The sequence below is a fragment of the Agrobacterium sp. 22-209-1 genome (genome assembly GCF_053522485.1).
Map to the genome: position 1 here is coordinate 614,703 of NZ_JBNWCH010000002.1, position 56,424 is coordinate 671,126.

The window sequence follows — 56,424 nt, forward strand, 5'->3', positions numbered from 1 at the left end:
TTTCCGCGACAGCCGCACGAAAGCCCTCGGCCGCCCGCTTGAGGATGTGGTGGCGAACCGCGAGGCGGAAATCGCAGCCTTCCCGGCATTGCTTGCGCCGATCCGGCGTATGCTGAGCTTCCAGCCTTTCATTGGCGGCGCATCGCCGCTCTTTGCGGATTATATCGTCTTCGGCGCCCTGCAATGGGCGCGCATTACCACCGGGGCGGATTTGTTCGCCGAAAACGACCCCGTGAGGGACTGGTTCGAAGGTTGTCTCGATCTCTACGATGCGAGAGGCCGCAGTGTGACAGCGGCGTGAAATGTCTGGCATGATCGTCGCAATCTCGTCGATCCCCCTTGTTTTCGGGCCTTTGGGCGGGTAAAGACCGCCCACTTTCTCTGAAGGAAAAGGAAACGGACATATGGCGATTGAACGCACATTTTCGATGATCAAGCCGGACGCAACCAAGCGTAACCTGACGGGCGCGATCACCAAGGTATTTGAAGACAACGGCCTGCGCGTCGTCGCCTCCAAGCGCGTCTGGATGAGCAAGCGCGAAGCCGAAGGCTTCTACGCGGTTCACAAAGAGCGTCCCTTCTTCGGCGAACTCGTTGAAGGCATGACCTCCGGCCCGACCATCGTTCAGGTTCTGGAAGGCGAAAACGCTATCTTGAAGAACCGCGAGATCATGGGCGCCACCAACCCGGCCCAGGCCGCTGAAGGCACCATCCGCAAGACCTTTGCGCTCTCCATCGGCGAAAACTCCGTTCACGGCTCCGACGCTCCGGAAACCGCCGCTCAGGAAATCGCCTACTGGTTCGCCGAAACCGAAATCGTCGGCTGATTCAAAATCTCAACGGCTTGAATCGTCGTTGCAGGCGATTGCACGAAGCTGCTGAAAAGACTCGAAGAAGCGGGGCCGAGAGGCTCCGTTTTTTTTGTTTGGATAGGCGGTAAAGGACTAGGCTGCAGCCGCAGTCATTCCACCTTTCTCATTCCTGTGACGAGCACAGGAATGAGAGAGGAAAAGTCTTCACGTCATTCATTCCGTCTGGCCTACGATGCCGGGCATCCCTGAACTGGCCGCATATCCGTCGTGCCATCCGGTTTGAATACCTCCGGATTGGGCGTATAGAGCGGGCCGACCACTAGCGGCTTGGCGGGAAGAAGCGACTGGTCAGTGTCGGAGCGGATCGTGGTCTCGATGGTCTGCAGAATATTGCCTTCCGGCCCCTTGATGCGGATGGTGACCTTATAGGGCCGGTCCTGCTTCACACATTCCACCGGTGGGCTCTGAACCGTGATCTTTTCGTCTTTCGGAAAAATCTTCTCGCGGCTGGCGAGGTTTGGACCACCGCGCGGGTTTTCGAACGTCGCCTCAATGGTGCTGCCGTCACGAACGGGGGCGATGCGCTGAAGCGTCACCAGATAGGTGGCGATGGCGACGCGGTAGTTAAACACAAACATCCGGCCGGAGATCTTCGCCACCTCACGCGGTTCGTCCCGCTGGCAGCCGGAAAGGGCGAGCATCCCTGCAATCGTTAGCATTGGAAGGGCGATTCCTTTCATGTTTGCGCCTCCTTTTTCCGATGATAGTGCCGGCTGGCCTTCCGTCGGTTGCCGCACACCGCCATATCGCACCAGATACGGCTTCTGTTCTTGCTGCGGTCGATGAAAAGCCAGCCGCAATTGCCACAGATGCGCAGCCGTTCCCGTGTCTCGCCGGCAAGCAGCGAGAGGGCGGAATGGGCGGTGGCGTTGCCGAGGTTTTCGGCAAGCGGAAACGTCCGCAGCGCCGTGCCGCAGGCGAAGAGAAGCCCGGCCAGCCTGTCGTCACCATCGTCGTCGCCGGCAATGGCGGCGCGGAAATAATCGTCGACAGCCTCGCGAAGATCGAGAAAAACCGCGTGCTTTTCCGCCTCGGGCGCGATGAGTGTGGGAAACCTGTCACGTTCCGCGCCGAGCTTTGTGGCCGCTTCGGCAAAGGCCGCGATCTGCGCCGGCACGGCAAAACGGTCGACTGTTTTTGCCGCATCCGAGCGCAGGATCACGCTGTTGGCGACATCTAGCGCCAATGCGCCGCCTGCGAAACGATGTTCTGTCCAGCGAAAGGTCATGCCACGTATTATAACTGTCAAAATGAGTTTTAACAGTTATAATAATTGAGGGAGGAAGCGCTTGGCCTATTTCCTGCAACAATTGCTGAATGCCGTGCCGGTCGCCTCGCTTTATGCGGTTCTGGCCTTCGGTTATGCCGTCGCCTTTTCGGTGACCAAACGCGCCGATTTAACCTATGGCGCCATATTCGCCTTTGCCGGGCAGACCTGCCTGTTATTTGCGGATTTCGGCTGGAACCGGCTGTGGCTGATTCTGCCGGCAACATTGGCGCTCGGGGCGGGGGCAGGCCTGTTCGGCGGGCTGTGGGTGGCGGGTTTTGTCGGCAGGGCGGTGATGCGGCCGCTGGCGCAAGCCTCTCCCAATGCCGTGACCGTCGCCTCCGTCGGCGTGCTGATCGCGCTGACCGAAAGCGCAAGGCTCGCCGCCGATACAAGGCAATTATGGCTGCCGCCGCTGTTATCTCAGCCGGTGCGCTTCTGGGCCGATGGCGGCTTTGCCGTGACCCTGACACCGATGCAGATACTGAACACGGCGGCCTTCTGCCTGCTCATTCTCGCAGGGTCGTTTTATCTTGACCGTTCCGCTTTCGGCAGGCGTTGGAAGGCGGTCTCGGACGATGCTTTTGCCGCCGCTTTATGCGGGGTGAATGCGGGCAGGATATTTCTGCTGTCCTATTGCGCGGCGGGTCTGGTCGCCGCCATCGCCGGTGTGCTGGCCACATTTTATTACGGCACCATGGATTTCGGGGCCGGTCTGGTTTTTGGGCTGAAGGTGGTGCTGATTTCAGCGGCGGGCGGTTATGCCAGTCCGCTCATCTGCGGCCTTGGGGCCGCCGCCGTCGGCTTTGCGGAAACGTTCTGGGTCGGTTACGGACCGGCCGCCTGGCGCGATGCGGTGGTTCTGGCGATGCTGGTCGGCTGGCTGATTGTCATGCGCAGCAGGGTGGAAGCACCCTGAGTCTGGCCCCTAGAGCGCTTTCGCGTTTCTTCGAATCGCGAAAGCGCTCTAACTCTTTGTTTCGTCGCATTTCCGGACGGAAAACCCGGCTCCACTTTTCCTGGAAATGCTCTATCGCCACTTGTCCTTCGCCGTGTCATCGGTCGTCTTTGCCGCCACCCAGTCGCCCGCCGAGCCATCCTTGCCATGTTCCTTTTTCCAGAACGGGGCGGATGTCTTCAAATAGTCCATCACGAAATTCGCGCCATCGAAGGCCGCCTGTCGATGCGATGAAGCTGCGATGACGAGGACGATATTTTCGCCGGTAGCGATCTTGCCGTGGCGGTGGATGGCGGTGAGGCCGAGAAGGCCGAAGCGCTCCATGGCAATCTTGGCGATGCGGGTTATTTCCGCCTCTGCCATGCCGGGATAGTGTTCCAGTTCCAGCGCCGCAAGCGTGCCGCCATCATCCCGGCAGAGCCCGGTGAAGGCCACGACCGCGCCGATGCTCCTGTCCCCTTCCGTCAGCCGGCGGGTTTCTTCCGCAGCGTCGAAATCCTTTGCCTGCACGCGGACTGTCGGCTGCACCCGCTCATCCCCCCGTCATCGGCGGGAAGATGCCGATCTCGCGCGCGCCGACGATGCTCTCATCGTGCTCGACATGTTCCTGATTGACGGCGACGCGAATTACATTGGGGAATTCGAAGGCCGCTTCGTAATTTTCACCGCGCGTCGCAAGCCACGCGATCAGCTCGCCGGCGGTGGTGATGGAGGGGGAGATGTCCAGCTCCTCTTCATCCGTGCCGATCTTCTCGCGAACCCAGGCGAAATAAACGATCCGCGTCATCAGTCTTCGTCCACGATGTGTTTCAGGCCAGCCTTGAAGTAATCATAGCCGGTATACATGGTCAACGCCGCCGCGAGCCACAGCAGGGTAATGCCCATTTCGGTCGTGTAGGGCAGAACCTTGTCGCCGGCCGGACCGGCAAGAAGAAAGGCGATGGCGACCATCTGGATGGTCGTCTTCCATTTGGCGATGCGGGTGACGGGAACGCTGACCTTCAACGCCGCCAGATATTCGCGCAGGCCCGAGACCAGAATTTCGCGGCAGAGAATGGTGATAGCTGCCCAAAGCGACCAGCCCGCAATGGTGCCATCCGCCGCCATCAAAAGGAGCACGGAGGCGACCAGAAGCTTGTCGGCGATCGGGTCCAGCATGCGGCCGATATTGGAGGTCTGGTTCCAGATACGCGCCAGATAACCATCGAGGAAATCGGTCAGCGAAGCGATGATGAACAGCCACAGAGCCGTCCAGCGCGCGAAATCCGAGCTTTCCAGTTTCCCTTCGACGTAAAAACACAGGACAATGACAGGAACCGCGAAGATGCGGCCATAGGTGAGAAGGTTGGGAATGCTGTATGCGCGCGAAGCCATGGGAAACCTGTCAGTCTGAGATCAACTGTCTTGATGCCGCCGCCAAGGCATAGCGTCAACACGTGATTATGTTTTTTTAGCAGTTCGGTCCCACCGTTCTGCGTCAATCACTGCCGCTCTCGTGGAAGTGATTGTAAATTTGTCGCGCCACCGTCTCCGAAATGCCGGTAACAGCCATCAGATCGTTGAGGCCGGCGCGGGAAACCGCCTTTGCCGTGCCGAAATGCTGCAGCAGGGAGCGCTTCCGTCCCGGACCGATTCCCGAAATTTCATCCAGCGGATTGCGCACCATTTCCTTCTTGCGTCGTGCCCGGTGCGAGCCGATGGCGAAGCGGTGCGCCTCGTCGCGCATGCGCTGGATGAAATAAAGCACGGGGTCGCGCGGCGGCAGAGAGAAATCGGCGCGCCCATCCGCAAAGAAGCGTTCACGGCCCGCCTCGCGGTCAACGCCCTTTGCGACGCCGATGGCGGTCACGCAGTCGCGAATGCCGAGTTCATCGAGGATGGCCCGCACCGCAGTCATCTGGCCCTGGCCACCGTCGATCAGGATCACATCCGGCCAGGCGGGGAAGGGCAGGTCGGCGGCTTCTTCCGATGTCGGGACGCGTTCGCGATCCGGCTTGCCTTCTTCTTTCAGCAGGCGCGAGAAGCGACGGGTCATCACTTCGCGCATCATGCCGAAGTCGTCACCGGGGGTGATGTCGGTCGATTTGATGTTGAATTTGCGGTACTGGTTCTTCACGAAACCTTCCGGCCCCGCCACCACCATGCCGCCCACGGCATTGGTGCCCATGATGTGGGAGTTATCGTAAATCTCGATGCGGCGCGGCACATAGGGAAGGTTGAACGTCTCGGCCATGCCTTTCAGCAACCGCGCCTGAGACGAGGTTTCCGCCAGCTTGCGGCCATGCGCCTCACGGGCATTGGCCAGAACATGGTCGGTAATGTCCTTCTTCTCGCCGCGCTGGGGCACGTTGATCGTCACCTTGTGCCCGGCTTTTTCACCGAGGGCAGCCGCCAGGAGTTCCTGTTCTTCGACAGCCTCCGACAGCAGGATCTGCTTCGGCACAGGCTTGTCGTCGTAGAACTGCGCCAGAAAGGCGTTGAGGATCTCCGAGCCGGGCAGGGAAGGGTCGGCCTTGGGGAAATAGGCGCGGTTGCCCCAGTTCTGGCCGGTGCGGAAAAAGAAAACCTGAATGCAGGAGATGCCGCCTTCGTGATGGATGGCGAAGACATCCGCCTCCTCGATGCCGGCGGGATTGATGCCCTGATGGCTCTGGACATGGGAAAGTGCGGCCAGCCGGTCGCGATAGACGGCGGCGCGCTCGAAATCGAGATCCTCGGCCGCCTCGTTCATCTGCCGCGCAATCGCGGTCTTGACGCTCTGGCTCTTGCCGGACAGGAAATCCTTGGCTTCCTTGACGAGTTCTTCATACCCCTGATCGCTGATCTCATGCGTGCAGGGGCCGGAACAGCGCTTGATCTGGTAAAGAAGACACGGGCGCGTGCGGGTTTCGAACACGCTGTCCGTACAGGTTCGAATCAGGAAGGCGCGCTGCAGCGAATTGATCGTACGGCCGACAGCGCCGGCCGATGCGAACGGTCCGAAATAATCGCCCTTGCGCGCCCGCGCACCGCGATGCTTGAAGATCGCCGGGGCACGATTGTCGGCGGTGATGAGAATGTAAGGAAACGACTTGTCGTCGCGCAAAAGCACATTAAAGCGCGGCCGCAAGCGCTTGATCAGATTCGCTTCCAGAAGAAGCGCCTCTGTTTCCGTGCGGGTGGTGACGAATTCCATATGCGCGGTCAGCCGCACCATCTGGGCAATGCGGTTGGAATGCACGCGGCCCTGCGCGTAATTGCCGACACGCTTCTTCAGCGAGCGCGCCTTGCCGACATAAAGAACATCGTTCGCCTCGTTGAACATGCGATAGACGCCCGGCGCATTCGGCAGGTGTTTGACGAATTCGCCGATCAGATCCATGCCCTTCAGGCCGGATTCATTCTTCCAGCCCGCATTCCAGTCCATGCCGGCAACGTCGCTCGATGCCTCGGCCGCATCGGTCACGGCAAGGTTTGCATCGTCGTCTTCGTCGTCGGTTTCATCGAAGAGAATACCGCCGTCAGGCAGCTTCTTTCCGTTCATTCATTTATCTCCGCCACGTCAGGGGTTTCCCAGCCGAGGTGCTGGCCGCCATCGAGCGCGATCATTTGTCCGGTGACCGACGGCGTGTCGTAAAGAAAGCGAATCGTCCGCCCGAACTCGTCCGGCGCAGGACCACGCTTTAATATAAGGCCGTCGATCTGCGCCTGAAAGTCCTCGGGCGCCTGTCTTTCGCTTTTGAAGGTGGGACCCGGCCCGATGGCATTGACCCGCACCCGTGGCGCGAAGCTTTGTGCCATGGTTTGTGTTGCGGTCCAAAGGGCCGATTTCGAAAGCGTATAGGAATAAAAACGCGGGGTCAGCGCAAGCACGCGCTGGTCGATTATATTGACGATCAGCCCGGATGTATCCGCAGGCAATTGCTCGACGAAGGCGGCGGCGATGAGGGAAGGGGCCCGCACATGAACCGCAAAATGCGCATCAAAGACATCAGGATCGGGCGTTTCCGCCGAATCCTTCAGAAAAACCGAGGCATTGTTGACGACGACACCAATCGGCCCTAGGGCTGAGGCGGCCTTTTCGACAAGCATCATTGTTGACGCAGATTGTGTCAGGTCCGCCTGAACGGCTACGGCCTTGCCACCTTTCTGCCTTATTTCGTTAGCGAATTCCTCCGCCTGTGCCATCGATTCATTGGCGTGGACGGCAATCGCAAAGCCGTGGGCTGCGAGATCGGTGGCGATTGCCCGCCCCAGCCGGCGGGCGGCCCCCGTTATCAAGACTGTCTTCGGTATATGTTCTTTCACGACGGACCTGCATTTGCTCATATATTCCCTATGTGCTGGATATAGATGCAAATCGCAAGCTGTCACGCATCCCCAAAAGAATTGGGCGATTTTTTATTCGCAATGCAATTTCGGTTTAATTTGAATATAACTAAGTTTAAAGGCGATCTATTGCTGGTTAGGTTTCTGTTAGGGTTAATAAACTCCTTGTGGCAATTGGGCAACGTCTAATTCTAGTCACGCCGCTGCCCCAAACAATTCACATTTTGGCTCTTTGATCTCCGCATTCTCCTATCAAATTCAGTTTCCAGAGGGGCGATTAACCCGACGAGTTTACACCGCGTCTGAGAACAATGTTTTGAGTACAGACCGGTCCTGAAAGGAGAATAGCATGCGTATTTTCGTAGCAACCCTTATGGCTTCGACCATGGCAGTCGCCGGCTTTTCGGCTGCTCACGCCGCTGACGCCGTAAATGAAGTGCCACAGGCACCGGTGTCCTACGACCAGCCCGCACCGGTCAAGGATTGGTCCGGCGCCTACCTCGGTGGTACGGTCAACTATGACTGGGGCCGTTTCAGCTCCAGCAATGACGGCCGTGACGCCAAGGGCTTCGGCGGCGGCCTGTACGGCGGTTACAACATGCAGAACGGCCAGATCGTTTACGGTGGTGAAGCCGACATCAATCTCGGTGACGAGAAGGGCTCTGCCGGTACGGTTGCCGGTAACGCCATCGAAGGCAAGCAGGGCGTCAACGGCTCGCTGCGTGCCCGCGTCGGTTACGACATGAACCCGTTCCTGCTCTACGGCACGGCCGGTCTGGCAGTTTCCGATAACAAGGTGCGTGACGCGACCTCCAAGGACAGCGCCACCGCTCTCGGTTACACTGTTGGTGCCGGTGTGGAAGCCATGGTGACCGATAACATCACCGCCCGTCTGGAATATCGCTATAGCGACTACCAGAAAAAGGACTACGGTCTCGACTCCGGCGCCTTCTCGCGTGGTTTCGACGATCACTCCGTCAAGGCCGGTATCGGCGTCAAATTCTGATCCTTTTCGGATCGGTCAAAGAAAAGCCGGGGTTTACGCCTCGGCTTTTTTGTTTTTTGGCATAGGGCCAGAATAACGTCCGGCGATCAGGCCGGGCGTTGTTCGAGTCAAAGCCTCAAGCGGCGGCCTTCATTTCCGCATAGGCCTCGAAACGCTTGCCAAAGGTTTCAGGCCAAGCCGCCAGCGCATCGCGTCCTTCGGCCCATTCCCCGGCGAAACGCAGGTCGAGATAACCGATCATCGCGGCAAGGGCGAAATGGCCGCCATGCAGCTTCTTGCCGGTTTTCGGCAGGTTTGCATTGAGATAATCAAGTCCGCGAGCCACCTTGCTCCACTGCTTGTCGATCCATGGCTGGTGGATCTTATCTTCCGGGCGAAAACGACGCTCGTAAACGATGGCCAGCAGGCAATCCATGATGCCGTCGCACAGCGCTTCGAGAATTTCCACATCCGTACGCTTGCCGTTCTTTTTCGGGTAGAGCTTGCCGCCCGAAAGACGGTCGAGATAATGCATGATCGCCACACTGTCATAGACCGAGCCGCCTTCATCCAGAAGCAGGACCGGAATCTTGCCGAGCGGATTGTTGTCCATCAGCGTTGCCGGCTCGGCACTGGTATCGACACGCACGGAGGTAATGTCGATGCCAAGGTGGCGCGCGGCCATACGTACCTTGGCGGAGTAGGGGGAGGCGGGCGAGTAGAGCAGTTCCATGGTCGGGTCCTGTGGGTTGTCGTCTGTGGACTGGATTAGTCTATAAGACTGCATAGCGGTTTTATGTCTGGAAAGTATGTAGAAGAACGCAACAGGGAATATCCGATGCGCGCTAGCGAATGGGGATGATTTCCGTGGTGTTGGCGCGGCAGCCCTTGCGGTCAAGCTCGGGGCAGTCGCGGAATGTCATGTCTCTGTTAAGGCAGATGCGCACTTCCTCAAGGCGCCTGCCGTCGCAACTGATGGAGATGCCGCGTTTCGACAGGCCGGGATTGGCGTCGGTGAAGGCGGTTTCTATGGCGTCGGCGGAGAGAGTGGTGGCCTCGGCGCCCGAGGCGATCTTTTCCGGCAGCCGGATGGCTTCGAAGGCGGCTCGTGTCGCCGAAAAATAGTCTCGCTGCGACAGGCCGGAGCAGGAACCGTGCTTGCGCCACTGGTGGCCGATCAGGCCCATGGACGGCATGATGTCGAACAGCGGGCGGCCGATCGCGTCCGGAACACGGTCGGGTTCGCCGCTTCGACAGAATTCAGGGTAGCCGTTTTCGTTCTGTGGCCACAGCCCATGCACCACGAAACCGTAACGCCTGTCGCTGCCGCATTGCTGGCGGTTGCCCGAGCCTTCGGAGCTGGCGCAGAATGCCGGTGACCAGGAGAGCGACAGCACGTAAAAATCGAACCCGTCTCCGCGGGGCGCAGGGTTTTTACCTGTCGCCTGTTGGAAAACTTCGCGCCCTGGAGCGTCCGGCCGGGAATTGCCGGCGGTTTGCGATTGGGATTGTGTCTGCCGGTTGCTGGCGGGGCTGGTCGGCACCGGATTTCCCCGCGCGAACCATAACGCGGCGAGCGATAGAAGGCCCAGGGCGATGAAACCGGCATAACGCTTCATTCCGTGTACGTTCTCCGGAAAGTGGACGACCTCACATCGCCGGCGGGCGACGATCCGGTCTTACATCAACTTGTGAACGGGGCAAACCGCCAATCTTTGATGAAAAGGTTGAAAGCTTTGCCGCATAACGAATAAAGTCAAACGAATCTTCCGCAAAAGACGGAACGGGGCGGGGTGAAGCTGGGGGAAATTGGCGGGCATGACCGCATGAAATTCAAGAAATATATCTGGCCTGTCGTTGGCTTTGCGACGATCGGTTTTTCCGCATGGTTGCTTTTTCACGAACTGCGCGGGCTGTCGCTCGATGATCTCTGGGACAGCCTGAAAGCCATTCGCGTGCGGGACTGGCTGTGTTCGGGCCTTGCAACCTTGCTGGCCTATGCCGCGCTCGCCGGTTACGACCGTATCGCGTTGCAGCATCTTGGCCGCAAGGTGAACTGGTTCTTCATCACGCTTACCTCTTTCACCACCTATGCGCTTTCCCACAATGTCGGGGCCTCGGTATTCTCGGGTGCCGTGGTGCGATATCGGGCCTATACGTCCAAGGGGCTGAGTGTGGCGGAAGTGGGCGTGCTCGTCGGCCTCTGCTCGTTCACCTTTCTCATCGGCACGATCATGCTGATCGGGCTGGTGCTGCTTTACGAGCCTGACATCACCGAACGGTTCACCGGCATTTTGCCGGTCGAAGCCTCCACCACGACAGGCGTCGTGCTGCTGCTATTCGTCAGCCTTTATGTTCTCGGCAGCCTGCTCAGGCTGAAGCCTCTTAAAATCGGCTCCTTCGTGCTGCCTTACCCCGCACCGAAGCTTGTTGCGCAGCAGCTCGTCATTGGCCCGATCGAACTGATCGGCGCGGCCGGCATCATCTATTTCGCGCTGCCGGAAGCCGGAAATCCCGGTTATATGGTTATTCTCGGCATATTTCTGGTTTCCTTCTCGGCGGCGCTCATCTCGCACGCCCCGGGCGGACTGGGGGTGCTGGAACTGGTCTTCGTCACCGGCCTACCGGACATGAACCCCGCGGACGTCATCGCGGCGCTTCTGGTCTTCCGCCTGTTCTACCTCATTATTCCCTTCATCATGGCCCTGTTCGTGATCCTGTTCTTCGAACGGTCGCAGCTTGCGCAGGCGCAGAGGCGGGAAGGGCTGAGATAGCCCCTCAATTATCTTCCGATTTTTCCTCGCCGCGCAGCCAGAAGGCGCGCTGCGAAGCGAACCTGTCCTGCGCCAGCGTCGTCTTCAGGTAGGGCAGCAACGTGTGCAGCTCTTCCTTCAGCGTATAGGGCGGGTTGACGATGATGAGGCCGGAGCCGCTGAGGCCATCCAGCCGGTCGCTTTTGACGGAAAGTTCCGCGCACAGCATCTTGGGAATATCGAAGGATTGCAGCCGCTCGTGGAAATCCTTGATCGGCGCGCCTTTCTTTAAGGGATACCACAGGCAATAGGTGCCGGTGGAAAAACGCCGATAGGCCTTGTTCAGACCATCTGCCAGACGCTGATATTCATTCTCAAGCTCGAAGGGCGGATCGACGAGGATCAGGCCTCGCTTTTCCTTCGGCGGCAGATGCGCGCCGAGCGACAGCCAGCCATCCAGCTCGGTGACACGCACCTGATAGTCCCCCTCGAACAGGCGTGCGAGCGCCCGGCTGTCATCCGGGTGCAGTTCCATGGCCGAAAGCCGGTCCTGCGGGCGAAACAGAATACGTGCGAGTTTCGGCGAACCGGGATAAAATTTCACGCCGCCTTCCGGGTTCAATTCCTTCACGGCGGCAAGATAGGGTTCCAGCAATGCGGCGATGGGTGCGGGCAGGTCGGCTTCCATCAGCTTGCCGATGCCGGTCTGCCATTCGCCGGTTTTTTGTGCCTCTTCCGAGGTGAGGTCGTAAAGCCCGATGCCGGCATGGGTGTCCAGCACCCGAAACGCCTTGTCCTTGTTCTGGAGGTAACGCACGAGGCGGGCAAGAACGGCATGTTTGAGGACATCCGCGAAATTGCCGGCGTGATAGATGTGGCGGTAGTTCATGGATGTGTCTCGCTTGCCGTTTACCCGGACGGATGGCCAGGATGAATATTCTTGATGGACGTCACTTCGGCCTTTTTGCCGCATCGTTGATGCAATATACAAAAGACATGAACGTTGCGACCCCGATTTCCGCTGAAAAAGCCGCCCCGAAGGCCGAAGTCCGTATCGGACACACGGTCTGCCCGCATGACTGTCCGAGCGCCTGCGCGTTGGAGGTCGATATCAATGCCGATGGCCGCATCGGCCGTGTGCGCGGCGCCAATGCCAATACATATACCGCCGGCGTCATCTGCGCCAAGGTGGCGCGTTATTCCGAGCGCATCTACCATCCCGGCCGTCTGCTGACGCCGAAGCGCCGCAAGGGTGCAAAAGGGGCCGGCGACTGGCAGGAGATTTCCTGGGAAGCGGCGCTGGACGAGGTGGCCGACGCTTTCGTCAAAGCCGAAGCCCGGCACGGTGCCGAGGCCATCTGGCCCTATTTTTACGCCGGCACGATGGGGCAGGTGCAGCGCGATTCCATCGAGCGCCTGCGCCACGCCAAGAAATATTCCGGCTTTTTCGGTTCGATCTGCACCAACATGGCCTGGACCGGCTATGTGATGGGCACCGGCGCCTTGCGCGGCCCCGATCCGCGCGAGATCGCCAAGGCCGATGTCGTCGTCATCTGGGGTACCAATGCGGTGGCCACGCAGGTCAACGTCATGACCCATGCGGTGAAAGCCCGAAAAGAACGCGGCGCGAAGATCGTCGTTGTCGATATCTATGACAATCCGACCATGAAACAGGCGGATATGCGCATCGTCGTGCGCCCCGGCACGGATGCCGCACTTGCCTGCGCCGTCATGCACATCGCCTTCCGCGACGGTTATGCCGACCGCGATTACATGACGCGTTTCGCCGACGATCCAGACGGGCTTGAAGCACATCTGAAGTCGAAGACGCCGCAATGGGCATCCGAGATCACGGGTCTTTCCGTTGATGAGATCGAGGCTTTCGCGCGGCTTGTCGGCACGACGAAGAAGACATTTTTCCGGCTGGGATATGGTTTTGCCCGCCAGCGCAACGGTGCGATCGCCATGCATGCGGCGCTTTCCATCGCCACGGTTCTCGGCTCCTGGCAATATGAGGGCGGCGGTGCGTTCCACAATAATGGTGATATCTTCCGTCTCAACAAGGCGGAGCTGATGGGAACGGCCTATGCTGACCCCGACGTGCGCCAGCTCGACCAGTCGCAGATCGGCCGCGTACTGACAGGGGACGCAGAAGCGCTGCGCCATGGCGGCCCGGTAACGGCGCTGCTCATCCAGAACACCAATCCCGTCAATGTCGCGCCCGAACAGCGGCTGGTGAAGCAGGGCTTTCTGCGTGACGATCTCTTCGTCGCGGTGCACGAGCAGTTCATGACGGAGACGGCCGATTTGGCCGATATCGTGCTTCCCGCCACCATGTTTCTCGAGCATGACGACATCTACCGCGCTGGCGGCCAGAACCATATCCTACTCGGCCCGAAGCTGGTGGAGCCGCCGGAAACGGTGCGCACCAATCTCTTCGTCATCGAAGAACTGGCAAAACGCCTCGGTGTCGACCATATGCCGGGCTTCGGCCTTTCGGCTCGCGACCATGTGGACCGTATGCTGAAAATCAGCGGCTGGGGCGATTTTGAAACTTTGGCCGAAGAGAAGTGGATCGATGCGCAGCCGCCTTTCGAGGTCGCGCATTATCTGGAGGGCTTTGGTTATGGCGACGGCAAATTCCGTTTCAGTCCCGACTGGGCAACGGGGCCTTCTCCCAACAAGCCCCCGAAAAACATCGGTGTCATGGGACCGGTGTCCGAGTTTCCGAAATTTCCGGATCAGGTCGATGTCATCGAGGTTGCGGATGCGGACTATCCCTTCCGGCTGGCGACGTCACCGGCGCGCAACTTCCTGAATTCCACTTTCGCGGAAACCAAAACTTCCGTGCAGAAGGAAGGTCGTCCGGAATTGATGGTCTGTCCCGAGGATGCGGCCCGCAACGATATTGCGGATGGCGATATCGTCCGCATCGGCAATACACGCGGCGAGGTCCGCCTCCATGCGAAGATCGTGGAGGGCGCAAGGCCGGGTGTGCTGATTGCCGAAGGGCTGTGGCCGAACAAGGCGCATCTGGACGGCGAGGGCATCAATGTTCTGACCGGCGCCGATGCCGTTGCACCTTATGGCGGCGCGGCATTCCACGACAACAAGGTTTGGCTCCACCGCGACGATGAGAGCCGCGAGGCTTGATATTGCGCCGCAACACGGGCAGGCTGAACTCCCACGACAGGCAAGGACATATCCGGTGACACAGACGCAGGCGAAAAACATTCCGGCAGACGCGGATGCCGGCAGAATCCGGCTGGTGGAAAAGGAAACCGTCTGGAAGGGCTTTGTGCACATGCAGAAGCTCGTTTTCGACCAGCGCATGCCGGATGGCAAAACCATCCGCATCGTCCGGGAAGTCCACGACCACGGCAGCGCGGCTGCCATTCTCCTTTATGACCCGAAGCGCGACAGCGTGGTGATGGTGCGCCAGTTCCGCCCTGCCGCTTTCGTGAACGGCGATCCGAGCTTCATGATCGAGGTGCCGGCAGGGCTTCTCGATGACGACGATGCCTCCGATGCCATTCGCCGCGAGGCGATGGAGGAATCCGGCTACGCTGTCGAAAAGGTCGATTATCTGTTTGATATGTATGCCAGCCCCGGCACGCTGACGGAGAAGGTCAGCCTCTTCGTCGCGCGCATCGACCTCGACGTGCAGGCCGGCAACGGCGGCGGGCTGGAGGACGAAGGCGAGGATCTGGAGGTTCTGACCTATGGGCTGGATGAAGCCTTCGGAATGATCGCATCGGGTGAAATCACCGACTCCAAGACGATCATTCTGCTGCAGTGGGCGATGTTAAATCGCGGCCTCCTAAACAAGAGCTGATCGGCGCCGACCCTTAAAGATGCGGACAAGTTAGCCTATTTAACGCTGTAAGTGTTGTTGAGGCTACCGGTCTTCGCGTCCAGAAATTTCAGTTCCGTTCCACTGCCCACGACGACTTTGTTGCATTCCTTGAATTTCATCGACTTGAATTCGGAACACAAGGTATCGTTCTTGAACGTCCAACTGAGGTCGCCCGAGGTTTTGCCTTCGATGGAAAACTTGCCCTTGCCATTGGCGTCATAAGTAGCCGTAAAAGTATCACCTTTCTTGGTCTTCGTTGTGAGCGTCTTTCCGGCGGTGGCTGTGATGAATTCAGCCTTGGTCGCAAATTTCTCGGTTGCAAATACCGGAGCCAGCATCGCGGAGGAGATGGAGAATGCTGTCACGTAAAAAGCGGAAACAATACAAATTGATTTCATCATAAATCGCCAAATTTTTTTAGTGAGAATAACTTGAATAATAATTTCTGAAAAAGATTACTTAGCAACTATAAAGTAACGCCGATGAAAATAAGAAGTCAATCATCGCCCGAACGCGGCTTTTCATGGGAGCGACGATACGGCGCGCGTCTCACCAATATGCGGTGATGTCGGCTGACCATCAGCGAGCGCTCTATGCTGCTCTTCCGTCTCAAAGTTACCGCATGCTAGAACCGTCCCTTGACGCCCATTCCCACGAAAAGCGACTGCATGTCGCCGCCGCCGGCATTGCTGTAAACCGTACCGCTGCCGCTTCCGAAGGATGTCGCGGTTTTGTCACCCCTGCCGAAGCTCGTATATTCGTAAGCGCCATCCAGATAGATTGAGGCATTCTCGGTCAGGTCATAAGCGATGCCAGCTTTTGCCCCGAACATGCCGCCAATATCGAATTTATCGGTGAAGCGGATGGAGCGCATCCAATGGTCGTCGGTTGCCTTGGCATAGACCATTGCGCCCCCTTCCACTCCGGCGTTCAGCGACCAGTTGCCGAATTTGCGTCCGCCGGTCAGGTTGCCGTAAAATACGGGGATTTGCTGCCGGTAGGTAATCGCCTTTTCACCGTTGCCAAAATCCCCGACGTAATTTCGAAAGCCGCGCGAGCTATAGATGTAACTCCCGCCATATGACGACCATTGTACGTCTGTGTAACGAAAGCCTATACCCGCGCTGAGATGTTGCAGCGGGTCCTCCAGGAGAGTTCTGTTCAGTTCGATGCTTCCGGCCAGGTAATGATCAAGTCGGGTGTCACCATGCTGCGAGCGGTGGCTCCATCCTTCCTTGGACGTATCTTTATAATAAGGATACAGCCAGTCATAATCGGTCATGTAGCCGTCACCGGCAAAGCCGATTCGCCCTTCCGTCTTGATCCGCCAGTCGGGCGAGAGCTCCAGGCCGAGCGATCCGCGCAGGGCCATAGCATTCGTCGTTTTCCAGTCGAGTTGACTGTTTTTATGGCTTCCGCTGTAGAGAGTCTCGGTGGCCTTGATGTTAAGAACGCCTGCATCCAGCGAGGCGGTAATGCCGCCCGGTTCCGCCATTGCTGGCACGGTCGTGCTGATGGCCAAGGCGGCCGAGAGCGGCAGTGAAAATCTCGAAAATGGCATAATCGCTCCTGAATGACCGGAGAGCCTGAAATGAAAGGCCGTTGATGCCATTAAAGATGATTATGGTAAATAATCGGTTTATTCGGCATAAATTACAATATTAAGAATTTTGTAATTTAGTAATAAATAAGTTACAAGACGGATATCAGGCTTTGAGGTTCGGATTTAATCTCGTCGTCAGCGAATATAGTCTTGCTGTCTTCCATTCGAACCTTGCCTTCGGCAAGCCGCTTCAACGCCAGTGGGTAGAGCTGGTGCTCGACGGTTAGAATGCGTGCCGCAAGCGTATCGGCCGTATCGTCGGAAAGCACCGGCACCGCGCCTTGCGCGATGGTCGGGCCTTCATCCATGCCTTCGGTGACGAAATGCACGGTGCAGCCGGAAATTTTCATACCACTGTCGATGGCACGCTGATGGGTGTGCAGGCCGGGGAAAAGCGGCAGCAGGGAAGGGTGGATATTGATGATGCGGCCTTCATAGGGGGCAATGAAATCCCCAGATATCAGCCGCATGTAACCGGCAAGGCAGATGATATCAGGCGCAATCTCGCCAAGTGCCGCCAGAATGGCGCCTTCGTGCTCGGCCTTGCTGGGATAAGTCTTGCGCTCGAAGACCAGCGTCGGAATACCGAGATCGCGTGCCTTTTGCAGCCCGCCCGCAGACGCCTTGTCCGAGATCACGCAGACTATTTCCGCCGGAAAATCCGCCGCCTGACAGGCCTTGGCCAGCGACACCATATTGGAGCCGCTGCCGGAAATGAAAACGACGACGCGTTTGCGGCCGGACGGGAAGGCGGCGCTCATCATAGGCCGAGAGCGCCCTTGTAGATGGTGCCATGCGCGCCTTCTTCGCGGGCGACCATGCGGCCGAGCGGGAAAACGATTTCGCCTTCGGCGGTCAGAACCTCCGTGACCTTTTCGGCATTTTCAGCCGAAACGACGACGATCATGCCGACGCCGCAATTGAAGGTACGCAGCATTTCATTGGCTTCAACACCGCCGGTTTTCGCGAGCCAGGAGAAGACAGCGGGAAGCTTGATCGCGCCGAGATCGATTTCGGCGGCGAGATGCTTTGGCAGAACGCGCGGAATATTCTCCGGAAAACCGCCGCCGGTAATATGTGCCAGCGCCTTCAGTGCGCCGGTTTCGCGGATCGCCTTCAAAAGCGGCTTCACATAGATGCGGGTCGGTGTCAGCAGCGCTTCGCCGAGCTTCTTGCCGTCGGCGAAGGGGGCAGGCGCGCTCCAGTCGAGACCGGAAATCGACACGATCTTGCGCACCAGCGAAAAGCCGTTGGAGTGAACGCCGGAAGAGGAGAGGCCGAGAATGACGTCGCCTTCGGAAATGTCGCCGGCCGGCAGAAGCTGGCCGCGTTCGGCTGCACCCACGGCAAAGCCGGCGAGATCGTAATCGCCATCGGAATACATGCCGGGCATTTCAGCGGTTTCACCGCCGATCAGCGCACAGCCGGATTCGCGGCAACCGGCGGCGATGCCGGAAACGATGGCGGCACCCTGGTCGGGATCGAGCTTGCCGGTGGCGAAATAATCGAGGAAGAACAGCGGCTCTGCGCCCTGGACGACAAGGTCGTTGACGCACATGGCGACGAGGTCGATACCGACGGTGTCGTGGTAGTCAGCATCGATGGCGATCTTCAGCTTGGTTCCGACGCCGTCATTGGCGGCCACCAGAACCGGATCGGTGAAGCCAGCCGCCTTCAGATCGAACAGGCCGCCGAAGCCGCCGATTTCGCCATCCGCACCGGGACGCCGCGTGGAGCGCACCGCCGGTTTGATCTTCTCGACCATCAGGTTGCCGGCGTCGATATCCACACCCGCATCGCTATAGGTAAGACCGTTCTTGCCCGACTGGCTCATGGCTCTCGTCTCCGCTGGTTCCTTTGGCGTCGCCATTCGCACGGGACGGGGCCTGATGCAAGGGTTTGAGTGGCAAAAGCTCCGGTTTTTAACGGCTTTGGCGGTGCTAGCCGGATTGGGTGCTCACGATGGCTGCTGCGCGACGCGACAGACGAGATTGAGCAGGCCGTCATTGGACGTATCGGAATTTTTCTCGATCTGTCGTCCGTTCTCGCCATAACGGGCGACCACCTCGAAGCCCGCATCCTGCAACTGGCGGGTCTGGGCGGCAAGGTCGATGAAATAAAACAAGCCGCTCCAGCGGTGCGCCTGATCCGCGAGAATGGCGTATTCCGGTGTTCGCCGTGTCGAAGGTTGCAGGCGCAGATAGTTGATCCAGCTTTGCGGATGCAGCGAATTCACCACCTCGCGCGGGTGCCAGGAACGTCGGTGCAGCGGCATGCCGCCGGCCCGCTTCCATTCGCGATTGTGAAACGAAAAGATGAAATATCCGCCGGGTGCGAGAATGCTTCGCACGGCATGGATGATGGCAAGCCGGTCCTCATGATCGAAGGCGCTTAAAATTGCGAGCGCGCCGAGCACGCAATCGAAACGCTCCGCGCCGAACTGGCCGATCGCCCGCACATCCATGTCGAGAAACGTGGCGGCGGGAAAATTGCGCCGCGCCAGCGCAAGCATCGGCTGCGAACGGTCAATGCCGATATAATCTTCCACCAGCGGCAGAAGCGGCTTCGTCGTTCGTCCGGTGCCGACGCCGAGGTCAAGCAGCCGCTTGCCCGCATAGGCATGGCGGAACTGATCGAGAATGATGCGTTCGGCCGGGTAAAGCTGCTGGTTGTCATACCATTCGGCAACTTCGGGATTATCGAAGAGACCGGCATTATATTCCGCGATGCCATTTTCGCTGCTGTTCTGCATCGTGCCCCCGGTCGCCGGATACGAAAGAGCGCCGCTGGCTCTCCCGGCAATATTTGATAGTTGTCTAATATTTACCGCCGGTCAACCTGCCGTTGCGAGGGATGGCCGGAAATGAGGGATTTTGCTGCTGTACGGGCAGTCTCCTTCAGTCGGCGCGTGAAAGCGCCGTCTTGACCATGTGCATATGCGCATCCTATCTCCATCATGGGCGGTGACGGTGCGGCGATAAAGGATGAACGGATGCAACCACATGTAAGCGGGACGAGCCTGCGCCGGCAGGTGTTTTTCTGGATCGGCGTACTTGCCGTATTTATCCTTTTCCTGATGGTCTTCAGTTCCATTCTCCTGCCTTTCGTGGCGGGCATGGCGCTCGCCTATTTCCTCGACCCGGTTGCCGACTGGCTGGAGCGGCGCGGCTTGAGCCGGCTGATGGCCACCGTCGTCATTCTCGTCTCCTTCGTGCTGATCTTCGCGCTGTCGCTCATCATCATCATTCCCCTGATCGCCGCCCAGGCCTCGGAATTCATCACGCGCATCCCGCAATATATCTCCTCGCTGCAGCAACTGATCGCCGGCGCCGACACCAATCTCCTGCCGGATTGGGTGAGCAGCCAGATTGACGCCGTGAAGGAGAATTTTTCAAAGCTTTTGACCGAAGGCGCGGGTTTCATCGGCACGCTTTTGACGCAGATATGGAATTCCGGCAAATCGCTGGTCGATGTCGTGTCGCTGCTGGTCGTCACGCCCGTGGTCGCCTTCTATCTGCTGCTCGACTGGGACCGGATGATCGATAAGGTCGATAGCTGGATACCGCGCGATTATGTCCATACCGTCCGCCAGATCGCCCGCGACATGGATAAGACCATTGCCGGTTTCGTGCGCGGGCAGGGGTCGCTCTGCATCATTCTCGGCGTTTATTATGCCGTCGGCCTGTCGCTGGTGGGCTTGAATTTCGGCCTGCTGATCGGCCTTTTCTCCGGCCTCATCAGCTTCATTCCCTATATCGGCTCCATGGTCGGCCTCATCCTTGCCGTCGGCGTCGCCATCGTGCAGTTCTGGCCGGATTACATCTATGTGTTTCTGACGCTCGTCGTGTTCTTTTCCGGGCAGTTTATCGAAGGAAATATCCTGCAACCGAAGCTTGTCGGCAAAAGCGTTGGCCTGCATCCGGTCTGGCTCATGTTCGCCCTTTTCGCCTTCGGTGCGCTTTTCGGTTTCGTCGGGCTTCTCGTGGCGGTGCCGGCGGCGGCGGCGGTCGGTGTGCTTGTCCGCTTCGCCTTGTCGCGGTATCTTGAAAGCGATCTTTACCACGGGCATGCCGCCAACCTTCCCTGGGACACAAACCCCGCCCTTGAAGAAGGGGAAACGTCCTCCGGCAAGGTTGACTCTCAGAGCTGACGATGACTGACCAAATCAAAACCGACAACGCCCGGTCGAAGGCCGAGCAGCTGCCGCTCGCATTCTCGCACCAGTCCGCCTCCGGCAGGGATGATCTCCTCGTCTCCGCCTCGCTCGCGGCTGCCGTCAGCCTTATTGATGAATGGCCGAACTGGCGCTCGCCCGTCGTGGTGCTGGCCGGGCCGCCGGGTTCGGGCAAATCCCATCTTGCCAATATCTGGAAAAATATCAGCGACGCGCGCGACATTCACCCTGAAGCTGGCTCTGATGCCGCGCGTGCTGCCGAAACGGGACCGGTTCTTTTCGAGGACGCCGACCGGCGCGGTTTTAACGAGACCGAACTTTTCCATGTCATCAACAGCGTTCGCCAGCACGGCACGACGCTTTTGATGACCAGCCGGCAATGGCCCGCCGCATGGCCGGTGACGCTGCCGGATCTGCGCTCGCGCCTCAAAGCGGTAACGGTGGTGGAAACCGGCGAGCCGGACGAAGGGCTGCTGGCGCAGGTGCTGGTGAAACTCTTTGCCGACCGGCAGCTTTACATGGATGACAAACTCATAGGTTACATCGTCAATAGGATGGAGCGTTCGCTCGACACGGCGCAGACGATCGTGGATCGGATCGACCGTCTGGCGCTCGCGCGTGGAACGAGAATTACCCGTCCGCTGGTGGCGGAAGTCCTCAATGCGATGGACAACGCAACGGCGGGCAGCGGACTGGACGTCGATTGACTGTCACAGTTCCGTCGTCAAACTGTTATACGGGCAAGAAGGACGATCACGCGATGCAGCAGGATCACGGGACGGAAATCGGTCAGGGGACGGAACAGGGCATGGACGCTATCGCGCAGGAAGACTTCAACAAGGTTCAGCCTGTGGCTGAGGGCGAGAACCTCTGGGACAGCCCGGCGCGTTTCATCAACCGCGAATTCTCCTGGCTCCAGTTCAATCGCCGCGTTCTCGAGGAAACGCTGAACACGGATCATCCGCTGCTTGAGCGGCTGCGTTTCCTGTCCATCTCGGCCGCCAACCTCGATGAATTTTTCATGGTCCGCGTCGCCGGCCTTGAAGGGCAGGTACGCCAGAAGATCACCGTCAGGACGCCTGACGGCAAGACGCCGGCCGAGCAGCTCGAAGATATTCTGAAGGAAATCGATAATCTGCAGATGGAGCAGCAGGCATCGCTCGCTGTTTTGCAGCAATATCTCGCCAAAGAAGAAATTTTCATCGTGCGCCCCGCCGCACTTTCGGACGCCGACCGCATCTGGCTGGAAACGGAGTTCGAGGAACGCATGTTCCCCGTTCTGACGCCGCTCTCCATCGACCCGGCGCACCCGTTCCCCTTCATTCCCAATCTCGGCTTTTCCATGGGCCTGCAGCTTGACAGCGTCAACGGCCGCGAGCCGATGACGGCGCTCCTGCGTCTGCCGCCCGCGCTCGACCGTTTCGTGCGCCTGCCGGACGACAAGAACGCCATCCGCTACATCACGCTTGAAGATGTGGTCGGCCTGTTCATCCACCGGCTTTATCCCGGCTATAGCGTCCGGGGCTTTGGCACGTTCCGTATCATCCGTGACAGCGATATCGAGGTGGAGGAAGAGGCGGAAGATCTGGTCCGCTTTTTCGAAAGCGCGCTGAAGCGCCGCCGCCGCGGTTCCGTCATCCGCATCGAGACCGATAGCGAAATGCCGCAGTCGCTGCGCCAGTTCGTGGTGCATGAGCTTGGCGTACCGGATAACCGCGTCGCCGTTCTGCCCGGTCTTCTCGCGCTCAACACCATTTCGGAAATCGTGCGCGCGCCGCGCGACGACCTGAAATTCGAACCTTACAACGCGCGTTTCCCGGAGCGCGTGCGCGAACATGCCGGCGATTGCCTTGCCGCCATCCGCGAAAAGGACATGGTGGTTCACCATCCCTATGAGAGCTTCGACGTCGTCGTCCAGTTTCTGCTGCAAGCGGCGCGCGACCCCGAAGTGCTTGCCATCAAGCAGACGCTCTACCGCACCTCCAACGACAGCCCGATCGTTCGCGCGCTGATCGACGCGGCCGAAGCCGGCAAATCTGTCACTGCGCTGGTCGAGCTGAAGGCGCGTTTCGACGAAGAGGCGAATATCCGCTGGGCGCGCGATCTGGAGCGCGCCGGCGTGCAGGTCGTCTTCGGCTTCATCGAACTCAAGACCCACGCCAAGATGTCGATGGTTGTGCGCCGCGAGGACGGCAAGCTCAGAACCTATTGCCATCTCGGCACCGGCAATTATCACCCGATCACCGCCAAGATCTACACCGACCTGTCCTTCTTCACATGCAACCCGAAGATCGCCCATGACATGGCGAACATCTTCAACTTCATCACGGGTTACGGCGAACCGGAAGAGGGCATGAAGCTGGCCGTTTCGCCCTATACGCTGCGCGCCCGCATCGTGAAGCACATCAACGAAGAGATCGAGCATGCCAAGCGCGGCGCGCCGGCGGCGATCTGGATGAAGATGAATTCGCTGGTCGATCCTGAAATCATCGATGCGCTTTACCGCGCCAGCGCGGCTGGCGTGGAGATCGACCTCGTCGTGCGCGGCATCTGCTGCCTGCGCCCGCAGGTGTCGGGCCTGTCGGACAATATCCGCGTCAAATCCATCGTCGGCCGCTTCCTCGAGCACAGCCGCATTTTCTGCTTCGGCAATGGTTTTGGCCTGCCGTCCGACAAGGCGCTGGTCTATATCGGCTCGGCCGACATGATGCCGCGCAACCTTGACCGCCGTGTGGAAACGCTGGTTCCGCTCACCAACCCCACCGTGCATGAGCAGGTTCTTTCACAGATTATGCTGGGCAATCTCATTGACAACCAACAGAGCTACGAGATACTTGCGGACGGAACGTCGAGGCGCATCGAGGTGCGTAAAGGCGAAGAACCGTTCAACGCGCAGCACTATTTCATGACCAATCCCAGCCTTTCCGGACGTGGTGAAGCCTTGAAATCCAGTGCGCCCAAATTGATTGCCGGGTTGATTTCGTCCCGCAAGAAACAGGCTGAATGACTCGATCAGAAGCACAGGGGCGGCTGACCGGCCTCGCCCCCGTTTCCGTCATAGATATTGGTTCGAACTCCGTTCGTCTCGTCGTATATGAAGGTCTTTCCCGCGCGCCCGCCGTGCTGTTCAACGAAAAGGTCCTGTGCGGCCTTGGCAAAGGACTGGCGCTGACGGGGCGCATGCATGAGGAGGGCGTCACCCGCGCTTTGATGGCGCTGAGGCGCTTCCATGCGCTTTCCGAGCAGGCCCAGGCGCAACAGCTTTATGTGCTGGCGACGGCGGCCGCGCGTGAGGCGGAAAATGGTCCAGATTTTATCCGTGAGGCTGAAGCCATCCTCGGCTGCGAGATTGAGGTCCTGTCGGGTGAAAAGGAAGCGCTTTATTCCGCCTATGGCGTGATCAGCGGTTTCCATGATCCAGACGGTATCGCCGGCGACCTCGGCGGCGGTTCGCTCGAACTCATCGACATCAAGGGTAAGAACTGCGGCGAGGGCATCACCCTGCCGCTCGGCGGTCTGCGGCTGTCGGAGCAGTCGGACGGTTCGTTGGAAAAAGCGGCGACGATTGCCAGAAAACACGTCAAATCCTTCGCCAAACTTCTGGCGGCGGGTGAGGGGCGCACCTTTTACGCGGTGGGCGGCACATGGCGAAACATCGCCAAGCTGCACATGGAGATATCGGGCTATCCGCTGCACATGATGCAGGGATATGAATTGCCGCTGGCGGAAATGCTGAATTTTCTGGAAGAAGTCATCGTCTCCCGGGATAGCAAGGATCCGGCCTGGCAGGCGGTTTCCAAGAACCGCCGCTCGCTTCTTCCCTTCGGTGCCATCGCCATGCGGGAAGTTCTGAGAGCGATGAAGCCGGCCAAGATCGCCTTCTCAGCGCAGGGCGTGCGTGAAGGGTATCTTTATTCGCTGCTGACGGAAGAAGAGCGGAATTCTGATCCGCTGCTGGTTGCGGCGGATGAGCTTGCCATTCTGCGCGCCCGCTCGCCCGAACATGCACGCGAACTGGCGGATTGGAGCGGCCGGACCTTTCCTGTCTTCGGTATCGAAGAGACGGAAGAGGAAAGTCGCTACCGGCAGGCGGCCTGCCTGCTGGCCGATATCAGCTGGCGCGCCCATCCCGATTATCGCGGATTGCAGGCACTCAACATCATCGCCCATTCCTCCTTCGTGGCGATCACCCATCCCGGCCGCGCCTATATTGCGCTCGCCAATTATTATCGCTTCGAAGGTCTGAACGACAACGGCACCACGCAGCCGCTCGCAGCCATGGCGGGAGACCGGTTGCAGGAACTCGGCAAGCTGCTGGGCGGCCTGCTCCGCGTCGTTTACCTCTTCTCGGCCTCGATGCCGGGCGTCGTCGACCACCTGAAATTTCGCAAATCCGGCAACCCCGATCTCGATCTGGAATTCGTCGTGCCGCACGATTATTGCGATTTCGCCGGCGAGCGACTGGATGGCCGCCTGCAGCAATTGGCGAAGCTGACGGGCAAGCGGCTGGCCTTCGTGTTCGAGTAACGAACGGCGATGTTTCCGTTTTGTGACAGGAACGGTTCTTGTGTTCGCTATGACCAGCGCTCGCAAAATGCTTCTATGTCGCTCGACTGAAAGTCGGAAAGCCGCGCCATGATTGTTTCGAATGGCCAGTCCCACCATGCGATTGAAGACAGCTTTTCCGCGATGGATCGCGAAAATCGTTCGCGAATGATCTTCGCGGGAACGCCGCCGACGATGGTGTAGGGCGGCACATCTTTGGTGACGACCGCGCCGGCGGCGAGCACTGCGCCGTCTCCAACCGTGACACCTGGCAAGACGATAACGCCGTGACCGATCCAGACATCGTGACCGATGATGGCGCGATCCGCCTTGCGCCGCTCGAAAAAGGCGTCATCGCGCCCGGCATCCGCAGAATAATATTCAGGGCAATAGCTGAAACGGTGCATGGATGGCCTGTCCATGGGATGGTTCGGAGCGCCTATTCTGACCTCTGCGGCGATGGCGCAGAATTTTCCGATCGTTGCATCGCCTACCATGCAACGGGGTCCAAGGTAGGAGTAATTGCCGAGGTCGGCATTGTGCAGGGCGGTGTCAGCCAGAATTTCGCAGCATTCGCCGATATTGGAATCTCTTATGCTCGCCGTCGCATGGATGACGGTCTCTGCGATTTTCGGGCGCTTGATCTGTGCGGTCGAATCCATTCCAGCCTCCGAATTTGCGCCTGCTTAACCGGTGATGATGAAGGTGCTGTGACGTGGAATGGCAAAAGGTGTCCGGCCGGGCATCCTTCTGAAACGCAGATCGCGCGTGCCGCCGCGTGCCGCGAAGCCCTGTCTTACGCAGAGCGTATCACTTGCCAGGGACATCTGCCGCGGCAGGCGTTTTCTTCCAGTAGTGGTCGGATATGTTTTGCGCGTTCCGGATGAGGTGGCCGGCGATGTCGGGGTCGCCGCCCTCGAAGGTTTTCGGGTCGGCCCCGCATAACATCAGGAAGAGCTGCTGATGGGCGACAGCGGCAAAATAATCGTGGGGCGGCGGCTGCATGTCTGAACCAACGGCCCGGAACGCCTCAGTGACCTCTTTGCTGGCATGTTCGAGCGCTGCATGAACGGTTGCCATCATCGCTGCTTCCGTCCGCTCCAATATGTTCTGAACTTGCCGCTCAGCCGGTGTCAGAACCGGGCAACTCTCACTCATCGAATGTCTCTCCTGTCGGTGCAACCATTTTGCTGGCGATATTATCGCATGGATTGTGTCCGCTTTGCGGGAAAGATTGAAATCATGGTCCTGAAACGCAACACACTGGTTGACCACCGCGCCGCGATGCGCGGATCGAAACGGCAATGGGCTGGCGTTGCTTTGCAAACGGCTCAGCCGTGCCCGAGCGCCTTGCGGATGCAGGCGCTGAGATAGGCATATTGCAACGGCGTTATTGTCGCCATGGCTTCGGTGCGGCTGGCAAGCCTGTCCTGATAGCCGACCGGAACATCGAACTGGCTAAAGGTGAAATCCCAGCGCGTGCCTTCAACGATATTGTAAAAATGCTCGGTGCCGCTGATGGCGGTTTTGGCGAGTTCGCCGCCAAGAATATCCTGCACCACCAGCGCGGTGACGCTGCCTTGGCCCTTGGCGGGGTTTTCCCGCGACCAGAAGCCGCTCGTCTCGCCCGACCAACTTTTCTTCAGGGCGTAATAAAGTCTTTCTGCATGGTCCTGCATGAAACGTCTTCTTTTCCACACGTATGTTTCGGTTAAAGCATTTTCAGCAGAAGTGCGCTCGGTTTACTTCTGAAAATGCGCAAAAACAAAGAGTTAGAGCCATGGAGGTGAGCCGGCGTTCACCGGAGTTGCTCTAGCTCTGGAAAATAGCAACGGAGCACCAAGCAGACATTTGTGTCTGCCGGGCGCTCCGTCGGGATCATTCGCAGCCGTCAAAGCAAGTGACAGCAGCCTTCGTCTTACTTTGCGTCCAGCAGGTCCTTGACCTCCAGCAGGACGAATTCGTTGTCGTCAGCCTTGTCCAGAGCCCGACCGGCCGAGAAGGGCAGGTTGTTGTCGTTGCCGACGATGATATGGTTGGCATCGACACGGTCGACATTCTCGATAGTGACGAAAGGCATGTCGTAATAGCCGTTGCCGCCGCCCTGACGCTTCTTGTTGTCCGGGTCGGAGATCTTCATCAGGTCTATATAGCCGATCTTGCGGGCGGACTTGCCGACATTGGCGTCGTTGAATTCGATCTTGTAGATGCGCTTCAGCTTGGCAGGGCGGGCGAAGCAGTCCGCAGCCGGAGCCTTGGGGTCGGCGCAGGCCTTGTCGGCGGTGCCGGCGCCGTTGTCGCGCTCGATGACGAGGGCGGTCGCGTCATCCAGCATGTTGAAGTCGCCGATTGCCTCGCCGCCTTCCGCCAGGGGATAAAGCCAGCTGCGGCCGGTCCATTCCTTCTTGGCGGTGTCGAGTTCGACGATGCGCAGCGCGGTCGCGCCGTCTTCGGTTTTTTCCACCTGGCCGTCGGCTGTGTAAAGCGGGCCTTCCAGCAGGCCGTAGAGCTTCGAGCCGTCCTTGGAGAGCGCCATGCCCTCATAACCGCCTGAACGCTTCAGGTTGAAAGCGGGCATTTTCTGCGTCGGGTTGCCGGGCAGGGCAAGGGCGGGATGGTCGGGAGACTTCACCTCGATGTCGCCGGCCTTGGTAGAGATGACGTCGGTCAGCTTACCGTCGCGGGTGAATTTCAGGATGTAGGGACCGAATTCCTCGCCGACCCAGAAACCATCGGCAACCGGCTGAATGGATTCAACGTCGAAATCCGCGCCCGTTAGGTAACGCGTGCTCGAGCCTTCCAGAACGATGGGAAAGGGCGCCTTCATGTCAGGATCGGAAAGGAACACGGTTTCCAGCGCGTTGACCTTGCCGGCATCCCAGTCGAACTTCAGGTGGTGAAGCATCAGCATGGCGTCGCTGGAATTGAGCTTGGAACCGAAGCCATTGTCGGAGAGGCTCCAGAAGCTGCCGTCGGGCATCGCCTTGATGCCGGAGAAACCCTGCATCGGCTGGCCGTTGAACGGCATGGAAAGGCCGGTCAGGCGCACGCCGTCCTTGCCGGGTACGGTGCCGAGACCTTCCGCGCGCTTGCGGTCGGCGGTGGTGAACTTGGCGGAGGTCTTGAGGTGCTCAGGCGCGTCCGTGGGCGCCGGGATGATGGTGTTTGCCGGCAGGATGGCGTGAGAGACCAGCTTTGCCGGGAACTCCTGTTCGGCGGCTTGCGAGATGGAGGCGAGTGCAAGGATGGCGCAGGACGCAAAAAGAATGTGCTTCATGATGGAGACCCCTCTCAATACCTGTTGAAGACTGGATTGACGCGATAGGGTCGCCGCATGACAGGCAGGTGATTGCCGTTTGAAGCTTTGATGAAATTATACGGCGGGGGCCTGATATTGGCTGAGTGTGCAGACGCCGAGTGTCTGGCCACGGCCTTTTACCGCATGTTCGCCGAGATATTCGCTGCGCACGCCCTTGGGAAGCACCAGCTGGTGGGCGAGATCGGCAGAAATCAGCACGGGATGACCGAGCATCTTGCTCAGCGATTCGAGCCGCGAGGTCGTGTTCACCGTATCGCCGAAATAGGTGATCTTGTGGTGGTCGACGCCGATTTCCGCCGTGATGACAGGCCCGCCATGGATGGCAAAACGCAGGCGCGGCACTTCGCCGAAGCGGGAAAGCCATATGTCGCGTTTTTCCTCAATGGTCGCCTGAATGTCAAAAACGCAGCGCACACAGGCCGCCCTCCTGATCGCCATGTGATAGGGCCAGGTGATGATGGCGGCGTCGCCGATATAGTCGTCGATGACGCCGCCGTGTTTTCTGACCGGTGCGGCATAGCTTGCAAAGATTTCCCCGAGAAATTCCTGGGCCTTCAGGTCGCCATGGGTCTCGGCGAAGGAGGTGGAGCCGACGAGATCGATGAAGATGAAGACGCGGTCTTCGCTGACCGGCCGGCGATAACGCCCCAGGATGAGGTCGATGAAGATATCGCGGCCGAGAAGCTCGCGCACCCTCATGATGAAGACGATGATGCCGCAGACAATGAGGGTGAAGATCAGCGTCTGCAACTCGGCATGGACGGCGCGTTTCCAGGTACCTGGAAATATCCCGCTCAACCACAGGATCGTGCCACCGAGTCCGAAGCCGCAAAAGACGAGGATGGCATAAATGACGAGGCCGACGGCGATATAGGCCGGCGTCGGCAGGGCGCTAACCTGCCGCGACAGGCCTGGCATGATGTAACCGCGCTCGAAAGCGAGGATGGGTGCGCAGGCAAACAGCGCATAGGTCGCGCCGATCAATGCACCGCCGCCATATTCCAGAAAGGCGTATGCCACGCCGCTGCCGGCCACGGCAACGAAGAGCACCACGTAATCCAGAATGGGCAGCAATTTTCTCATGTCGGTTCTTGGGTCTCGGGAAGGGAAGGCTTTGGTCTTGGGAAAGAAGGGCAGGCCGCTCCCTTCGTGCGAAGCTTCTGTTGAGGTCATATGCGACATTAATGTGGAAAAAGCGCCGCAAAAAGTGAGCAATCGGTAAGGTTGCATGAAGGATTGGTACGGCTGTTGCGCCGTTGCCGCAAAATCGGCGTTGCCGCTCTTATACGCCTAATAGAATGTTCTGTGATAGGCGGTTTCAAGCGGGGATTGCGGTCAGTCATCCGGCGAGCGTTTCGACCATTTGACGGGGAAGGCGACGAAACGCAGCCGGTCGCCGTCGATCCAGGCCCGGTCGAACAGCGTTCTCCCGTGCGGGTGCAGGTGGCGCAGTCAATGGTGAAGGGACGTTCTCCTTCCAGCCTCTCCAGCCGCAGCCCATGCCTTTCGGGCCGCGATTATAGTGGTCGAGGAGGTCGTCGTCGGGGTGGAAAGCGGCGGGCCGTTATGGCTCGCTTGCCGTAACCTCCACCGCCTCGACCTTCTTGCCGGCAAAGCGCAGCGCGACTTCGCCATTGATGAGCTTCAGGGCCACATCGCCGAAGAGTTCCCGCCGCCAGCCGGTCAGCGCCGCCACGGTCGCTTTTTCGCCCTCGGCGGCGATCTTGTCCAGATCGTCGCTGTTGGCGATAACCTTGGCGGCGACGCCGTGCTTGTCCGCCGTCAGCTTCAGCAGAACCTTCAAAAGTTCCACGGCAGCGCCGGAGCCTTCCGGTGCGTGGCTGTGACGCGGCGCCTTCGGCATCTCTTCTTTCGGCAGTGCCAGCGCCGCATTCACCGTTTCGATGATGGCGGTGCCGGAGGCGGACCGTTCCCAACCCTTGGGAATGGTGCGAAGCCGCGACAGCGCCTCGGCGTCCTTCGGCTGTTGCTGGGCGATTTCGAAGATCGCATCGTCCTTGAGGACACGCGACCGCGGCACGTTGCGGGAGCGCGCCTCACGCTCGCGCCAGGCGGCGATGAATTTGAGGATCGCAAGTTCCGTCGGCTTTCGCAGACGCGACTTCAACCGCAGCCATGCATCGTCGGGGTGCATGTCATAGGTGTCGCGCGATTCCAGAATATCCATCTCTTCGGTCAGCCACAGCGAGCGGCCTTCGCGCTCCAGCTGGGCTTTCAGCGCCAGATAGACATCGCGCAGATGGGTCACGTCGGCCAGCGCATAATCCAGCTGCTTTTCGGTCAGCGGACGACGGCTCCAGTCGGTAAAGCGCGAGGATTTGTCAATCTGCACATTCTTGATTCTCTGGACCAGCTGATCGTAGGAAATCGAATCGCCGAAACCGCAGACCATGGCGGCGACCTGCGTATCGAAGATCGGATGCGGTATCAGCCCGCCCAGATGATAGATGATTTCGATATCCTGACGCGCCGCATGGAAAACCTTCACGACGTTTGGATTGGCCATCAGTTCGAACAACGGCGTAAGGTCAATGCCCTTGGCGAGTGGGTCGACCAGCACCTCAAGGGTAGGGCTCGCCATCTGGACGAGACAAAGCTCTGGCCAGAAGGTCGTTTCCCGCAAAAATTCGGTGTCGATGGTAATGAATTCCGATTTCGCCAGTTCCGTGCAGGCCTCGGCGAGGGCGGCAGTCGTTTCAATCATTGCAAATGGCCACTCGTGAAAATTATCCGTCTTACTTTCCCTTTGCCGCGCGCATGTCAATACAAAGCCCGCTTTTCAAGGCTCAAGGATCGTTTTTCTCAGGCGGATTGGGCTCCGGCCCATCCTTTTTGGGTGGGTTGGGGGCGGCGAGCTTCTGGAAATAGGCCGAGGTGCGCAACAGCGAGCTGAACCGCCAGTTCCGTTCCTCAAGTGGTACGCCTTCGCGCACCTGCAGCCGGTAAATCGTGTAAGCGATGAAAACAATCTGTATTGCGGCCGTATAGCTGAACAGCGCCTTCGGGCCGAAATGATCGATCAGGACGGAGGCAAGAAGCGGCCCGACCGTCGCTCCGACAGACCAGAAAAACAACAGTCCAGCCGACATCATCGCATGTTCGCCTTCCTTGGCGTGGTCGTTGCCGTGGGCGGAACTCAATGAATAAAGCGGCAGGGCGAAAGCGCCGAAGATGAAGACTCCGATGATGTTGCTCCATTCATTCGTGCCGGCGAAGAATGCGAGAAACAGGCCGACGATGACCGAGCCCGCCGTTGTGGCGAGAATGATGATGCGCCGGTCGTAACGGTCGGAATAAACGCCGAGCGGATATTGCAGCACGACCCCGCCGATAATGCCCGCACTCATGAAGGTGGCAATGGCGGTAACGGAAAAGCCGATCTGCTCGGCATAGATAGGCCCGATATTGCGGAAGGCTGCCATGCTGAGGCCAACCGCCACGCAACCGACGACCGCAAGCGGGGAGATGCGCCAGACGGCGAAAAGATCGAAGGGAATCTGTTTCGGCGGGGCAGGGTTGGACTTGTCGGCAAGCGAGATCGGCACCAGCGACAGCACCAGCGCTATCGCAATTAACGAAAACACCACCGGACCTTCGACACCCATCACGGCAATGACATATTGCGCCAGCGTCACGGAGCCGAGATCGACGAAACGATAGATGGAGAGCGTGCGCGCCCGATTTGAATTCGTGACCTGCGCGTTGATCCAGCTTTCGATAGCCGCAAAAAGACAGGCGACCGCAATGCCAATGACGAAACGCATCAGCATCCAGAATAGCGGGTGGATGATGAGCGGCATGGCGATGGAAGCGGCGGAGGCGACCGCGGCCATGGTCGCAAAGGTTCGGATATGCCCGATCTTGCGCAAAAGCCGCGTTACGGAAATGCAGCCGAGTGCAAATCCGATGCTATAGGCGGCGCTGATGAGGCCGATGGTGCTGGCGGAAAAACCTTCGGAGAGACCGCGCAGCGCTATATAGGTTCCCTGCAGGCCGTTGCCGCCGATGAGGATACCGGCAGTCACGAGAAGCGGGATAAGAGGTCTGATCTGGCTCATTGCGGGCCGACTCGGTTTGGCGGGCTGGATTAGTCCTATCTAAAGCGAAGGCAGAGGAAAGGACAGGCTGAAGGCGACATTGTTGCGCTTTGCCTTGACAAATCAGGCTGGCCATGCGCTTTTCCGGCAAATTTCGACAGTGCCGCCCATCTGGCCTCCAACGGGCGCACGACACGTTCCAGGATATAAAAATGCATCGTTACCGCAGCCACACCTGTGCCGCTCTCCGCAAGTCCGACGTCGGCGAAACCGTTCGCCTTTCCGGTTGGGTTCACCGCGTGCGAGATCATGGCGGCGTTCTCTTCATCGACCTTCGCGACCATTACGGCATTACCCAGGTGGTTGCCGATCCTGACAGCCCGGCCTTCAAGGTTGCCGAAACCGTGCGCGGCGAATGGGTCATCCGCATCGACGGCCTCGTCAAGGCGCGTTCGGAAGACACCGTCAACAAGGGCATGGCGACCGGCGAGATCGAGCTTTACGCCCAGGAGATCGAGGTTCTCGGCGTGGCCAAGGAATTGCCGCTGCCGGTCTTCGGTGAGCCTGACTACCCCGAAGACGTTCGCCTGAAATACCGCTTCCTCGACCTGCGCCGCGAAACGCTGCACAAGAACATCGTCAAGCGCACGCAGATCATCTCCGCCATGCGCACAGGCATGGCCGATGCCGGCTTTGCTGAATATACGACGCCGATCCTCACGGCCTCCTCGCCGGAAGGCGCGCGCGACTTCCTCGTGCCGTCGCGTATTCATGAAGGCAAGTTCTTCGCTCTGCCGCAGGCGCCGCAGCAGTACAAGCAGCTTCTGATGGTGGCCGGTTTCGACCGCTACTTCCAGATCGCGCCGTGCTTCCGCGACGAAGACCCGCGCGCCGACCGCCTGCCGGGCGAATTCTACCAGCTCGACGTCGAAATGAGCTTCGTGACCCAGGAAGATGTCTGGACCACGATGGAGCCGATGATGACGGCCGTCTTCGAAAAGTTTGCCGAAGGTAAGCCTGTCACCAAAGAATGGCCGCGCATTCCTTATGATGAAGCGATCCGCAAATACGGCTCTGACAAGCCGGACCTGCGCAACCCCATCGTCATGCAGGCCGTGACCGAGCACTTCGATGGTTCGGGTTTCAAGGTCTTCGCGAACATGATCGCCTCCAACCCGAAGGTTCAGGTCTGGGCAATTCCGGCCAAGACCGGCGGTTCGCGCGCATTCTGCGACCGCATGAACGCCTGGGCCCAGTCCCAGGGTCAGCCGGGCCTCGGTTACATCTTCTGGAAGGAAGAAGACGGCAAGGTCGGCGGCTCCGGCCCGCTCGCCAAGAACATTGGCGAGGAACGCACCGAGGCGCTTCGCCAGCAGCTCGGCCTTGAGGCGGGCGACGCCTGCTTCTTCGTCGCCGGTGATCCCGCCAAGTTCTACAAGTTCGCCGGTGAAGCGCGCACCCGCGCCGCCGACGAACTGAACCTGATCGACCGCGACCGTTTCGAAATGTGCTGGATCGTCGACTTTCCCTTCTTCGAATACAACGAAGAAGAAAAGAAGATCGATTTCGCCCACAACCCCTTCTCGATGCCGCAGGGCGGAATGGAAGCGCTGGAAGGGCAGGACCCGCTCTCCATCAAGGCTTTCCAGTATGACGCGGTCTGCAACGGCTTCGAAATCGCCTCCGGTTCGATCCGTAACCAGTCGCCCGAGTTGATGGTCAAGGCCTTCGAAAAGGTTGGCCTCAGCCAAGCCGACGTGGAAGAGCGCTTCGGCGGCCTCTACCGCGCGTTCCAGTACGGCGCGCCTCCGCATGGCGGTTGCGCATTCGGCATCGACCGTGTCGTCATGCTGCTGGTCGGCGCGAAGAACCTGCGCGAAATCACGCTGTTCCCGATGAACCAGCAGGCGCAGGATCTCCTGATGAACGCGCCGTCGCCGGCAACGCCGACGCAGCTTCGCGAACTGGCGCTGCGCGTCGTTCCGTCCAAGAAAGACTGATCGTGTTGAAGACGCTGCTCGACCGGGTTCGCGCAGCCTTCACCCGTGCATTGGCGGCCGCACTTGCGGCCGCTTTTGCGTTCTGGGTGGCGCATCGGTGGCTTGGCCATCCACAACCCGTCTTTGCTGCGATCAGCGCGCTTATCTGCCTTGCTCCGGGAATTCCAAGCCATGTCCGTCAGGGACTTGGGCTGATGGTCGGTGTCACCATCGGCATTCTCGTCGGGGAGGTCGCGCTCCTTGTCCCACATGATTTCGCTGAAATCCGGCTGGCCTCGGCGACCTTCATTGCCATGATCCTCGCCTCCATGTTCGGCCTGCCGCCGGTCGTGCCGATACAGGCTGGCGCTTCAGCCATGCTGGTGCTCCTGATGGGGCCGCAGGTTGCCGGGCTTGTCCGTTTTGTCGATGTTATTGTGGGCGTCGCGACCGGTGTGGCCGTCGCGCTCGTCTTCTTTCGCGAGCGGCTGAAGCTCTAGCTCCGCTTGCGCTTATCACTTTCGCCCCAAAGCCAGCTACCACTCGCGATATGAACTATTGCTGGCACACCAATCCCGGCGTCGCCACAATTTTTCCGCGAGATTTACCGAATTCCGCGAATAAACGGCCGAAATCCAACCCCAGTATGGGGCTGTATCCAATTCGGGGATGCAAGCCACTTGATTTTAAGACTGGGACGGCGCCAGCCGAAATTTTTCCGGTTCTGGCGCGATCATATTTATGAGGATTTCAGAATGGTACACGAGACGAACAAAGAGCCGCCACCGCCGGTCGGGCCAATTCCTCCAGCCATGCCGCGCGGCAATTTTGCCGCCAGCCTGCGTTCACCCGGCGCGAAGTTTCTGATGATCGGTTTCATCTCTATGATCCTGCTGGTTCCACTCATGCTCGTCTGGGGACTGACGGAAGAGCGCGCCTCCCGGGCGAGGGAGGTTTCCGGACGGATCGCGAACGGGTGGGGCGGCGATCAGGTTGTGAACGGCCCTTATCTTGCCGTGCCCTTCGACGTGGAGCGCCGCCGCGAGGTTGATGGCCGAACCATCGTGGATCGCGTGACGGAGTGGGCGCTGGTCATGCCGGAAACGCTGCAGGTGACAGCGGACCTCAAAACCGAGGAAAAGAAGCTCTCGATCTACAGCTTGCCCGTCTATAACGGTGATCTCGTGCTGAAGGGGCGCTTCGGGCAGGGAGTCCTGACAGATCTCGCCCGTTTTGCCGGCACCCCGCGCCTCGACAACGCCATTCTCGTCCTCAGCATAGAGGATATTACCGGTATAAGGTCGAGCGCCGGGGTTCGCATAAACGGCGGCACTGTTTTGCCCTTCGATCCCGGTATGCGCGATATTTCTGTGATCCCAAGCCGCGCCGGTGAAAACAGCTCCATAAGATCAGATGCGGGCGTGCACAGGCCGATCGACAGAAACCTGATCGAGAGCGGCTTTGATTTCGATATCGCATTCTCGCTGAATGGGTCGGGTAGTTTCGCCGTCGCACCAGCCGGCCAGACGACGGGCTTTACGGCAAAAGCCGACTGGCCGCATCCGGGTTTTGAAGGGCTGTTCCTGCCGGAAATCAAAACGGTCACGGCTTCGGATTTCAACGCCAGCTGGACTATTCCCTATCTCGCAAGAGGCATAGACCGTGTTGTCGAGGGTTCGCGGCTGCCGCTCTCCAACAGCCTGATGACGATCAATCTCGTTGAGCCGGTGAAGTTCTATCAGGTCATCGCCCGAACTTTGAAATATTCCATCGGCTTCATCTCGCTTGTCTTCCTCGCCGTCTTCATTGTGGAACTCAAGGGCGGCAGCGTTGTGCACTGGATACAATATGTGCTGACGGGTCTGGCGCTCATCGTCTTCTATGTGCTGCTGCTCGCGCTCGCCGAACATACGGGTTTCACCGTTGCCTATGCGGCGGCCTCCTTCTCCACAGCGGCCCTGATTGCCTTTTATCTTGGCAGTGCCACCCGTAGTCGCAGCAACGGTCTTGCACTTTTCAGTGTTCTGGCGGTGGCCTATGGCGTGATGTATCTGGTCTTGAATGAGGACGAGTATGCGTTGCTTGCCGGCGCGGTCATATCGTTCATCGCCATCGCGGCGACCATGTTTGCAACACGCAAAGTGGACTGGTCTGGAGCGGCTGTTTCGATCGACGTCGCAAACAGCACACGGACCAACGCCACCTGAGGTGGGATAGCTTGATCTTAAAAGCGGGCGCACAACTTGCGGCCCGCTTTTTTGCCGTTTATAGATGGGGCATTCACCACGGACCCGGTGAAATTCCGGGTGGCTCTTCTGGCCGCCGATCCGCCAGACAACGCAAAGCACCGACAGTCCTTCTTAATCTACCGGACATGGCTCCGGCCGGTGCGTCATTCTTTGCGAAAAAAATTAAATGAACAGATTTCAGACTTACAGACGTGAGTGGTTTTCCAATATTCGCGGCGATCTCCTTTCCGGCATCGTCGTGGCGCTCGCCCTCATTCCCGAAGCCATCGGCTTTTCCGTCATTGCCGGTGTCGATCCGAAGGTGGGGCTGTTTGCCTCCTTCGCCATCGCCTGCGTTTCCGCCTTCACCGGCGGGCGGCCCGGCATGATTTCGGCGGCAACCGCTGCGACAGCCGTGCTTATGGTCACGCTCGTCAAGGAACATGGCCTGCAATATCTCTTCGCCGCCACCATCCTCATGGGTATGCTGCAAATCGCGGCGGGTTTTGCGAAACTCGGCCGGGTGATGCGCTTTGTGTCGCGCTCTGTGATGACCGGTTTCGTCAATGCACTGGCGATCCTGATCTTCATGGCGCAATTGCCCGAACTGATCGGCGTACCGGTTGAAACCTATGTCATGATCGCAGCCGGACTTGCGATCATCTATCTCTTTCCGCTGGTCACGAAGATCATCCCGTCACCGCTGGTCGCCATCGTCGCCCTGACCTGCGTGGCGGTTTTCTCCGGCATGGATATCCGCACGGTCGGCGATCTCGGCGAGTTGCCCTCGACGCTGCCGATATTGGCCCTGCCGCAGGTGCCGCTGACCTTCGAGACGTTGCAGATCATCTTTCCCTATTCGATTGCACTGGCTGCTGTCGGCCTGCTGGAATCGCTGCTGACGGCACAGATCGTCGACGACATGACGGATACGGGCAGCAACAAGAGCCAGGAATGCATCGGGCAGGGGACGAGCAACATAGCGTCTGCCCTCATCGGTGGTATGGGCGGTTGTGCCATGATCGGCCAGTCCGTCATCAATGTCAGTTCCGGCGGCAGGGGCCGTTTGTCCACTTTCGTCGCGGGCGCGTTCCTGCTGTTCCTCATCCTGGTGCTGGATGATCTTGTGCGCATCATTCCCATGGCCGCGCTGGTGGCTGTCATGATCATGGTCTCCATCGGCACATTCTCGTGGCGCTCCATTCTTGATCTGCGCCGCAATCCGCCATCCTCCAGCATCGTCATGCTGGTGACGGTCGGCACGGTGCTCGCAACGCATGACCTTGCAAAGGGCGTGCTGGCCGGCGTCCTTCTCTCCGGCGTGTTTTTTGCGGGCAAGGTTTCAAAACTCTTCCATGTCCGGCCGGAGCTTTCAGCCGATGGCCGGGAGCGGATCTATCGCGTCGACGGCCAGATTTTCTTCGCTTCGACGGAAAGCTTTATCGCCGCCTTCGATTTTGCCGAAGAGGTGGAGGCGGTGACGATTGATGTCACGGAGGCGCATCTGTGGGATATTTCGGCGGTCGGCGCGCTGGACAAGGTGGTCCTGAAGTTCCGCAGAGGCGGCAAGCGGGTCGAGGTGATCGGCGTCAATGAGGCGAGCGCCCATATGATCGACCGCTTCGCCCTGCACGACAAGCGGGAAGGCGCTGCCGCACCATTGCATTGAGTGAAAATGAAAGCCCCGGTTTTGAACCGGGGCTTTGTCGTCCTATTCGTTTGCCGTCACCGTCACGCCGAGCATTTTGGGCAGGGTATTCGGCGCGCCCATCGCAGCGCCCATGATCATCGGAAAGGGAACCGGCTTTTCCGGCTCCGCCGTAATCGAGAAGTTTTTCGGATTGTCGATGTAGGTGTTAATTGCCGCCGACACCATGTTCTGCAATTCCGGAACATTGAGCGAAGCCATCATGATCGGGGCCATGCCCTTGATGGTCTGGGCAAGCTGATCGCCCGTCATGCCCTGCTGGCTTGCGGCATAGTCGATGGCGCGCTTGGTGATGCTGGCGTCTTCGAAGCTGATCTCCGCGTTGATGAAGGACAACTGCTGCATCAGGCCCAGCATGGCGAGGCTCGCCGCCTGATCCGCCTGTTCCTTGTTCGGATTGGCGGCCTGCGCCTTCACCGTCTCCTGCATCGACTTGATGAAGGCGAGCGTGTAGCCGGAGAAACCGAACGACATGTTGAGACGGCCGACATCATCGAGGTCGATGGCGTATTCTTCAACATCGATGGTACCGGAGGCCACTTCCCAGCTGCCGCTCATGGTCATGTCGCCGGAGAGCGCCTGCAGCTTCAGCTTTTCGATCGCGTCCTTGGTCGCGGGATCAGTGACTTCGCTGAGATCGGCCTTGAAACCGGAAGCGTCAAGGTCGAAGCCAATGGAGTTCTTGTCATCGCTGACCGACATCGTCGCGCTGGTTTCCTCAAGCGAGAAAGCCTGTTTGCCGTCGACAGAAACGGAGATCGGGCCGCTATGCGCTTCGTCATAAAACATCAGCGCATCGATGGTGCCGGTGGTGGAGTCTGCGGGAATGACGAGACCGGAGATGTAGATGTCGCTCGCCTTGATCTCAACCTTGTCCTGCCGGTAGTCGATATCGTCAAAACGGGCGTTCTCGATCTTGTAGCCGCCGTTGTTTTCCTCGACGCCTTCGAGCGTGATATTGCCAACCGGGATTTTCTTGGCCGGATCGGCGACCGGGTTGAAGGTCACGCTGTTCAGGGTCACCGTCGAGCCGTTAACGGCGACGGAGCCGGCAGCGATCTCGCCGCCCTGTGCGGCATAGGCCGCATTGATCTTCTTCAGGACATCCCCGCCATCCAGCGCGAAAGCGGGCGCCGAAAGCGTAAGAAGCGCGGCGCTCGCGAAAAGAACCTGCCGGGTGGATTTCAGTCTCATGATGTTTCTTCCCTCAACGTACGGCTGTGCACCGTGTTCGAATTCGAATGCTGATACTTATATTCGCGATTATTCAAAGGTCTATAGGATTTAGATCGATTCCCATGACGGCGGCATTGCGGCATTTGCAACGCGGTTAACAAAAAATCGCATGAAAGGGTTGCGTTCATCCACAGCTGCGACCCCTGAATTTCTTGCCGGGAATCGGCATTTCCGCTAGTCAAGCACCATGGGAAAAAATCTTGTACCTCCGTCCGGCGGAGACGATAACATCCATCCGGTCGATTTGAAGGCAGCGCTTGAAGAGCGCTACCTCGCTTACGCCTTGTCCACGATCATGCATCGTGCGCTGCCGGATGTGCGCGACGGCCTGAAGCCGGTTCACCGGCGTATTGTCTACGCCATGAGCGAAATGGGTCTGCGGCCCAATTCCGCCTTCCGCAAATGCGCGAAGATTGTCGGCGAGGTGATGGGTAACTACCACCCCCATGGCGATCAGGCGATCTATGATGCGCTGGCGCGTCTGGCGCAGGATTTCTCGCTGCGTTATCCGTTGGTGGACGGCCAGGGTAATTTCGGCAATATCGATGGCGATAGCCCCGCCGCCATGCGTTACACCGAAAGTAAGATGACGGCGGTGGCCGAGCTTCTGCTCGAGGGTATCGGCGAGGATGCAGTTGATTTCCGCGACACCTATGACGAGTCAAATTCAGAGCCGGTTGTTCTGCCGGGCGCGTTCCCGAACCTGCTGGCGAACGGAGCATCCGGCATCGCTGTCGGCATGGCCACGTCAATCCCGCCGCACAATGCTCATGAATTATGCGATGCGGCGCTTTATCTTATCAAGCATCCCGATGCGTCGGTGGAGAAGCTGGTGGAATTCATTCCCGGCCCCGATCTTCCGACGGGCGGCGTGATTGTCGAAAGCCGCGAGAATATTCTCGATGCCTATAAGACCGGTCGTGGCGGTTTCCGCGTGCGCGCCAAATGGGAGACGGAAGATCTCGGCCGCGGCGGTTACCAGATCGTCATCACCGAAATACCCTTCCAGGTGCAGAAATCGCGCCTGATCGAGAAGATCGCCGAGCTGCTGATTTCCCGCAAGCTGCCGCTTCTTGAGGATATACGCGACGAATCCGCCGAAGACGTGCGAATCGTGCTGGTGCCGAAGAGCCGAACGGTCGATGCGACGCTCTTGATGGAATCGCTGTTCCGCCTGTCTGATCTCGAAAGCCGACTGCCGCTCAACATGAATGTGCTATCGCTCGGCAAGGTGCCGAAGGTGATGGCGCTGAACGAGGTGCTGAGCGAGTGGCTGGCGCACCGCAAGGACGTTCTTGTCCGCCGTTCCCGCCACCGCCTGGCGGCCATCGACCGCAGGCTGGAAATTCTGGGCGGCCTGCTTGTCGCCTACCTGAATATCGATGAAGTCATTCGCATCATCCGCGAGGAGGATGAGCCGAAACAGGTGATGATGGCGAAATGGTCGCTGACGGACCTGCAGGCCGAATCCATCCTCAACATGCGGCTGCGCAATCTGCGCAAGCTCGAGGAATTCGAAATCCGCAAGGAGTTCGACGACCTCAGCAATGAGAAGGCCGAAATCGAAGCGCTGATTGCCTCCGACGACAAGCAGTGGCAGACGGTCGCCTGGGAAATCGGCGAAGTCAAAAAGAAATACGCCAAGGCGACCGAGATTGGCCGCCGCCGCACGCAGTTCGCGGATGCGCCGGATGCCGATATCGAGGCCATCCAGCAGGCGATGATCGAGAAAGAACCGGTCACCATCGTCATCTCGCAGAAGGGCTGGATCCGGGCGCTGAAGGGGCACATGTCCGATACCTCGTCGCTCACCTTCAAGGAGGGTGATGGCCCGAAGCTCGCTTTCCCGGCACAGACGACCGACAAGCTGCTGCTGCTGACGACGGGCGGCAAGGCCTATACGCTCGGGGCCGACAAGCTGCCGGGCGGCCGCGGACATGGCGAGCCGATCCGCATCATGGTCGACATGGAGAACGATCAGGATATCCTGACCGCCTTCGTACATGATCCATCACGCAAACTGCTGCTCGTCTCCACCGCCGGCAACGGCTTCATCGTTGCGGAAAGCGAAATGGTCGCGAATACCCGCAAAGGCAAGCAGATCATGAACGTATCCATGCCTGACGAAGCCAAGCTCGCGGTTCCCGTTACCGGCGACCACGTCGCTGTCGTCGGCGAAAACCGCAAACTCCTGGCCTTCCCGCTGGCGCAGATACCGGAAATGTCGCGTGGCAAGGGCGTGCGCCTCCAGCGCTACAAGGATGGCGGCGTTGTCGACGTGAAATGTTTCGCGCTTGCCGAGGGCCTCAGCTGGTCCGACACGGCCGGGCGTCTCTTCAACAAGGTCGGTGAAGAGCTGCGCGAATGGCTGGCCGACCGCGCGACGGCGGGCCGCACTGTGCCGAAGGGCTTTCCACGTAGCGGGAAGTTTGGCGGGTAAAGCCGTCTGGTATTGACAGGTTATCGATGAAGCGCCGCGTATCGAAACTATATGCGGCGTTTCTGTTCAATGGAGCGGTATAGTGTGATCTTTGAGAAAACGGTATGCGCCGTCCTCATCGATCTCACCTGCAGCGACATCGAGAACAAAAGCCACGATGTCCGCTTGCTCGGCAACGACTTCAAGTCCGTTGATAAAAAGGAAAGTGTAGGCGGCAAGAAAAGCCGTGCGTTTGTTACCGTCGGAAAAGGGATGGTTGCGCGCTATACCGTAAAGATAAGCGGCGGCGAGTTTCAGCGGTTCCTCTTCTCCATAGGCTGCTTTGTGCAATCGACGCGCCAAAGCTGCCTCGAGTGCGTTTTCATCCTTGAGGCCCGGCAAGCCACCGTGTTCGGCTAATTGCTCTTGATGTATAACTTCGATGGCGACACGGGAGAGCCACTTTATATTGCTCACTTGGCGAGTTCTCTCAGAGCTGTATGGTATTTTTTCATACCACGCCGGGCGGCTTCAAGCTGTTCTCTCAGTTCCGCATGCTCGGGAACGAGTTCGATATTGCCGGCAGTTTCTCTGAGTTCCAGCGCGTCGCCGGCCTTGAGACCCATGCGATCCAGAACTTCCTTCGGAATGATGATGCCTTCGGAATTGCCGATTTTGCGGATCGTTATGTTCATGACGATAGCTCCTGTTATAACGGTGTTATAACAGGGCTAAGCTTCGCACACAATGTACGATTTCCGGAGGTTGGATGTGACACTTCCAAATGCCGATTACTTTTCTTCGGGCGTATAAACCTCCCACCCGCGCGGCGTCAGATGCTCCTGCGGATGGTAGCGGGTCTTGTAGCCCATCTTTTCCGAACCATCGACCCAGTAGCCGAGATAGACATGCGGCAGGCCGAGTGCGCGGGTGCGGGTGATGTGATCGATGATCATGAAGGTGCCGAGCGAGCGTTTTTCCAGCTCCGGATTGAAGAACGAATAGACCATCGACAGGCCGTCGCTCATCACGTCGCTGAGTGCCACGGCCAGCAGTTCGCCGCGCTTGCTGGAATCGATGCCGGAACCGGGTTCTCTCACGCGGTATTCGATGATGCGGGTGTTCACATGCGTGTCTTCCACCATGATCGCATAGTCCAGCGCCGACATGTCGGACATGCCGCCGGACTGGTGCCGGTGGTCGAGGTAGCGGCGGAAGAGGGCGAATTGTTCTGTGGAGGGTTCGGCGGCATGAACTGTTGCGACGACATCGCTGTTGGCGGCAAGAACGCGTCGCATCGATTTGGTCGGCTGGAACTGCTCGGAGAGGATACGCACGGACACGCAGGCGCGACAGGTTTCGCAGGCCGGGCGATAGGCGATGTTCTGCGAGCGCCTGAAACCGCCCTGGGTCAAAAGGTCGTTCATTTCCGCGGCGCGCGGGCCAACCAGATGGGTGAAGACCTTCCGCTCCATCTGGTTCGGCAGATAGGGGCAGGTGGCCGGCGCCGTAAGATAGAATTGGGGAGAGGGCGTCGCCTGCGTGTTCATCGAACCGTGATCGCCTCCTGCGTCTGTTATGAAAGCGCGCCGCGATTTCACGGGGCCGGCGGCGGCGCTTCAAGCGACATGCATAATGCCACAGAATGGCAAAATGACGGAAAACGTCAACTGCGGGATGAGGTATTGTAAGGGCTGAAAGCCGCGTTTACGCGGCTTTCCGCCATATTAGCGCGTTCTGACGATAACGGTGCCAAGCAGGAAGTCGTGAACGAGGCGCGAGCGCTCGGTAAACAGGCCTGCAAGCAGGATCAGCGGCGTCAAAACCGAGTTAATGACCCAGAAAAGCACGATGTGAACGGTCGACAGCAGGAAATCGATTCGCCGTCCGTCCATGCGCGCCATCGCAATCCCCATCGCCCGCATCCCCGGGGTGGCCTGCGACGGGCCGCCGAGTGTCATGCCGAAATAGAGCACCGCAACGATCACGAACAGCGCCGGATAAAGGAAGAAGCCGAGACCCAGCGTGATAATGCCGAGGAAGAAGACGATCACGGCAGCAGGGATGCACAAGAGGAGCACGATCGCGTAGTCGATCAGAAACGCGAAGACCCGCCGGCTCAGGACGCCGCTATAGGCGCGCCAGTCATCCGGTGCGGCATAGGTGGGGTTCTGGTCGAGGCTCATCGGTCGTTTTCTCCTGAGAGGGCATGACAGCGCGGCATGAGTGCCGTGTCAGCAGACAATATGGGAAGAAAACGACCGAATACAATAAGCGTGGGCTTTAGCCCTTTGCTAGTTTGCGTGCGGCCTCGATGGCGAAATAGGTGAGTACGCCATCGCAGCCCGCACGCTTGAAACAGAGAAGTGTTTCCATCATCACCCGCTCGCCGTCGATCCAGCCGTTCATGGCGGCCGCCTTGATCTGGGTATATTCGCCGGACACCTGATAGGCGAATGTCGGCAGGCCGAAATTCTCCTTCAGCCGCCAGCAGATATCGAGATAGGGCAGGCCGGGCTTGACCATCAGCATATCGGCGCCTTCCTCCACGTCGAGTGCTGCGTCGCGGATAGCCTCCATGCCATTGGCGGGGCTGATGTAATAGCTGTTCTTGTCGCCCTTCAGCAGGCCCGCCGTCGAGATGGCCTCGCGATAGGGGCCGTAATAGCCCGACGAGAATTTCGTCGCATAGGCCATGATGCCGACATTCTGGTGCCCGGCGGCGTCGAGACCACGGCGAATGGCGCCGATGCGGCCATCCATCATCTCGGAAGGGGAGATAATGTCCGAGCCTGCCTCCGCCTGAAGGATGGCCGCCCTGACGACCTGATCCACAGTCTCGTCGTTGACGATCTCGTCGCCACGCAAAATACCGTCATGCCCGTGGCTGGTAAAAGGGTCGAGCGCGACATCGGTGATCATGCCGATGTTGGGAACGGCTTTTTTAACTGCGATCGTTGCCTGATTGATGAGATTGTTGGCCTCGAGGGCATTGGAGCCGGTCTCGTCGCGCAGCTCCATCTCGATATTCGGGAAGGTGGCGATGGCGGGAATGCCGAGATCGGCGGCTTCCTTCGCTGCTTCCACCAGCCGGTCGACGCTCATGCGGTTGACACCGGGCATGGCGGGGATGGGTTCGACAATATTGCTGCCCGGCACGATGAAGACCGGCCAGATGAGATCGTCAACGGTCAGGCGATTTTCCTGCACCAGACGGCGCGTCCAATCCGCCTTGCGATTGCGCCGCATGCGGCGATGGCCGGTGATCTCGTCGACCAGATGCGTTTTGTCCTGCATGTCAGAATGTCCTTCGATCAAATTTCGAAAGCTGCATATCATGAAGCGTGGCCCATGCGAATGCGACAATCTTCCCTGATCAGCGTCCTGCGACGACGATGATGCTTTGACAAGGCGGGTGGCGAGATTCAATATGGGCTGGTCGCCCGTTCGTCGAGACCGTATCTTCCGGCCATGGAACCTGATTCTCAACCTCTGCCGAAACGCCCGCTCGCGGAAATCCTCTTTCTGGTCTTCATGAGGCTGGTTGCGGTTTCCTGTTTCTGGTTCGGCCTGCAATATTGGGCGATGCTGACAGGTTATTCGCTTGGCGGCCATGGGCGGTTCGATATGCTGAACCTGCCCTGGCGCGTGGCTGGCAGCGCGCTGGCCGTTATTTTCCCCGTCGCAGCACTCGGTCTATGGCTCGGAGCCTCCTGGGGTGCGGTCATGTGGGTCATGGGCGCGGGTGCGCAGATCGCCATGTATAAGGTGTGGCCGCATATCTTCGGTGCCAACACGCTGGTGCCCGTCATGCACGGTCTCGTGGCAACCATTTATATACTATTCCTGGTCGCTTTCTGGCTGGATCACCGCCAGAATGAAGAACGCGCAAGAATTGATTTACCATAAGAATAAAGCAATTCGGTCCGTTTTCACGCTAATTTTTCCCGTTAAGTCATTGATTTATAATGTTCACGCTCAGGGCGTTCCCGCTTCGCCACAAGTTTGGCCCTCCGGGGAAAATGCAGGTAAGCATTTGTTAATCGTAGCTTTTAAGTAGAATTTTATGCGCATTGATTAGGTTCTCACTCAAGGCGGGAGACAAACAAACACACCGCCAAACAAAACAGTGAGGCAGTCATGATCAATAGCAAAGTTAAGCCGCAGGCCGTTGTTGCCGATGCACATGAAGATACCATCCGCTCGCTCTACATGGAGTCGCTGCACCTGGTGGAACGCCTCCACCGCCGCCTCCTCGATGTCATCAAGGACGAGTTCGACCGTCAGGGTCGCGATGACGTCAACGCCGTTCAGGCCCTGCTGCTGTTCAACATCGGCAATTCCGAACTGACGGCCGGCGAGCTTCGTTCGCGTGGTTATTACCTCGGCTCGAATGTCTCCTATAACGTCAAGAAGCTGGTCGATCTCGGTCTCATCAACCACCAGCGTTCGCGCGTCGACCGCCGCTCGGTCCGCATCAGCCTGACCGAAAAGGGCCAGGAAATCGCCGAAACGGTCGCCCGCCTTTATGAACGCCACGTCGGCTCGATCGAAAAGGTCGGCGGCATCGGCACCGGCGAGTTCTCCGAGATGAACAAGCTGCTGCAGCGCCTCGATCGCTTCTGGAACGACTCGATCGCTTACCGCCTGTAACCGCAAGACGGTTCCACTGTTTAAGCCGGGAGCATTATTTTGCTTCCGGCTTGCGGATTCCGCGTTCCGCGGTTTTCTCTGTCACGCATAACCCTCGTTCGGGCCTTCTCGCTGTTTTTCAGGCGAACAAAGCTTCGTGAGGTGAGGCCCGTGACACGAATCGGCCATATTGATATGGGACCGGCAAAGGTGAAGGAGCCGGCTGTTTCTCCTGCTGTTGCGGCAAGTGCCGACTGTTCTGCCAGACAATAGCGCCCAATAGATGGGTGGTGAGTACTACCAGCCGGCAGACACGTTGTACGTGTTTGTTAATCATATTGATTTAGGCATTGTTGATAATGCCGAAGAGAGTGGCTGGTAGGTAGAATGACAAAAAAAACCGTTTCCGAATCCGTATCGCGCCGCACGCTTCTGCGTTCGGCCGTTTCCGTTGGTGTTGCAGCACTCGCTGCGCCGGCTCTTGCGCAGAACGCGCTGAACGATCTCATGGGCTCGTCGCGCCGTGGCAATTGGGATGATCAGTTCGATGCCAATTCCTCGCGTTCGGCCGTGGGTGTCGTTTCCAACAATCCGGTTCTTGGACGCGAAGCGCCTGTCTATATGCAGCAGGCGATCATGCAATATCAGCAGATAGTGCAGAATGGCGGCTGGCCGGAAGTGCCCGCGTCGCAGCAGCGTCTCCAGATCGGCGTCTCCGATCCTTCCGTGCAGGCGCTGCGTCAGCGACTGATGGTGTCCGGCGACCTGCCGCGCGAAGCCGGCATCTCCAGCGCCTTCGATTCCTATGTCGATGGCGCGCTGAAGCGTTTTCAGGCCCGTCACGGTCTTCCGGCGGATGGCGTCATCGGCGAATACACCACGAAGGCGCTCAATGTTTCCGCGCAGATTCGTCTGGCGCAGCTACAGACCAACCTTGTTCGCATCCAGTCCATGTCGGGCGATCTCGGCCAGCGTCACCTGATGGTGAATATCCCGGCCGCCGCCATCGAGGCAGTGGAGAATGAACGCGTCGTGTTGCGCAACACGGCCGTCGTCGGTCGCGCCAGCCGTCCGACCCATGTGATCAACTCCAAGATTTACGAAGTCATCCTGAACCCTTATTGGACCGCACCGCGCTCGATCGTCGAAAAGGACATCGTGCCGTTGATGCAGAAGGACCCGACCTATCTGGAGCGGAACAATATCCGCCTCATCGACGGCAAGGGACAGGAAGTGTCACCAACCGCAGTCGACTGGTTCGCGCCGAAGGCTCCGAACCTGATGTTCCGTCAGGACCCCGGCAAGATCAACGCCATGTCGTCCACGAAGATCAACTTCCACAATCCCAATAACGAATATATGCACGACACGCCGCAGCAGGGCCTGTTCAACAAGCTGATGCGTTTCGAATCCTCCGGCTGTGTGCGCGTGCAGAACGTGCGCGACCTGACGAGCTGGCTGCTGCGCGACACGCCCGGCTGGTCGCGTCAGGAGATGGAACGCGTCATCGCCACCCGCGTCAACACGCCGATAAAGCTCGCTCAGGAAGTTCCCGTTTATTTCGTCTATATCACCGCATGGTCGGCAAAGGACGGCGTGGTTCAGTTCCGCGACGATATCTACGGCAAGGACGGCAATGCCGAACTGGCGCTCAACACCACCGCGGGCATGGAGCAGCCGGCAGGTGCCGTGGACGACGATCTTCTGCCGCGCAATTGATCGGGCTTTTTGCCGTCAGCTTGGAATTGTGGGCGAGGGGAGAGGTGATCGCTGGAAAGCCGGCCAGTCCCTCCGCCGTCATCCTCGGGCTTGTCCCGAGGATCTAATCACCTATCGTAAAATAGAAGCGTTGCAGATCCTCGGGACAAGCCCGAGGATGACGCGAGTGTGTGGCTCGGCCGCGCATCATCGAAGCGCCGCCTTTATTTTCCGTCGTATCCTGTTTTTCATAAAAACATCTGTCACTTTTCGCCGCAACGTCGCAGTTTGACGGGCAAATCTCGCTGCCCGTATTGCTCTTGTTCGGGCAGGGCGCTAAGACGCCATCGCATTACTGTTTCAGGAGCCTTCATCATGTCGAACACAGATGCTTTCTTCTCCCGCCCGCTTGCCGAAGCCGATCCGGATATTTTCGGCGCGATCGAGAAGGAACTGGGTCGCCAGCGCCACGAGATCGAACTGATCGCATCGGAAAATATCGTTTCCCGCGCCGTGCTCGAAGCGCAGGGTTCGATCATGACCAACAAATATGCGGAAGGTTATCCGGGCAAGCGTTATTACGGCGGCTGCCAGTTCGTAGACATCGCTGAAGAGCTCGCCATCGAGCGCGCCAAGAAGCTGTTCGGCGTCAACTTCGCCAACGTCCAGCCGAACTCCGGTTCGCAGATGAACCAGGCCGTGTTCCTCGCACTCCTGCAGCCGGGCGATACCTTCATGGGCCTCGACCTGAATTCGGGCGGTCACCTGACGCATGGTTCGCCAGTCAACATGTCCGGCAAGTGGTTTAACGTCGTGTCCTACGGCGTGCGCGAAGGCGACAACCTTCTCGACATGGACGAGGTGGAGCGCAAGGCCAAGGAAACCCGGCCGAAGCTCATCCTCGCCGGTGGCACCGCCTATTCTCGCGTCTGGGACTGGAAGCGTTTCCGCGAGATCGCCGATGAAGTCGGCGCTTATCTGATGGTCGACATGGCCCACATCGCCGGTCTCGTTGCCGGTGGCCAGCATCCGTCGCCGTTCCCGCATTGCCATGTTGCCACCACCACCACGCACAAGTCTCTGCGTGGCCCACGTGGCGGCATGATCCTGACCAATGACGAGGATCTGGCCAAGAAGTTCAACTCGGCCGTCTTCCCCGGCCTGCAGGGCGGCCCGCTGATGCATGTCATCGCCGCCAAGGCCGTTGCCTTCGGTGAAGCTTTGCAGCCGGAGTTCAAGGATTATGCCGCACAGGTGGTAAAGAACGCCAAGGCGCTGGCCGAAACCCTGATCGAAGGCGGTCTGGACGTCGTCTCCGGCGGCACGGACAACCACCTGATGCTGGTTGACCTTCGCAAGAAGAACGCCACCGGCAAGCGCGCGGAAGCAGCTCTTGGCCGCGCTTACATCACCTGCAACAAGAACGGCATTCCTTTCGATCCGGAAAAGCCCTTCGTCACCTCGGGTGTCCGTCTCGGCACGCCGGCCGGCACGACGCGCGGTTTCAAGGAAGCGGAATTCCGAGAAATCGGCAAGCTGATCGTCGAGGTTCTCGATGGTCTGAAGGTTGCCAATTCGGACGAGGGCAACGCCGCCGTCGAGGCTGCGGTGCGTGAAAAGGTCGTCGGCCTGACCGACCGTTTCCCGATGTACCCGTACATGTAAGGAAAAAAGACGATGCGCTGCCCATTTTGCGGTTCCGAAGACACACAGGTCAAGGACTCGCGTCCGGCGGAGGACAATACCTCCATCCGCCGGCGGCGCATCTGCCCCGATTGCGGCGGCCGCTTCACGACCTATGAGCGCGTGCAACTGCGCGAGCTGATGGTCATCAAGAAAAGCGGCCGCAAGCTGCCCTTCGACCGGGAAAAGCTGGTGCGTTCCTTCGAGATCGCGCTGCGCAAACGCCCGGTCGATCGCGACCGGATCGAGCGGGCTGTGTCAGGCATTGCCCGTCGTCTCGAAAGCTCCGGCGAGACGGAAATTCCCTCGGAAGAAATCGGCCTCCAGGTCCTGGAAGCACTGAAGAGCCTCGATGACGTTGCCTTCGTGCGCTACGCCTCGGTCTATCGTGATTTCAGCCATGCCGAGGATTTTGAGAACGTGATTGCCGAAATCAACGCCAAGATCGCCCGCGATACGGACGCTGGAGTGTAGCCGTGACCACCCGTGCCGATGACGAAAGGTTCATGGCCCGCGCCATCGAGGTTTCGCTTCGCCATCAGGGCCAAACGCTCACCAATCCCTCCGTCGGCTGTGTTCTCGTCAAAGACGGGCAAATCATCGCCGAGGCCGTGACCGCCGTTGGCGGCCGCCCGCATGCCGAACGGCAGGCGCTGGAAATCGCCGGCGAGGCGGCGCGCGGCGCCACCGCCTATGTGACGCTCGAACCCTGTTCCCACTGGGGCAAAACCCCGCCCTGCGCCAATGCCTTGGTGGAATACGGCGTCGCCCGTGTCGTGGTGGCGGTGGATGATCCCGATGAGCGCGTTTCCGGCCGCGGTTATCAGATATTGCGCGATGCCGGCATTGTCGTGGAAACCGGCCTGTTGCGGGACGAAGGTAAAAGGGCGCTGGCAGGCTACCTTACGCGCCAGATGAAAAAACGCCCGCATGTGATTCTGAAGCTTGCAATTTCTGCCGATGGCATGATCGGCAGGAAAGGTGAGGGGCAGGTGGCGATCACCGGGCCCGAGGCTCGCCATGCCGTGCATGAGCTTAGGGCGCGTTGTGATTGCATCCTCGTCGGTATCAGGACGGCCATTGGGGATGATCCCGAACTGACGGTCCGAATAGCTGGTCTCGAGGATCGTTCGCCGGTTCGCATCGTGCTGGATCGGCAGTTTGAGTTACCGCTGACATCGAAGCTGGTGAAGACAGCGCGGGAGGTGCCGGTGATCGTTGCGGCGTTACCCCCCTCTGCCCTGCCGGGCATCTCCCCCTCAAGGGGGGAGATCGGCAAGGGGCTGGCCGCTCGCTCAAATTTCGACTCCACCTCTCATTCGTCAACCTTCAAGGTCTGGCAAGGCAGCGCCCCATCGATCTCCCCCCTTGAGGGGGAGATGCCCGGCAGGGCAGAGGGGGGTAGCCGCGACCACCGACGCCAACTTCTCACCGAAGCCGGCGTCCAGATTCTTGAAGCCCCAACGCTCGAAAACCTCCTCCAAACCCTTGCCCAAAGCGGCATGTCGGAACTTCTGGTCGAAGGCGGCGCTTTTGCAGCAAAATCATTCCTTGAAGCGGGGCTGGTGGACCGTATCATGCTGTTCGAAAGCCCGGTCGTGATCGGTGAGGGCGGCATTGAAACGCCGCTCAACCGTGCCGATATCACGGGCGACTATGCTCTGGTCAGCGAGACCGCCCATGGGCCGGATCGCTGCTTCTGTTATGAAAGGCCGATTTGATGTTTACCGGAATTGTCACCGATGTCGGAACCGTATCCGAGCTGGAAGCTCTGGCCGAAGGCGTGCGTCTGCGGGTGGCGACCAATTACGATCCTAAGACCATCGATATGGGCGCATCGATCTCCCATGGCGGCGTCTGCCTGACGGTGACGAGACTGCCGGAGGACGGCAGCAATGAGCGCTGGTACGAGGTCGAGGCCTGGGAAGAGGCGCTGCGCCTGACAACGATTGCCGGCTGGCAAAAGGGTACCCATGTCAATCTGGAACGGGCGCTGAAGATCGGCGATGAGCTTGGCGGCCACATCGTTTCCGGCCATGTCGATGGCAAGGCGGAAATACTTTCCGTGGAACCCGAAGGCGAGGCGGTGCGCATTCGCCTGCGCGCTCCGGAGCATCTGGCGAAATTCGTGGCGCCCAAGGGTTCCGTGGCGCTCGACGGCACCTCGCTGACCGTCAACGCCGTCGAAGGCACAGATTTCGACGTGCTGTTGATCCGCCATACGCTCGCCGTCACCACCTGGGGCGAACGCCAGCCGGGCGATTTCGTGAATTTCGAAGTCGACACCATGGCGCGTTACGCCGCAAGGCTTGCAGAATTTCCGCCGGCTTAAACTGAGGACGATGAGTCAGCGGACGTCGCGGCAGATCAATTCTTGTCCGACACCCTGCTTCCGATTGGAGCGTAAACGTTATAAAGACGTTTTGGGGCTCCAAACGGGGTAGGGGAAATACATCATGCCGTCCTTCGAAGTGCTGACAGCCTTTTTCATAACCACCGCCTTGTTCGCCTATATCCCCGGTCCCGCCATGCTTTATGCGGCGGCGCAAACCCTGGCGCGCGGCCGGTTTGCCGGGCTGATGGCGGTGCTTGGCATCCATGTCGGCTGCTATTTCCACATTTTCGCTTCTGCGGCAGGGCTTTCGGTGCTGTTTCAGGCCGTTCCCTGGCTTTATCTCGCCGTGAAGCTCTGCGGCGCGCTTTATCTCGTCTGGCTCGGTTTCTCGATGCTGCGCAGCAAGCTCGAGGGCGAGGCGGTCAATCTGACCATCGAGCCGAAATCGGCCCGCCGCGCCTTTATCGACAGCATCATCGTCGATGTGCTCAATCCGAAGACGGCGCTGTTCTTTCTGGCCTTCCTGCCGCAATTTGTCGATCCCGCGGCTGCCTTTCCGGTCTGGTTGCAGTTCCTGATCCTCGGCATCGCCGTCAATTTCATTTTTTCCTCGGCCGATCTCGTCGGTGTCCTTCTGGCGGGCGCCATGGTCGGACGTTTGAAGCGTTCCAGCGCGGTGCAGGTGCTTGCCCGCCGCGCTGCCGGGACGGTGCTGATGGGGCTTGGCGTCCATCTCGCCTTCCAGAAAACCTGATTGTCGCGGAGCCGCGCCGGAAGACGTGAAACCCGGCCAAATGCCCCGCAAACGCGGCCTCTCGCGCCGGTGACACATGAAATTACTTGCCAAAAACGGCCAGCCGTGGTTTGACCGCCGCAAAAGCCGGTATGATCCGGCGTCAAGCTTTTCAGGAAAATATCATGTCCCAACCCCATCTTCTTATCGTGGAAGCACGTTTTTACGACGATATGGCGGATGCGCTTCTCGAAGGCGCGAAGTTCGCGCTTGATGAAGCCGGCGCCACCTATGACGTCATCACCGTTCCCGGCGCGCTGGAAATCCCCGCGGCCATCGCGATGGCGCTCGATGGCGCAGACAATGACGGCACGGAGTATGACGGTTTCGTTGCGCTCGGCATGGTCATTCGTGGTGAGACCTATCACTTCGATATCGTCGCCAATGAATCCTCCCGCGCCCTGATGGATCTCGCCGTCAGCGAATCGCTGCCGATCGGCAATGGCATCCTCACCGTCGAAAATGACGAGCAGGCCTGGGCGCGCGTGCGCCGCTCCGACAAGGACAAGGGCGGCTTCGCGGCCCGTGCGGCTCTGACGATGATTGAGCTGAAGAAGAAACTGGGTGGCTGAACGCATGTCGGATGTTGAAAACGGCGGCGAACCGCGCCAGCCTTCGGTAAAGCCCGCCAACCAGCGTGGCGCGGCCCGTCTTGCGGCCGTGCAGGCGCTGTACCAGATGGATGTCGGCGGAACCGGTGTGATGGAAGTCGTTGCCGAATATGAGGCGCACCGTCTTGGCCAGGAAGTCGATGGCGATACCTATCTGAAGGCCGATCCTTCATGGTTCCGTTCGATTGTTTCCGGCGTCGTCCGCGATCAGACGAAGATCGATCCCTTGGTGCGCTCCGCCCTTCTGGAAGATTGGCCGCTGTCGCGCCTCGATGCCACCGTGCGCGCCATACTGCGTGCCGGCACCTTCGAGATTCTCGAGCGCAAGGACGTGCCGGTCGCCGTCATCGTCACGGAATATGTGGAAATCGCCCGCGCTTTCTTCGAGCATGACGAGCCCAAGCTGGTGAATGCGGTTCTGGATCGCATTGCCAAACAGGTTCGCGGCGAGGCAAAACGCTGAATGAGAGCATTTCGAGGAAAAACGGAATCCGCTTTTCCGTCCGGAAATGCGAAAATTCTCTAAAACAAATGAGGAAGAGATGAGCGCGGTTTCCGTCCCCGGACTTGAAGTTCAACTGGACGAGGCGAAGCGCAATGTCTTCCTCCTGACCATGGCGCAGGCGATCATGGGATCGGCCGCGCCCTTAAGCTTTTCGGTCGGCGCGCTTGCCGGCTATCAGTTGCTCGGGACGGACAAGTCGCTGGCGACCGCGCCTCTCACCGGCTTCAATATCGGCGTTGCGCTCGGCGCGATCTGCGTGGCGGCCGCATCCCGCTTCCTTGGCCGCAAGGCAGGCTTCATGGTCGGCGCGCTGATGTGCTCCATCGGCGGCGGCATTGCCGCGGTCGCGCTCTTCCGCTCCGATTTCTGGCTGTTTGCCCTCGGTCTGCTGCTGATCGGCATTTCCGGCGGCTTTACGCAAAAAATTCGCTTCGCTGCAGCTGACGCCTCGCCATCCTTCTACAAACCGAAAGCGATCTCCTGGATTCTGGCTGGCGGCATCATCTCGGCCATCGTCGGACCACAGCTCGCGATTTTCGGCAAGGACCTGCTTGCGCCGGTAACCTTTGCGGGGGCCTTTATCGCGCTCGTTCCGCTGGGGCTTTTATCCATTGTCATTTTGGCGTTCTTGAAACTTCCCGATCCCAAGGCTGCCGCCACGCACGCTGAGGCGCCAAGGCCGCTGTCGGAAATCGTCCGAACCCAGCGTTTCATCACGGGCATGATCTGCGGCATAGGCTCCTACGCCTTGATGACCTTCATGATGACCGGCGCACCGCTCGCCATGGTAGTCGGCTGCGGCTTCCCGACGGAACTCGCCACGCTTGGCATCCAGTGGCACGTTCTCGCCATGTTCGGCCCGAGCTTCTTCACCGGCATGCTGATTTCCCGATTCGGTTCGGAAAAAATCGTCGCGGCGGGCCTCATCGTGCTGATGGCCTGCGCCATCGTCGCCCATATGGGCGTCGAGTTGTGGAACTTCTGGGCGGCGCTCATCCTGCTCGGCCTCGGCTGGAATTTCGGTTTCATCGGCGCAACCGCCATCATCACGTCAAGTTACCGCCCGCATGAGGCGGACAAGGTGCAGGGCTTCCACGATATCGTGCTGTTCGGCACCGTGGCCCTGTCATCCTTCTCTTCCGGCAAGGTGTTTACGGCCTGGGGCTGGTCGGTAATGAACCTCGTTATTTGGCCGGTTGCCGGGCTTTGCCTTCTGCTTGTCCTGTCGCTCGTCCTGACAAGTCGCAAAAAAGCGGCCTGAGTCTCGCGCCACGCTCTACTCCTTTCAAGTTTCAGGCAAATTTGTGGGCTTGACGCGACACCTCGCGCCAACGCAATCTCCGCTGCGAGGACATTTTTCCTTGGGAGGGGAACAAATGCCCAAGACGGGATTTGGGACAGGCCGTCCGCATCTCCCTGCACAAGGTTTCGCCACGCCGGGGAGGGAGTGAGACCCGGCCTTTTGGGAGGTAAGTGCGCATGACCGTAATACCCATCGTAATTTTATGCGGTGTCCTGTCCGTGGTTTACGCGGTATGGGCGACCAAGAGCGTTCTCGACGCCGATCAGGGCAACGAGCGTATGCGTGAAATAGCAGGTTTTATCCGTGAAGGTGCGCAGGCTTATCTCACCCGTCAATATCTCACCATCGCCATCGTCGGGCTGATCGTCGCCGTTCTGGCCTGGTATCTTCTGTCATCCATGGCCGCCATAGGTTTCATCATCGGCGCGGTTCTGTCTGGTGTCGCCGGTTTTGTCGGCATGCATGTCTCCGTGCGCGCCAATCTGCGCACGGCGCAGGCTGCATCTCATAGCCTTGGTGCCGGCCTCGATATCGCCTTCAAATCGGGCGCCATCACCGGCATGCTGGTGGCGGGCCTCGCGCTGCTCGGCGTCTCG

The 56,424-nt window shown here is 59.1% G+C and carries 56 protein-coding genes and 1 other annotated feature (2 of these 57 running past the window's edge); of the genes, 28 read left to right on the plus strand and 28 right to left on the minus strand.

The window, feature by feature from the left end:
- A protein-coding gene (locus tag ACQZ48_RS07325; protein ID WP_077982555.1) for a glutathione S-transferase family protein crosses the window boundary here: on the plus strand, positions 1–301 show its end. Its footprint begins 395 nt before the window's first position; only the last 301 of its 696 coding nucleotides appear in the window; the start codon falls outside the window, past its left edge; its stop codon occupies positions 299–301.
- 103 nt (positions 302–404) lie between these two features.
- Positions 405–827 carry a nucleoside-diphosphate kinase gene (ndk, locus tag ACQZ48_RS07330; RefSeq protein ID WP_003496769.1) on the plus strand — a complete coding sequence of 141 codons (423 nt, stop codon included), beginning with the start codon at positions 405–407 and terminating at the stop codon, positions 825–827.
- Positions 828–1,039: 212 nt separating this feature from the next.
- Here the strand turns inward: ndk and ACQZ48_RS07335 are convergent, their stop codons facing one another.
- Positions 1,040–1,552 (minus strand): hypothetical protein, encoded by a 513-nt coding sequence (locus ACQZ48_RS07335; RefSeq protein WP_191217757.1) that lies wholly within the window; start codon positions 1,550–1,552, stop codon positions 1,040–1,042.
- Entirely contained in the window at positions 1,549–2,100 is a 552-nt protein-coding gene (locus ACQZ48_RS07340) for a CGNR zinc finger domain-containing protein (RefSeq protein WP_448728700.1), read from the minus strand. The genes ACQZ48_RS07335 and ACQZ48_RS07340 overlap by 4 nt, the downstream gene beginning before the upstream one ends.
- A gap of 61 nt (positions 2,101–2,161) precedes the next feature.
- Between ACQZ48_RS07340 and ACQZ48_RS07345 the strand changes: the two genes are divergently transcribed.
- Positions 2,162–3,058, plus strand: a complete 897-nt coding sequence (locus ACQZ48_RS07345; protein ID WP_191217758.1) for a branched-chain amino acid ABC transporter permease — start codon at positions 2,162–2,164, stop codon at positions 3,056–3,058.
- A 111-nt stretch (positions 3,059–3,169) separates the two neighbouring features.
- On the opposite strand, the gene ACQZ48_RS07350 is transcribed toward ACQZ48_RS07345, so the two are convergent.
- The 5 genes from ACQZ48_RS07350 to ACQZ48_RS07370 form a co-directional block, all read right to left on the minus strand.
- On the minus strand, positions 3,170–3,625 hold the full coding sequence (locus ACQZ48_RS07350; RefSeq protein WP_137410066.1) for a molybdenum cofactor biosynthesis protein MoaE: 456 nt from the start codon (positions 3,623–3,625) through the stop codon (positions 3,170–3,172).
- A gap of 4 nt (positions 3,626–3,629) precedes the next feature.
- A complete protein-coding gene (gene moaD, locus ACQZ48_RS07355; RefSeq protein ID WP_173988640.1) occupies positions 3,630–3,884 on the minus strand; it encodes a molybdopterin converting factor subunit 1 in 255 nt (84 codons plus the stop codon).
- The gene (gene pgsA, locus ACQZ48_RS07360) at positions 3,884–4,471 is read right to left on the minus strand and encodes a CDP-diacylglycerol--glycerol-3-phosphate 3-phosphatidyltransferase (protein WP_077982549.1); all 588 of its coding nucleotides are present in this window, start codon (positions 4,469–4,471) and stop codon (positions 3,884–3,886) included. The genes moaD and pgsA overlap by 1 nt, the downstream gene beginning before the upstream one ends.
- 103 nt (positions 4,472–4,574) lie before the next feature.
- The gene (gene uvrC / locus ACQZ48_RS07365) at positions 4,575–6,620 is read right to left on the minus strand and encodes an excinuclease ABC subunit UvrC (protein WP_173988643.1); all 2,046 of its coding nucleotides are present in this window, start codon (positions 6,618–6,620) and stop codon (positions 4,575–4,577) included.
- Positions 6,617–7,405: an SDR family oxidoreductase gene (locus ACQZ48_RS07370; RefSeq protein WP_077982548.1), complete on the minus strand. Its 789-nt coding sequence runs from the start codon at positions 7,403–7,405 to the stop codon at positions 6,617–6,619. The genes uvrC and ACQZ48_RS07370 overlap by 4 nt, the downstream gene beginning before the upstream one ends.
- A 349-nt stretch (positions 7,406–7,754) precedes the next feature.
- Here ACQZ48_RS07370 and ACQZ48_RS07375 point away from each other — a divergent pair, with 349 nt between their 5' ends.
- Positions 7,755–8,411, plus strand: a complete 657-nt coding sequence (locus ACQZ48_RS07375; RefSeq protein ID WP_077982547.1) for an outer membrane protein — start codon at positions 7,755–7,757, stop codon at positions 8,409–8,411.
- Between the two features lie 115 nt (positions 8,412–8,526).
- Here the strand turns inward: ACQZ48_RS07375 and ACQZ48_RS07380 are convergent, their stop codons facing one another.
- Positions 8,527–9,123 (minus strand): glutathione S-transferase, encoded by a 597-nt coding sequence (locus ACQZ48_RS07380; RefSeq protein ID WP_077982546.1) that lies wholly within the window; start codon positions 9,121–9,123, stop codon positions 8,527–8,529.
- Between the two features lie 112 nt (positions 9,124–9,235).
- Positions 9,236–10,009 (minus strand): ribonuclease T2 family protein, encoded by a 774-nt coding sequence (locus tag ACQZ48_RS07385; protein ID WP_137410069.1) that lies wholly within the window; start codon positions 10,007–10,009, stop codon positions 9,236–9,238.
- Between the two features lie 207 nt (positions 10,010–10,216).
- On the opposite strand from ACQZ48_RS07385, the gene ACQZ48_RS07390 reads away from it, so the two are divergent.
- On the plus strand, positions 10,217–11,164 hold the full coding sequence (locus ACQZ48_RS07390) for a lysylphosphatidylglycerol synthase domain-containing protein (RefSeq protein WP_137410070.1): 948 nt from the start codon (positions 10,217–10,219) through the stop codon (positions 11,162–11,164).
- Between the two features lie 4 nt (positions 11,165–11,168).
- Here the strand turns inward: ACQZ48_RS07390 and ACQZ48_RS07395 are convergent, their stop codons facing one another.
- Positions 11,169–12,032 carry a 23S rRNA (adenine(2030)-N(6))-methyltransferase RlmJ gene (locus ACQZ48_RS07395; RefSeq protein ID WP_448728701.1) on the minus strand — a complete coding sequence of 288 codons (864 nt, stop codon included), beginning with the start codon at positions 12,030–12,032 and terminating at the stop codon, positions 11,169–11,171.
- A gap of 41 nt (positions 12,033–12,073) precedes the next feature.
- On the opposite strand from ACQZ48_RS07395, the gene ACQZ48_RS07400 reads away from it, so the two are divergent.
- On the plus strand, positions 12,074–14,296 hold the full coding sequence (locus ACQZ48_RS07400) for a molybdopterin-containing oxidoreductase family protein (protein WP_448728702.1): 2,223 nt from the start codon (positions 12,074–12,076) through the stop codon (positions 14,294–14,296).
- A 55-nt stretch (positions 14,297–14,351) separates the two neighbouring features.
- Positions 14,352–14,978 carry an NUDIX domain-containing protein gene (locus ACQZ48_RS07405; RefSeq protein ID WP_077982542.1) on the plus strand — a complete coding sequence of 209 codons (627 nt, stop codon included), beginning with the start codon at positions 14,352–14,354 and terminating at the stop codon, positions 14,976–14,978.
- A 35-nt stretch (positions 14,979–15,013) separates the two neighbouring features.
- On the opposite strand, the gene ACQZ48_RS07410 is transcribed toward ACQZ48_RS07405, so the two are convergent.
- The 5 genes from ACQZ48_RS07410 to ACQZ48_RS07430 form a co-directional block, all read right to left on the minus strand.
- Positions 15,014–15,400, minus strand: a complete 387-nt coding sequence (locus ACQZ48_RS07410; protein ID WP_137410073.1) for a hypothetical protein — start codon at positions 15,398–15,400, stop codon at positions 15,014–15,016.
- A 224-nt stretch (positions 15,401–15,624) separates the two neighbouring features.
- Complete coding sequence (locus tag ACQZ48_RS07415) at positions 15,625–16,560, minus strand: omptin family outer membrane protease (RefSeq protein WP_191217791.1); 936 nt, start codon at positions 16,558–16,560, stop codon at positions 15,625–15,627.
- 131 nt (positions 16,561–16,691) lie between these two features.
- Complete coding sequence (gene purN, locus ACQZ48_RS07420; protein ID WP_077982539.1) at positions 16,692–17,366, minus strand: phosphoribosylglycinamide formyltransferase; 675 nt, start codon at positions 17,364–17,366, stop codon at positions 16,692–16,694.
- Positions 17,363–18,436, minus strand: a complete 1,074-nt coding sequence (gene purM / locus ACQZ48_RS07425) for a phosphoribosylformylglycinamidine cyclo-ligase (protein ID WP_191217762.1) — start codon at positions 18,434–18,436, stop codon at positions 17,363–17,365. Before purM ends, purN begins: the two co-directional genes overlap by 4 nt.
- Before the next feature lie 123 nt (positions 18,437–18,559).
- The gene (locus ACQZ48_RS07430) at positions 18,560–19,354 is read right to left on the minus strand and encodes a class I SAM-dependent methyltransferase (protein WP_191217763.1); all 795 of its coding nucleotides are present in this window, start codon (positions 19,352–19,354) and stop codon (positions 18,560–18,562) included.
- A gap of 240 nt (positions 19,355–19,594) precedes the next feature.
- On the opposite strand from ACQZ48_RS07430, the gene ACQZ48_RS07435 reads away from it, so the two are divergent.
- The 4 genes from ACQZ48_RS07435 (at position 19,595) to ppx (ending at position 25,303) form a co-directional block, all read left to right on the plus strand.
- Positions 19,595–20,752: an AI-2E family transporter gene (locus ACQZ48_RS07435; protein ID WP_077982969.1), complete on the plus strand. Its 1,158-nt coding sequence runs from the start codon at positions 19,595–19,597 to the stop codon at positions 20,750–20,752.
- 2 nt (positions 20,753–20,754) lie between these two features.
- Entirely contained in the window at positions 20,755–21,483 is a 729-nt protein-coding gene (gene hdaA / locus ACQZ48_RS07440) for a DnaA regulatory inactivator HdaA (protein WP_191217764.1), read from the plus strand.
- Positions 21,484–21,584: 101 nt separating this feature from the next.
- Positions 21,585–23,783: an RNA degradosome polyphosphate kinase gene (locus ACQZ48_RS07445; RefSeq protein WP_077982968.1), complete on the plus strand. Its 2,199-nt coding sequence runs from the start codon at positions 21,585–21,587 to the stop codon at positions 23,781–23,783.
- On the plus strand, positions 23,780–25,303 hold the full coding sequence (gene ppx, locus ACQZ48_RS07450) for an exopolyphosphatase (RefSeq protein ID WP_191217765.1): 1,524 nt from the start codon (positions 23,780–23,782) through the stop codon (positions 25,301–25,303). Before ACQZ48_RS07445 ends, ppx begins: the two co-directional genes overlap by 4 nt.
- 47 nt (positions 25,304–25,350) lie before the next feature.
- On the opposite strand, the gene ACQZ48_RS07455 is transcribed toward ppx, so the two are convergent.
- The 7 genes from ACQZ48_RS07455 to ACQZ48_RS07485 all read right to left on the minus strand — a co-directional run bounded on the left by ACQZ48_RS07455 (position 25,351) and on the right by ACQZ48_RS07485 (position 32,719).
- On the minus strand, positions 25,351–25,983 hold the full coding sequence (locus ACQZ48_RS07455; protein WP_191217766.1) for a DapH/DapD/GlmU-related protein: 633 nt from the start codon (positions 25,981–25,983) through the stop codon (positions 25,351–25,353).
- 148 nt (positions 25,984–26,131) lie between these two features.
- The gene (locus ACQZ48_RS07460) at positions 26,132–26,479 is read right to left on the minus strand and encodes a hypothetical protein (protein ID WP_077982533.1); all 348 of its coding nucleotides are present in this window, start codon (positions 26,477–26,479) and stop codon (positions 26,132–26,134) included.
- A 173-nt stretch (positions 26,480–26,652) separates the two neighbouring features.
- A complete protein-coding gene (locus tag ACQZ48_RS07465; protein WP_191217767.1) occupies positions 26,653–27,000 on the minus strand; it encodes a YunG family protein in 348 nt (115 codons plus the stop codon).
- 239 nt (positions 27,001–27,239) lie between these two features.
- Positions 27,240–28,598 carry an esterase-like activity of phytase family protein gene (locus tag ACQZ48_RS07470; protein ID WP_137410080.1) on the minus strand — a complete coding sequence of 453 codons (1,359 nt, stop codon included), beginning with the start codon at positions 28,596–28,598 and terminating at the stop codon, positions 27,240–27,242.
- Positions 28,599–28,694: 96 nt separating this feature from the next.
- Entirely contained in the window at positions 28,695–29,723 is a 1,029-nt protein-coding gene (locus ACQZ48_RS07475) for an adenylate/guanylate cyclase domain-containing protein (protein ID WP_137410081.1), read from the minus strand.
- Positions 29,724–30,204: 481 nt separating this feature from the next.
- The gene (gene rnd, locus ACQZ48_RS07480; protein WP_191217768.1) at positions 30,205–31,365 is read right to left on the minus strand and encodes a ribonuclease D; all 1,161 of its coding nucleotides are present in this window, start codon (positions 31,363–31,365) and stop codon (positions 30,205–30,207) included.
- An 82-nt stretch (positions 31,366–31,447) separates the two neighbouring features.
- Positions 31,448–32,719: an MFS transporter gene (locus ACQZ48_RS07485; protein ID WP_077982527.1), complete on the minus strand. Its 1,272-nt coding sequence runs from the start codon at positions 32,717–32,719 to the stop codon at positions 31,448–31,450.
- 191 nt (positions 32,720–32,910) lie between these two features.
- On the opposite strand from ACQZ48_RS07485, the gene aspS reads away from it, so the two are divergent.
- The 4 genes from aspS (at position 32,911) to ACQZ48_RS07505 (ending at position 38,574) form a co-directional block, all read left to right on the plus strand.
- Positions 32,911–34,698 carry an aspartate--tRNA ligase gene (aspS, locus tag ACQZ48_RS07490; protein WP_173988660.1) on the plus strand — a complete coding sequence of 596 codons (1,788 nt, stop codon included), beginning with the start codon at positions 32,911–32,913 and terminating at the stop codon, positions 34,696–34,698.
- A gap of 2 nt (positions 34,699–34,700) precedes the next feature.
- Complete coding sequence (locus tag ACQZ48_RS07495) at positions 34,701–35,177, plus strand: FUSC family protein (RefSeq protein WP_149146622.1); 477 nt, start codon at positions 34,701–34,703, stop codon at positions 35,175–35,177.
- Positions 35,178–35,432: 255 nt separating this feature from the next.
- Positions 35,433–36,884 carry a cell envelope integrity protein CreD gene (creD, locus tag ACQZ48_RS07500; protein WP_448728703.1) on the plus strand — a complete coding sequence of 484 codons (1,452 nt, stop codon included), beginning with the start codon at positions 35,433–35,435 and terminating at the stop codon, positions 36,882–36,884.
- 77 nt (positions 36,885–36,961) lie between these two features.
- Positions 36,962–37,017, plus strand: a sequence feature (sul1 is cis-regulatory element that is thought to sense ions involved in sulfur or methionine metabolism; They are found in Alphaproteobacteria).
- Positions 37,018–37,092: 75 nt separating this feature from the next.
- Positions 37,093–38,574 (plus strand): SulP family inorganic anion transporter, encoded by a 1,482-nt coding sequence (locus tag ACQZ48_RS07505; protein WP_448728704.1) that lies wholly within the window; start codon positions 37,093–37,095, stop codon positions 38,572–38,574.
- A gap of 42 nt (positions 38,575–38,616) precedes the next feature.
- Here the strand turns inward: ACQZ48_RS07505 and ACQZ48_RS07510 are convergent, their stop codons facing one another.
- On the minus strand, positions 38,617–39,807 hold the full coding sequence (locus ACQZ48_RS07510; protein WP_137410085.1) for a hypothetical protein: 1,191 nt from the start codon (positions 39,805–39,807) through the stop codon (positions 38,617–38,619).
- Between the two features lie 229 nt (positions 39,808–40,036).
- On the opposite strand from ACQZ48_RS07510, the gene parC reads away from it, so the two are divergent.
- Positions 40,037–42,289, plus strand: a complete 2,253-nt coding sequence (gene parC, locus ACQZ48_RS07515) for a DNA topoisomerase IV subunit A (RefSeq protein WP_137410086.1) — start codon at positions 40,037–40,039, stop codon at positions 42,287–42,289.
- Between the two features lie 66 nt (positions 42,290–42,355).
- Here the strand turns inward: parC and ACQZ48_RS07520 are convergent, their stop codons facing one another.
- The 5 genes from ACQZ48_RS07520 to hemB form a co-directional block, all read right to left on the minus strand.
- A complete protein-coding gene (locus ACQZ48_RS07520; protein WP_077982521.1) occupies positions 42,356–42,745 on the minus strand; it encodes a type II toxin-antitoxin system death-on-curing family toxin in 390 nt (129 codons plus the stop codon).
- Entirely contained in the window at positions 42,742–42,963 is a 222-nt protein-coding gene (locus ACQZ48_RS07525) for an AbrB/MazE/SpoVT family DNA-binding domain-containing protein (RefSeq protein WP_059752528.1), read from the minus strand. Before ACQZ48_RS07525 ends, ACQZ48_RS07520 begins: the two co-directional genes overlap by 4 nt.
- 96 nt (positions 42,964–43,059) lie before the next feature.
- Positions 43,060–43,818 (minus strand): arginyltransferase, encoded by a 759-nt coding sequence (locus ACQZ48_RS07530; RefSeq protein WP_077982520.1) that lies wholly within the window; start codon positions 43,816–43,818, stop codon positions 43,060–43,062.
- Positions 43,819–43,995: 177 nt separating this feature from the next.
- Positions 43,996–44,454 carry an RDD family protein gene (locus tag ACQZ48_RS07535; RefSeq protein WP_077982519.1) on the minus strand — a complete coding sequence of 153 codons (459 nt, stop codon included), beginning with the start codon at positions 44,452–44,454 and terminating at the stop codon, positions 43,996–43,998.
- A 97-nt stretch (positions 44,455–44,551) separates the two neighbouring features.
- On the minus strand, positions 44,552–45,565 hold the full coding sequence (gene hemB / locus ACQZ48_RS07540) for a porphobilinogen synthase (RefSeq protein WP_077982518.1): 1,014 nt from the start codon (positions 45,563–45,565) through the stop codon (positions 44,552–44,554).
- Between the two features lie 174 nt (positions 45,566–45,739).
- On the opposite strand from hemB, the gene ACQZ48_RS07545 reads away from it, so the two are divergent.
- The 12 genes from ACQZ48_RS07545 to ACQZ48_RS07600 form a co-directional block, all read left to right on the plus strand.
- Positions 45,740–46,177, plus strand: coding sequence for a DUF6163 family protein (locus ACQZ48_RS07545; protein WP_077982517.1), 438 nt, complete (start codon positions 45,740–45,742; stop codon positions 46,175–46,177).
- Between the two features lie 234 nt (positions 46,178–46,411).
- The gene (gene ldtR / locus ACQZ48_RS07550; RefSeq protein ID WP_026363448.1) at positions 46,412–46,921 is read left to right on the plus strand and encodes a transcriptional regulator LdtR; all 510 of its coding nucleotides are present in this window, start codon (positions 46,412–46,414) and stop codon (positions 46,919–46,921) included.
- A 366-nt stretch (positions 46,922–47,287) separates the two neighbouring features.
- Positions 47,288–48,619 (plus strand): L,D-transpeptidase family protein, encoded by a 1,332-nt coding sequence (locus tag ACQZ48_RS07555; protein ID WP_077982516.1) that lies wholly within the window; start codon positions 47,288–47,290, stop codon positions 48,617–48,619.
- A 354-nt stretch (positions 48,620–48,973) separates the two neighbouring features.
- Positions 48,974–50,263, plus strand: coding sequence for a serine hydroxymethyltransferase (glyA, locus tag ACQZ48_RS07560; RefSeq protein ID WP_077982515.1), 1,290 nt, complete (start codon positions 48,974–48,976; stop codon positions 50,261–50,263).
- Positions 50,264–50,275: 12 nt separating this feature from the next.
- Positions 50,276–50,755, plus strand: coding sequence for a transcriptional regulator NrdR (nrdR, locus tag ACQZ48_RS07565; protein WP_006312828.1), 480 nt, complete (start codon positions 50,276–50,278; stop codon positions 50,753–50,755).
- 2 nt (positions 50,756–50,757) lie between these two features.
- Entirely contained in the window at positions 50,758–52,002 is a 1,245-nt protein-coding gene (gene ribD, locus ACQZ48_RS07570) for a bifunctional diaminohydroxyphosphoribosylaminopyrimidine deaminase/5-amino-6-(5-phosphoribosylamino)uracil reductase RibD (protein WP_191217772.1), read from the plus strand.
- Positions 52,002–52,613 (plus strand): riboflavin synthase, encoded by a 612-nt coding sequence (locus tag ACQZ48_RS07575; protein ID WP_142912554.1) that lies wholly within the window; start codon positions 52,002–52,004, stop codon positions 52,611–52,613. Before ribD ends, ACQZ48_RS07575 begins: the two co-directional genes overlap by 1 nt.
- 124 nt (positions 52,614–52,737) lie before the next feature.
- Positions 52,738–53,370, plus strand: coding sequence for a LysE family translocator (locus ACQZ48_RS07580; RefSeq protein WP_191217773.1), 633 nt, complete (start codon positions 52,738–52,740; stop codon positions 53,368–53,370).
- 164 nt (positions 53,371–53,534) lie between these two features.
- Positions 53,535–53,981, plus strand: a complete 447-nt coding sequence (gene ribH, locus ACQZ48_RS07585) for a 6,7-dimethyl-8-ribityllumazine synthase (protein WP_077982966.1) — start codon at positions 53,535–53,537, stop codon at positions 53,979–53,981.
- A 4-nt stretch (positions 53,982–53,985) separates the two neighbouring features.
- Positions 53,986–54,483: a transcription antitermination factor NusB gene (nusB, locus tag ACQZ48_RS07590; protein ID WP_010971444.1), complete on the plus strand. Its 498-nt coding sequence runs from the start codon at positions 53,986–53,988 to the stop codon at positions 54,481–54,483.
- A gap of 79 nt (positions 54,484–54,562) precedes the next feature.
- On the plus strand, positions 54,563–55,786 hold the full coding sequence (locus ACQZ48_RS07595) for an MFS transporter (protein ID WP_448728705.1): 1,224 nt from the start codon (positions 54,563–54,565) through the stop codon (positions 55,784–55,786).
- A 218-nt stretch (positions 55,787–56,004) separates the two neighbouring features.
- On the plus strand, positions 56,005–56,424 hold the 5' portion of the coding sequence (locus tag ACQZ48_RS07600) for a sodium-translocating pyrophosphatase (protein WP_173988680.1). The gene runs 1,719 nt beyond the window's last position; the window shows 420 of its 2,139 coding nt (coding positions 1–420); its start codon is at positions 56,005–56,007; its stop codon lies beyond the right edge, outside the window.

Coding starts and splice junctions, on each gene's coding strand:
- ndk (WP_003496769.1), top strand. CDS start 405: ATGGCGATTGAACGCACATTTTCGATGATCAAGCCGGACGCAACCAAG.
- ACQZ48_RS07335 (WP_191217757.1), bottom strand. CDS start 1,552: ATGAAAGGAATCGCCCTTCCAATGCTAACGATTGCAGGGATGCTCGCC.
- ACQZ48_RS07340 (WP_448728700.1), bottom strand. CDS start 2,100: ATGACCTTTCGCTGGACAGAACATCGTTTCGCAGGCGGCGCATTGGCG.
- moaD (WP_173988640.1), bottom strand. CDS start 3,884: ATGACGCGGATCGTTTATTTCGCCTGGGTTCGCGAGAAGATCGGCACG.
- pgsA (WP_077982549.1), bottom strand. CDS start 4,471: ATGGCTTCGCGCGCATACAGCATTCCCAACCTTCTCACCTATGGCCGC.
- uvrC (WP_173988643.1), bottom strand. CDS start 6,620: ATGAACGGAAAGAAGCTGCCTGACGGCGGTATTCTCTTCGATGAAACC.
- ACQZ48_RS07370 (WP_077982548.1), bottom strand. CDS start 7,405: ATGAGCAAATGCAGGTCCGTCGTGAAAGAACATATACCGAAGACAGTC.
- ACQZ48_RS07375 (WP_077982547.1), top strand. CDS start 7,755: ATGCGTATTTTCGTAGCAACCCTTATGGCTTCGACCATGGCAGTCGCC.
- ACQZ48_RS07380 (WP_077982546.1), bottom strand. CDS start 9,123: ATGGAACTGCTCTACTCGCCCGCCTCCCCCTACTCCGCCAAGGTACGT.
- ACQZ48_RS07385 (WP_137410069.1), bottom strand. CDS start 10,009: ATGAAGCGTTATGCCGGTTTCATCGCCCTGGGCCTTCTATCGCTCGCC.
- ACQZ48_RS07390 (WP_137410070.1), top strand. CDS start 10,217: ATGAAATTCAAGAAATATATCTGGCCTGTCGTTGGCTTTGCGACGATC.
- ACQZ48_RS07395 (WP_448728701.1), bottom strand. CDS start 12,032: ATGAACTACCGCCACATCTATCACGCCGGCAATTTCGCGGATGTCCTC.
- ACQZ48_RS07400 (WP_448728702.1), top strand. CDS start 12,074: ATGAATATTCTTGATGGACGTCACTTCGGCCTTTTTGCCGCATCGTTG.
- ACQZ48_RS07410 (WP_137410073.1), bottom strand. CDS start 15,400: ATGATGAAATCAATTTGTATTGTTTCCGCTTTTTACGTGACAGCATTC.
- ACQZ48_RS07415 (WP_191217791.1), bottom strand. CDS start 16,560: ATGCCATTTTCGAGATTTTCACTGCCGCTCTCGGCCGCCTTGGCCATC.
- purN (WP_077982539.1), bottom strand. CDS start 17,366: ATGATGAGCGCCGCCTTCCCGTCCGGCCGCAAACGCGTCGTCGTTTTC.
- purM (WP_191217762.1), bottom strand. CDS start 18,436: ATGAGCCAGTCGGGCAAGAACGGTCTTACCTATAGCGATGCGGGTGTG.
- ACQZ48_RS07430 (WP_191217763.1), bottom strand. CDS start 19,354: ATGCAGAACAGCAGCGAAAATGGCATCGCGGAATATAATGCCGGTCTC.
- ACQZ48_RS07435 (WP_077982969.1), top strand. CDS start 19,595: ATGCAACCACATGTAAGCGGGACGAGCCTGCGCCGGCAGGTGTTTTTC.
- hdaA (WP_191217764.1), top strand. CDS start 20,755: ATGACTGACCAAATCAAAACCGACAACGCCCGGTCGAAGGCCGAGCAG.
- ACQZ48_RS07445 (WP_077982968.1), top strand. CDS start 21,585: ATGGACGCTATCGCGCAGGAAGACTTCAACAAGGTTCAGCCTGTGGCT.
- ppx (WP_191217765.1), top strand. CDS start 23,780: ATGACTCGATCAGAAGCACAGGGGCGGCTGACCGGCCTCGCCCCCGTT.
- ACQZ48_RS07455 (WP_191217766.1), bottom strand. CDS start 25,983: ATGGATTCGACCGCACAGATCAAGCGCCCGAAAATCGCAGAGACCGTC.
- ACQZ48_RS07460 (WP_077982533.1), bottom strand. CDS start 26,479: ATGAGTGAGAGTTGCCCGGTTCTGACACCGGCTGAGCGGCAAGTTCAG.
- ACQZ48_RS07465 (WP_191217767.1), bottom strand. CDS start 27,000: ATGCAGGACCATGCAGAAAGACTTTATTACGCCCTGAAGAAAAGTTGG.
- ACQZ48_RS07470 (WP_137410080.1), bottom strand. CDS start 28,598: ATGAAGCACATTCTTTTTGCGTCCTGCGCCATCCTTGCACTCGCCTCC.
- ACQZ48_RS07475 (WP_137410081.1), bottom strand. CDS start 29,723: ATGAGAAAATTGCTGCCCATTCTGGATTACGTGGTGCTCTTCGTTGCC.
- rnd (WP_191217768.1), bottom strand. CDS start 31,365: ATGATTGAAACGACTGCCGCCCTCGCCGAGGCCTGCACGGAACTGGCG.
- ACQZ48_RS07485 (WP_077982527.1), bottom strand. CDS start 32,719: ATGAGCCAGATCAGACCTCTTATCCCGCTTCTCGTGACTGCCGGTATC.
- aspS (WP_173988660.1), top strand. CDS start 32,911: ATGCATCGTTACCGCAGCCACACCTGTGCCGCTCTCCGCAAGTCCGAC.
- creD (WP_448728703.1), top strand. CDS start 35,433: ATGGTACACGAGACGAACAAAGAGCCGCCACCGCCGGTCGGGCCAATT.
- ACQZ48_RS07505 (WP_448728704.1), top strand. CDS start 37,093: ATGAACAGATTTCAGACTTACAGACGTGAGTGGTTTTCCAATATTCGC.
- ACQZ48_RS07510 (WP_137410085.1), bottom strand. CDS start 39,807: ATGAGACTGAAATCCACCCGGCAGGTTCTTTTCGCGAGCGCCGCGCTT.
- parC (WP_137410086.1), top strand. CDS start 40,037: ATGGGAAAAAATCTTGTACCTCCGTCCGGCGGAGACGATAACATCCAT.
- ACQZ48_RS07525 (WP_059752528.1), bottom strand. CDS start 42,963: ATGAACATAACGATCCGCAAAATCGGCAATTCCGAAGGCATCATCATT.
- ACQZ48_RS07530 (WP_077982520.1), bottom strand. CDS start 43,818: ATGAACACGCAGGCGACGCCCTCTCCCCAATTCTATCTTACGGCGCCG.
- ACQZ48_RS07535 (WP_077982519.1), bottom strand. CDS start 44,454: ATGAGCCTCGACCAGAACCCCACCTATGCCGCACCGGATGACTGGCGC.
- hemB (WP_077982518.1), bottom strand. CDS start 45,565: ATGCAGGACAAAACGCATCTGGTCGACGAGATCACCGGCCATCGCCGC.
- ACQZ48_RS07545 (WP_077982517.1), top strand. CDS start 45,740: ATGGAACCTGATTCTCAACCTCTGCCGAAACGCCCGCTCGCGGAAATC.
- ACQZ48_RS07555 (WP_077982516.1), top strand. CDS start 47,288: ATGACAAAAAAAACCGTTTCCGAATCCGTATCGCGCCGCACGCTTCTG.
- glyA (WP_077982515.1), top strand. CDS start 48,974: ATGTCGAACACAGATGCTTTCTTCTCCCGCCCGCTTGCCGAAGCCGAT.
- nrdR (WP_006312828.1), top strand. CDS start 50,276: ATGCGCTGCCCATTTTGCGGTTCCGAAGACACACAGGTCAAGGACTCG.
- ACQZ48_RS07575 (WP_142912554.1), top strand. CDS start 52,002: ATGTTTACCGGAATTGTCACCGATGTCGGAACCGTATCCGAGCTGGAA.
- ACQZ48_RS07580 (WP_191217773.1), top strand. CDS start 52,738: ATGCCGTCCTTCGAAGTGCTGACAGCCTTTTTCATAACCACCGCCTTG.
- ribH (WP_077982966.1), top strand. CDS start 53,535: ATGTCCCAACCCCATCTTCTTATCGTGGAAGCACGTTTTTACGACGAT.
- nusB (WP_010971444.1), top strand. CDS start 53,986: ATGTCGGATGTTGAAAACGGCGGCGAACCGCGCCAGCCTTCGGTAAAG.
- ACQZ48_RS07595 (WP_448728705.1), top strand. CDS start 54,563: ATGAGCGCGGTTTCCGTCCCCGGACTTGAAGTTCAACTGGACGAGGCG.